51 protein-coding genes and 1 tRNA gene (1 of these 52 running past the window's edge) are annotated in these 57,671 nt (G+C 69.7%); 10 read left to right on the top strand and 42 right to left on the bottom strand.

Going from position 1 to position 57,671, the window contains the following annotated elements:
* From AB0I77_RS48555 to AB0I77_RS48490, 14 genes are all read right to left on the bottom strand, one after another.
* Positions 1-88, bottom strand: the 5' end (the start) of a protein-coding gene (locus tag AB0I77_RS48555; protein WP_363289388.1) for an aminopeptidase P family protein. Its footprint begins 1,019 nt before the window's first position; only the first 88 of its 1,107 coding nucleotides appear in the window; it begins with the start codon at positions 86-88; its stop codon lies beyond the left edge, outside the window.
* Positions 89-229: 141 nt separating this feature from the next.
* On the bottom strand, positions 230-1,090 hold the full coding sequence (locus AB0I77_RS48550) for a Pro-rich N-terminal domain-containing protein (RefSeq protein WP_363289387.1): 861 nt from the start codon (positions 1,088-1,090) through the stop codon (positions 230-232).
* Positions 1,091-1,254: 164 nt separating this feature from the next.
* On the bottom strand, positions 1,255-2,346 hold the full coding sequence (aroB, locus tag AB0I77_RS48545) for a 3-dehydroquinate synthase (RefSeq protein ID WP_363289386.1): 1,092 nt from the start codon (positions 2,344-2,346) through the stop codon (positions 1,255-1,257).
* Positions 2,343-2,825 carry a shikimate kinase gene (locus tag AB0I77_RS48540; protein ID WP_363289395.1) on the bottom strand — a complete coding sequence of 161 codons (483 nt, stop codon included), beginning with the start codon at positions 2,823-2,825 and terminating at the stop codon, positions 2,343-2,345. The genes aroB and AB0I77_RS48540 overlap by 4 nt, the downstream gene beginning before the upstream one ends.
* Positions 2,826-2,857: 32 nt before the next feature.
* A complete protein-coding gene (gene aroC / locus AB0I77_RS48535; RefSeq protein WP_363289385.1) occupies positions 2,858-4,042 on the bottom strand; it encodes a chorismate synthase in 1,185 nt (394 codons plus the stop codon).
* A 206-nt stretch (positions 4,043-4,248) separates the two neighbouring features.
* Positions 4,249-5,082, bottom strand: coding sequence for a shikimate dehydrogenase (locus tag AB0I77_RS48530; RefSeq protein WP_363289384.1), 834 nt, complete (start codon positions 5,080-5,082; stop codon positions 4,249-4,251).
* Positions 5,079-6,821 (bottom strand): endolytic transglycosylase MltG, encoded by a 1,743-nt coding sequence (gene mltG, locus AB0I77_RS48525; RefSeq protein ID WP_363289383.1) that lies wholly within the window; start codon positions 6,819-6,821, stop codon positions 5,079-5,081. The genes AB0I77_RS48530 and mltG overlap by 4 nt, the downstream gene beginning before the upstream one ends.
* 121 nt (positions 6,822-6,942) lie before the next feature.
* Positions 6,943-7,407: a Holliday junction resolvase RuvX gene (gene ruvX / locus AB0I77_RS48520; protein WP_363289394.1), complete on the bottom strand. Its 465-nt coding sequence runs from the start codon at positions 7,405-7,407 to the stop codon at positions 6,943-6,945.
* A 17-nt stretch (positions 7,408-7,424) separates the two neighbouring features.
* A complete protein-coding gene (gene alaS / locus AB0I77_RS48515; protein WP_363289382.1) occupies positions 7,425-10,094 on the bottom strand; it encodes an alanine--tRNA ligase in 2,670 nt (889 codons plus the stop codon).
* Positions 10,094-10,450 (bottom strand): hypothetical protein, encoded by a 357-nt coding sequence (locus AB0I77_RS48510; protein WP_363289381.1) that lies wholly within the window; start codon positions 10,448-10,450, stop codon positions 10,094-10,096. Before AB0I77_RS48510 ends, alaS begins: the two co-directional genes overlap by 1 nt.
* 16 nt (positions 10,451-10,466) lie before the next feature.
* Positions 10,467-10,898, bottom strand: coding sequence for a DUF948 domain-containing protein (locus AB0I77_RS48505; RefSeq protein ID WP_363289393.1), 432 nt, complete (start codon positions 10,896-10,898; stop codon positions 10,467-10,469).
* 214 nt (positions 10,899-11,112) lie between these two features.
* On the bottom strand, positions 11,113-11,727 hold the full coding sequence (rpsD, locus tag AB0I77_RS48500; RefSeq protein WP_053748612.1) for a 30S ribosomal protein S4: 615 nt from the start codon (positions 11,725-11,727) through the stop codon (positions 11,113-11,115).
* 329 nt (positions 11,728-12,056) lie between these two features.
* A complete protein-coding gene (locus AB0I77_RS48495; protein ID WP_363289380.1) occupies positions 12,057-13,412 on the bottom strand; it encodes a replication-associated recombination protein A in 1,356 nt (451 codons plus the stop codon).
* A gap of 67 nt (positions 13,413-13,479) precedes the next feature.
* The gene (locus tag AB0I77_RS48490) at positions 13,480-14,145 is read right to left on the bottom strand and encodes a vitamin K epoxide reductase family protein (RefSeq protein WP_363289379.1); all 666 of its coding nucleotides are present in this window, start codon (positions 14,143-14,145) and stop codon (positions 13,480-13,482) included.
* 147 nt (positions 14,146-14,292) lie between these two features.
* Between AB0I77_RS48490 and AB0I77_RS48485 the strand changes: the two genes are divergently transcribed.
* From AB0I77_RS48485 to AB0I77_RS48470, 4 genes are read left to right on the top strand one after another with little or no spacing between them, the layout of a single operon-like run.
* A complete protein-coding gene (locus AB0I77_RS48485) occupies positions 14,293-15,213 on the top strand; it encodes an ABC transporter ATP-binding protein (RefSeq protein WP_363289378.1) in 921 nt (306 codons plus the stop codon).
* On the top strand, positions 15,210-16,055 hold the full coding sequence (locus tag AB0I77_RS48480; RefSeq protein WP_363289377.1) for an ABC transporter permease: 846 nt from the start codon (positions 15,210-15,212) through the stop codon (positions 16,053-16,055). The genes AB0I77_RS48485 and AB0I77_RS48480 overlap by 4 nt, the downstream gene beginning before the upstream one ends.
* Positions 16,031-17,251: a sensor histidine kinase gene (locus AB0I77_RS48475; RefSeq protein WP_363289392.1), complete on the top strand. Its 1,221-nt coding sequence runs from the start codon at positions 16,031-16,033 to the stop codon at positions 17,249-17,251. Before AB0I77_RS48480 ends, AB0I77_RS48475 begins: the two co-directional genes overlap by 25 nt.
* Positions 17,248-17,871 carry a response regulator transcription factor gene (locus tag AB0I77_RS48470; protein WP_363289376.1) on the top strand — a complete coding sequence of 208 codons (624 nt, stop codon included), beginning with the start codon at positions 17,248-17,250 and terminating at the stop codon, positions 17,869-17,871. The genes AB0I77_RS48475 and AB0I77_RS48470 overlap by 4 nt, the downstream gene beginning before the upstream one ends.
* A 71-nt stretch (positions 17,872-17,942) precedes the next feature.
* On the opposite strand, the gene hisS is transcribed toward AB0I77_RS48470, so the two are convergent.
* Both hisS and AB0I77_RS48460 read right to left on the bottom strand, forming a co-directional pair.
* On the bottom strand, positions 17,943-19,205 hold the full coding sequence (gene hisS, locus AB0I77_RS48465) for a histidine--tRNA ligase (RefSeq protein ID WP_363289375.1): 1,263 nt from the start codon (positions 19,203-19,205) through the stop codon (positions 17,943-17,945).
* A gap of 13 nt (positions 19,206-19,218) precedes the next feature.
* Positions 19,219-19,932, bottom strand: a complete 714-nt coding sequence (locus AB0I77_RS48460; RefSeq protein WP_363289374.1) for an MBL fold metallo-hydrolase — start codon at positions 19,930-19,932, stop codon at positions 19,219-19,221.
* Positions 19,933-20,111: 179 nt separating this feature from the next.
* On the opposite strand from AB0I77_RS48460, the gene AB0I77_RS48455 reads away from it, so the two are divergent.
* Together AB0I77_RS48455 and AB0I77_RS48450 are read left to right on the top strand one after the other, a co-directional pair.
* Positions 20,112-20,945: a peptidylprolyl isomerase gene (locus tag AB0I77_RS48455; RefSeq protein WP_363289373.1), complete on the top strand. Its 834-nt coding sequence runs from the start codon at positions 20,112-20,114 to the stop codon at positions 20,943-20,945.
* Between the two features lie 135 nt (positions 20,946-21,080).
* Positions 21,081-22,310: a DUF349 domain-containing protein gene (locus AB0I77_RS48450; RefSeq protein WP_363289372.1), complete on the top strand. Its 1,230-nt coding sequence runs from the start codon at positions 21,081-21,083 to the stop codon at positions 22,308-22,310.
* A gap of 69 nt (positions 22,311-22,379) precedes the next feature.
* On the opposite strand, the gene relA is transcribed toward AB0I77_RS48450, so the two are convergent.
* From relA to pgsA, 15 genes are all read right to left on the bottom strand, one after another.
* Positions 22,380-24,923, bottom strand: coding sequence for a GTP pyrophosphokinase (gene relA / locus AB0I77_RS48445; protein WP_363289371.1), 2,544 nt, complete (start codon positions 24,921-24,923; stop codon positions 22,380-22,382).
* Between the two features lie 230 nt (positions 24,924-25,153).
* On the bottom strand, positions 25,154-25,702 hold the full coding sequence (locus tag AB0I77_RS48440; RefSeq protein ID WP_363289370.1) for an adenine phosphoribosyltransferase: 549 nt from the start codon (positions 25,700-25,702) through the stop codon (positions 25,154-25,156).
* Positions 25,699-26,820 carry a protein translocase subunit SecF gene (gene secF, locus AB0I77_RS48435; RefSeq protein ID WP_363289369.1) on the bottom strand — a complete coding sequence of 374 codons (1,122 nt, stop codon included), beginning with the start codon at positions 26,818-26,820 and terminating at the stop codon, positions 25,699-25,701. The genes AB0I77_RS48440 and secF overlap by 4 nt, the downstream gene beginning before the upstream one ends.
* A 1-nt stretch (position 26,821) precedes the next feature.
* Entirely contained in the window at positions 26,822-28,579 is a 1,758-nt protein-coding gene (gene secD / locus AB0I77_RS48430; RefSeq protein ID WP_363289368.1) for a protein translocase subunit SecD, read from the bottom strand.
* A 132-nt stretch (positions 28,580-28,711) separates the two neighbouring features.
* Positions 28,712-29,230: a preprotein translocase subunit YajC gene (gene yajC / locus AB0I77_RS48425; RefSeq protein ID WP_363289367.1), complete on the bottom strand. Its 519-nt coding sequence runs from the start codon at positions 29,228-29,230 to the stop codon at positions 28,712-28,714.
* Positions 29,231-29,395: 165 nt separating this feature from the next.
* Positions 29,396-30,466: a Holliday junction branch migration DNA helicase RuvB gene (gene ruvB / locus AB0I77_RS48420; RefSeq protein WP_363289366.1), complete on the bottom strand. Its 1,071-nt coding sequence runs from the start codon at positions 30,464-30,466 to the stop codon at positions 29,396-29,398.
* A 34-nt stretch (positions 30,467-30,500) separates the two neighbouring features.
* Entirely contained in the window at positions 30,501-31,106 is a 606-nt protein-coding gene (gene ruvA, locus AB0I77_RS48415; protein ID WP_363289365.1) for a Holliday junction branch migration protein RuvA, read from the bottom strand.
* A complete protein-coding gene (gene ruvC / locus AB0I77_RS48410; protein ID WP_363289364.1) occupies positions 31,103-31,633 on the bottom strand; it encodes a crossover junction endodeoxyribonuclease RuvC in 531 nt (176 codons plus the stop codon). The genes ruvA and ruvC overlap by 4 nt, the downstream gene beginning before the upstream one ends.
* A gap of 117 nt (positions 31,634-31,750) precedes the next feature.
* The gene (locus AB0I77_RS48405) at positions 31,751-32,503 is read right to left on the bottom strand and encodes a YebC/PmpR family DNA-binding transcriptional regulator (RefSeq protein ID WP_363289363.1); all 753 of its coding nucleotides are present in this window, start codon (positions 32,501-32,503) and stop codon (positions 31,751-31,753) included.
* Between the two features lie 57 nt (positions 32,504-32,560).
* A complete protein-coding gene (gene pdxT, locus AB0I77_RS48400; protein ID WP_363289362.1) occupies positions 32,561-33,160 on the bottom strand; it encodes a pyridoxal 5'-phosphate synthase glutaminase subunit PdxT in 600 nt (199 codons plus the stop codon).
* A gap of 25 nt (positions 33,161-33,185) precedes the next feature.
* On the bottom strand, positions 33,186-34,097 hold the full coding sequence (gene pdxS, locus AB0I77_RS48395; protein ID WP_363289361.1) for a pyridoxal 5'-phosphate synthase lyase subunit PdxS: 912 nt from the start codon (positions 34,095-34,097) through the stop codon (positions 33,186-33,188).
* A 134-nt stretch (positions 34,098-34,231) separates the two neighbouring features.
* On the bottom strand, positions 34,232-34,774 hold the full coding sequence (locus AB0I77_RS48390) for a hypothetical protein (protein WP_363289360.1): 543 nt from the start codon (positions 34,772-34,774) through the stop codon (positions 34,232-34,234).
* Between the two features lie 70 nt (positions 34,775-34,844).
* Complete coding sequence (locus AB0I77_RS48385; RefSeq protein ID WP_363289359.1) at positions 34,845-36,011, bottom strand: glycosyltransferase family 4 protein; 1,167 nt, start codon at positions 36,009-36,011, stop codon at positions 34,845-34,847.
* Positions 36,008-36,928: a phosphatidylinositol mannoside acyltransferase gene (locus AB0I77_RS48380; protein ID WP_363289358.1), complete on the bottom strand. Its 921-nt coding sequence runs from the start codon at positions 36,926-36,928 to the stop codon at positions 36,008-36,010. Before AB0I77_RS48380 ends, AB0I77_RS48385 begins: the two co-directional genes overlap by 4 nt.
* Positions 36,925-37,653 carry a phosphatidylinositol phosphate synthase gene (pgsA, locus tag AB0I77_RS48375; RefSeq protein ID WP_363289391.1) on the bottom strand — a complete coding sequence of 243 codons (729 nt, stop codon included), beginning with the start codon at positions 37,651-37,653 and terminating at the stop codon, positions 36,925-36,927. Before pgsA ends, AB0I77_RS48380 begins: the two co-directional genes overlap by 4 nt.
* Before the next feature lie 271 nt (positions 37,654-37,924).
* Between pgsA and AB0I77_RS48370 the strand changes: the two genes are divergently transcribed.
* Both AB0I77_RS48370 and AB0I77_RS48365 read left to right on the top strand, forming a co-directional pair.
* Positions 37,925-40,123, top strand: a complete 2,199-nt coding sequence (locus AB0I77_RS48370) for an elongation factor G-like protein EF-G2 (RefSeq protein WP_363289390.1) — start codon at positions 37,925-37,927, stop codon at positions 40,121-40,123.
* Between the two features lie 184 nt (positions 40,124-40,307).
* Complete coding sequence (locus AB0I77_RS48365; RefSeq protein WP_363289357.1) at positions 40,308-41,966, top strand: hypothetical protein; 1,659 nt, start codon at positions 40,308-40,310, stop codon at positions 41,964-41,966.
* 64 nt (positions 41,967-42,030) lie between these two features.
* On the opposite strand, the gene AB0I77_RS48360 is transcribed toward AB0I77_RS48365, so the two are convergent.
* The 4 genes from AB0I77_RS48360 to AB0I77_RS48345 form a co-directional block, all read right to left on the bottom strand.
* The gene (locus tag AB0I77_RS48360; protein ID WP_363289356.1) at positions 42,031-42,579 is read right to left on the bottom strand and encodes an HIT domain-containing protein; all 549 of its coding nucleotides are present in this window, start codon (positions 42,577-42,579) and stop codon (positions 42,031-42,033) included.
* Positions 42,580-42,669: 90 nt separating this feature from the next.
* Positions 42,670-44,646: a threonine--tRNA ligase gene (gene thrS, locus AB0I77_RS48355; RefSeq protein WP_363289355.1), complete on the bottom strand. Its 1,977-nt coding sequence runs from the start codon at positions 44,644-44,646 to the stop codon at positions 42,670-42,672.
* 116 nt (positions 44,647-44,762) lie between these two features.
* On the bottom strand, positions 44,763-45,995 hold the full coding sequence (locus AB0I77_RS48350; RefSeq protein ID WP_363289354.1) for a hypothetical protein: 1,233 nt from the start codon (positions 45,993-45,995) through the stop codon (positions 44,763-44,765).
* A complete protein-coding gene (locus AB0I77_RS48345; protein WP_363289353.1) occupies positions 45,992-46,558 on the bottom strand; it encodes a DUF4365 domain-containing protein in 567 nt (188 codons plus the stop codon). The genes AB0I77_RS48350 and AB0I77_RS48345 overlap by 4 nt, the downstream gene beginning before the upstream one ends.
* A gap of 190 nt (positions 46,559-46,748) precedes the next feature.
* On the opposite strand from AB0I77_RS48345, the gene AB0I77_RS48340 reads away from it, so the two are divergent.
* Complete coding sequence (locus AB0I77_RS48340) at positions 46,749-47,477, top strand: 3'-5' exonuclease (protein WP_363289352.1); 729 nt, start codon at positions 46,749-46,751, stop codon at positions 47,475-47,477.
* 86 nt (positions 47,478-47,563) lie between these two features.
* On the opposite strand, the gene AB0I77_RS48335 is transcribed toward AB0I77_RS48340, so the two are convergent.
* Positions 47,564-47,635: transfer RNA gene (locus AB0I77_RS48335), tRNA-Val, on the bottom strand.
* A gap of 39 nt (positions 47,636-47,674) precedes the next feature.
* Entirely contained in the window at positions 47,675-48,121 is a 447-nt protein-coding gene (locus AB0I77_RS48330) for an SRPBCC family protein (protein ID WP_363289351.1), read from the bottom strand.
* Positions 48,122-48,218: 97 nt separating this feature from the next.
* On the opposite strand from AB0I77_RS48330, the gene AB0I77_RS48325 reads away from it, so the two are divergent.
* Complete coding sequence (locus tag AB0I77_RS48325) at positions 48,219-50,621, top strand: hypothetical protein (RefSeq protein ID WP_363289350.1); 2,403 nt, start codon at positions 48,219-48,221, stop codon at positions 50,619-50,621.
* A gap of 7 nt (positions 50,622-50,628) precedes the next feature.
* Here AB0I77_RS48325 and AB0I77_RS48320 read toward each other — a convergent pair whose 3' ends face one another.
* From AB0I77_RS48320 to AB0I77_RS48300, 5 genes are all read right to left on the bottom strand, one after another.
* The gene (locus tag AB0I77_RS48320; protein ID WP_363289349.1) at positions 50,629-53,364 is read right to left on the bottom strand and encodes a Tat pathway signal sequence domain protein; all 2,736 of its coding nucleotides are present in this window, start codon (positions 53,362-53,364) and stop codon (positions 50,629-50,631) included.
* Between the two features lie 111 nt (positions 53,365-53,475).
* Positions 53,476-54,075 carry a hypothetical protein gene (locus AB0I77_RS48315; protein WP_363289348.1) on the bottom strand — a complete coding sequence of 200 codons (600 nt, stop codon included), beginning with the start codon at positions 54,073-54,075 and terminating at the stop codon, positions 53,476-53,478.
* A 10-nt stretch (positions 54,076-54,085) separates the two neighbouring features.
* Entirely contained in the window at positions 54,086-54,982 is an 897-nt protein-coding gene (locus tag AB0I77_RS48310; protein WP_363289347.1) for a carbohydrate ABC transporter permease, read from the bottom strand.
* Positions 54,982-55,980 carry a sugar ABC transporter permease gene (locus AB0I77_RS48305; RefSeq protein WP_363289346.1) on the bottom strand — a complete coding sequence of 333 codons (999 nt, stop codon included), beginning with the start codon at positions 55,978-55,980 and terminating at the stop codon, positions 54,982-54,984. The genes AB0I77_RS48310 and AB0I77_RS48305 overlap by 1 nt, the downstream gene beginning before the upstream one ends.
* A complete protein-coding gene (locus AB0I77_RS48300) occupies positions 55,980-57,269 on the bottom strand; it encodes an extracellular solute-binding protein (protein WP_363289345.1) in 1,290 nt (429 codons plus the stop codon). Before AB0I77_RS48300 ends, AB0I77_RS48305 begins: the two co-directional genes overlap by 1 nt.
* Positions 57,270-57,671 lie beyond the last annotated feature (402 nt).

Here is a 57,671-nt window from a genome sequence, read left to right as displayed (position 1 = left end):
CGGGGCGGGAGACCAGCGCGGAGGCGCTGCCGCTGGCTTGGCAGCGTTCCCTCAGGTGGGTTCGGCGGGCAGCGTAGACCTCTGACATGACACGAGCGTAGGAGGGGTGTCCGGATTGTGCTGGTTGGGAGGGTGCCGTTTGGGGGACGGGGGGTGCGGCTCGCGGTTGTATGCCGGGTGCAGGCCGGTGGGGGTTGATCGCGCAGTTCCCCGCGCCCCTAAAGTACGCCTACCAGCTCGGTGGGCTTGCTATCGATCTCGCCAGTACGTCGTCCAGGACTCGGGCCGTTTGTGAGACGTCCAGCTGGGAGTTGTCGATGATCGGGAGGCCGGAGCCGTACCAGCCGGCCATGCGGCCGTGGATGCGGGCGACCTCCTCGTCGGTGAGGCGGCGGTTGCCGGTGCGCTCGGCGTTGCGTTCCAGGACGATCTCCAGGCCCGGCAGGAGAACGACCGGGAGCAGGCCGGGCCCGACGTGCCGTTTCCAGCCGCCGAGGCCGACGACCGGGCGGTCGGGGAAGACCGCGTCGTCGAGGATGCACGAGATGCCGTTGGCCAGGAAGTTGCGGGCGGCGAAGCCGCAGGTGCGGCGGGCCAGGCGGTACTGCGCCTCGGAGTGGTCGTTCCACCCCGACTGGGGGTCGGCGAAGCCCGAGCGGACCCATTCGCGTACGTCGTCGAGGCTGATGTGGGCGGTGGGGACCCGGCGGTGGTCGGCCCAGTACTTGGCCACGCTCGTCTTCCCGGCACCCGCGGGGCCGATGAGCAGCACCGCGAGAATCGTGGTGGCCGGGTCGGCGGCGACCGTGGGGGGCGGTGCGCTGGGCATGGGGACGGGGCCGCCGGGCGGCAGCGGCACATGGCCCGTGGTGTCTGGCACCGGGGCGTGCTGCGGCGCGGGCGGAACGGGTGCCGCGGGCACTCCGGTGAAGCCCGGAGCGGGAGTGGGCGAAGGGGGTACAGGGGCGGAACCCTGGTATGCGCCCGGGTGGTGCGGACCCGATTGGTTCGCGGCCGGCGACCAGCCGGCGGCCGGTCCGTGCCCCGGCTGGTGGGGGGGCGGCAGCGGAGAACCCACTGCGTGCTGCATCCGGTGCCACTCCGTCTCGTACAGGCGATGGGCGCTGACAGCGGGGTGAACCCCGCACGCTACCGAACGGTACCGCCCCCTGCCGTCGTTTGGTGAAACGGCCGGGGGCGGTCCGAAGTGCCCGCTGACGTACGGCGAATCGGGCGGAAGGAGTATCCGAGGACTTACTCGCCCACTTCGCCGTAGGCGGCGAGGAGGACGGCCGGGTCGGGGCCTTCCAGGACGGTGGGCTTGGCAAGGCCGTCCAGGACGATGAAGCGCAGCAGGTCGCCGCGGGACTTCTTGTCCACCTTCATGGTCTCCAGCAACTTGGGCCACTGGTCGTAGCGGTAGTGCAGCGGCAGCCCCACCGACTCCAGCACCGTGCGGTGCCGGTCAGCCGTGGCATCGTCCAACCGGCCCGCCAGGCGGCCCAGTTCGGCGGCGAAGTGCATGCCGACCGCGACGGCGGCGCCGTGCCGCCACTTGTAGCGCTCGTTCTTCTCGATGGCGTGGGCCAGCGTGTGGCCGTAGTTGAGGATCTCCCGCAGGCCCGACTCCTTCAGGTCGGAGGAGACGACCTCCGCCTTGACCCGGATGGAGCGCTCGATGAGTTCCGCGGTGTGCGGGCCCGCCGGGGTGCGGGCGGCCTCCGGGTCGGACTCGATCAGCTCCAGGATCGCCGGGTCGGCGATGAAGCCGGCCTTGATGATCTCGGCGAGCCCGGAGACGTAGTCGTTCACGGCCAGGGAGTCCAGCGCGGCCAGATCGCACAGCACACCCGCCGGCGGGTGGAAGGCACCGACGAGGTTCTTGCCCTCGGCGGTGTTGATGCCGGTCTTGCCGCCGACGGCCGCGTCCACCATGGCCAGCACGGTCGTCGGCACGGCGATCCAGCGCACCCCGCGCAGCCAGGTCGCGGCCACGAACCCCGCCAGGTCGGTGGTGGCACCGCCGCCGACGCCGATGACGACGTCCGTGCGGGTGAAGCCGGACTGGCCCAGCGCCTTCCAGCAGTAGGCGGCGACCTCCGCGGTCTTGGCCTCCTCCGCATTGGGCACCTGGATGGCGACAGCCTCGTAGCCCTGCCCGGCCAGATCGGCCCGCAGCGCCTCACCGGTCTCGGCCAACGCCTCCGGGTGCACGACGGCGACCCGCTTGGCCTTGTCCCCGATCAACCCACCCAGCTCACCGAGGAGTTGCCGGCCGACCAGAACCTCGTACGGGTCACTGCCCGCGGTGCCGCCGACCTGGATCCGGGTGACTGCCTCGCTCATGCTTCCTTCAACTCCAGTGAATCCAGGGCGACTTGGGTGACTTCTTCGGGCGTGCGGCCATCCGTCGCGACGACGACTGTGGCGGCCTCCTCGTACAAGTGCCGCCGCGCCTCCATCAACTCGCGCCACTGCTTGCGCGGGTTGACCGCCAGCAGCGGCCGGGCGGCGTTGAGGCCGGTGCGCTTGACGGCTTCGTCGACGTCCATGGAGAGATAGACGACGCGCTGTCCGGCCAGCAGAGCGCGCGTGTCCGCATCCAGGATCGCGCCGCCGCCGAGGGCGAGGACGCCGTCGTGCTCGGCGAGTGCCGTGTGCACCGCCCGCTTCTCGATCGCCCGGAAGGCCGCCTCGCCCTCCTCCACGAAGATCTCCGCGATGGCCCGGCCCTGAGCGGCCACGATGTCGTCATCGGTGTCCCGGTAGCCGACCCCGAGCCGCTCCGCGAGCAACTGCCCGACGGTGGACTTGCCGACCCCCATCGGGCCGACCAGGACGACCAGCGGCACAGCACTCACCGGATCACCAGGTTGTCGAGGTAGGACCGCACGTTGCGGCGGGTCTCGGTCACCGAGTCGCCGCCGAACTTCTCCGCGACCGCGTCCGCGAGGACGAGCGCGACCATCGCCTCGGCGACGATCCCGGCCGCGGGCACCGCGGACACGTCGGAGCGCTGGTGGTGGGCGGCCGCCGCCTCGCCGGTGGTCACGTCGACGGTCTTCAGGGCCCGCGGCACGGTCGCGATCGGCTTCATCGCGGCGCGCACCCGCAGCAGCTCACCGGTGCTCAGGCCGCCCTCGGTGCCACCGGAATGACCGGAGACCCGCTTGATGCCTTCGTCGGTGCCGACGATCTCGTCGTGCGCCTGCGAACCGGGTACCCGCGCCAGGTCGAAGCCGTCGCCGAGTTCGACGCCCTTGATCGCCTGGATGCCCATCAGCGCGCCCGCCAGCCGCGCGTCCAGCTTGCGGTCCCAGTGCACGTGCGAGCCCAGTCCCACCGGCACGCCGTACGCCAGCACCTCGACCACGCCGCCGAGGGTGTCGCCGTCCTTGTGGGCCTGGTCGATCTCCGCGACCATCGCCTTCGACGCGTCCGCGTCCAGGCAGCGCACCGGGTCGGCGTCCAGCTTCTCGACATCCGCCGGCGTCGGGTACACGCCCTGCGGGGCCTTCGCGCCGGCCAGCTCCACGACATGCGAGACGATCTCGATCCCCGCCGTCTCCTTCAGGTACGACCGGGCCACCGCGCCCAGCGCCACCCGCGCCGCCGTCTCCCGGGCCGAGGCGCGCTCCAGGATCGGCCGGGCCTCGTCGAAGCCGTACTTCTGCATGCCGGCCAGGTCCGCGTGGCCCGGCCGCGGCCGGGTCAGCGGCGCGTTGCGGGCCAGGCCCGCGAGGATCTCGGGGTCGATGGGGTCGGCCGACATGACCTGCTCCCACTTCGGCCACTCGGTGTTGCCCACCATGACCGCGACCGGCGAGCCCAGCGTCAGGCCGTGCCGCACACCGCCGAGGAAGGTGACCTCGTCGCGCTCGAACTTCATGCGCGCACCGCGTCCATAGCCCAGCCGGCGCCGGGCCAGGTGGTCCGCCACCATCTCCGTGGTGATCGGCACACCGGCGGGAAGACCCTCCAGCGTCGCCACGAGTGCGGGACCGTGGGACTCCCCCGCGGTCAGCCAGCGCAACCTGCTCAACGGTGCTCCTCAATGCTCGCGCCCTGGTACTGCCCTGCGTACACGCGTCCTCGCGTACGGCAACGGCGCGACCAGGTGCGCGGCCCCGGCCCGCCACCTCCGATCCTCCCACGCCCGGCCCCGTTGCCCGGTCGCAGGTCCATCAGGCGGACTCGGTGGACGGCGAGCAGGCGCTCGCCGTTCCAACCCGCCAGATCACGGCCGGCTCAGGTTCCCGCCTTGGAGAGCGCGCGTTCTCCTGCCGCCCTCATCGCCTCGACGGGTGCGGGTGCGCGTCCCGTCATCTGCTCCACCTGGAGCGCGGCCTGGTGGACCAGCAGATCCAGGCCGCCGACGACGCCTCCCCCGTTCGTGCCCCAGGCAGCGGCCAAGGAGGTGGGCCAGGGCGCGTACAGCACGTCGAAGAGGGTGCCGGGCCGCTCGGGCACGCGTGGGACCAGGGAGTCGGTGGCCCCGGCCGGAGTGGTGGCGATCACCAGTGGGGCTTCGAAGGCACGGTCCGCCTCCACCCAGTCGGCGATCCGCACCTCGACGCCCAGACGCTCGCCCCAGCCCCGCATCTCGCGGGCGCGCGCTTCGCTGCGCACGAAGACGGTCACCGGACCCGAGCAGATATCGGCGAGCGCGGCCAGCGCCGACGACGCGGTGGCGCCGGCACCGAGGATCGCCGCGGCCTCCGCCTTCTCCACGCCTCGTTCACGCAGCGCGGCGATCATGCCGGGGATATCGGTGTTGTCGCCGACGCGGCGGCCGTCGTCGGTGAAGACGACCGTGTTGACGGCCTCGACGGATCGGGCGGTCGCACTGATCTCGTCGAGCAGCGGAAGGACCGCTCGTTTCAACGGCATGGTGAGGGAAAGCCCGGCCCACGACACGTCGAGCTTCTCGAAGAAACCGGGCAGTCCGGCCTCGTCGACCTCAAAACTCTCATACGTCCAGTCGGTGAGACCCAACTCCGCATAAGCGGCCCGGTGCAGCACCGGGGAGAGAGAGTGAGTGATGGGCGAGCCGAGAACCGCGGCACACTTCGCTGTACTCATTGACCTGCGTCTCCCCGCGCCTTCTCGTACTCTTCCACGTTCTGGTTGTGCTCTTCGTTGGTGACCGAGAAAACCGTCTTGTTCGCGTTGATCGACACGAAGTAGTACCAGGGCCCGGGGGTCGGTTTCATCGCACCCTCGATCGCTTCCTTGCCGGGATTGCTGATGGGGCCCGGCGGAAGTCCCCTGATGTCGTACGTGTTGTACGGGTCCTTGATCTGCCGCAGTTCAGCGACCGTGCCGACATCCAGGGTGCTCTGATTTTTGATGTAGTTGACGGTGGAGTCGAACTCCAGCCTGCCGACCGTCTCGAGGTTGTCCGGCTTGAGGCGGTTGTAGACGACACGGGCGACCTTGCGGAAGTCGTGCTCGTACTTGCCCTCGACCTGAACGAGGCTCGCCACCGTGAGGAGCTGCAGCGGGTTCTTCAGCTTCAGCGCCTTGGCCCTCGACTCGAGTCCGAGTTGGTCGTACTGCTCCGTCGCATACTTGACCATCTCCTTGAGGACATCCTCGGGTTTCATGCTCTCGGAGACGGGATAGCTGGACGGATAGAGGAACCCTTCCAGCGGATCCTTTATGTCCTTACTGCTGTTCGCCCAATCGGGCAGACCGAGGTCGTTCCAATCCTTCTTGGCGACCGCCGCGGTCGTGCCTTTCTTGAGCTTAAGACGATTGTCGATCAGCGTATACACTTCGGCGCTACGCTTACCTTCGGCAATGATCAGGTTGTCACGGCTCTTGGGGCTGAGCATCAGCGTGACGGCACTCTCGGCGGACATTTCTTTGTTGAGCGTATAGACGCCCGCCTGGAGCATATTTCCTTTGGGATTCTTGGTCTGCGCGGCCACAAAAGCGTCGACACTTTTGACGACGCCCGCGGCCTTCAGGGCCTGCCCGATGGCGGCGCCGTTCGCGTCCTGCGGGATCGTGACGGAGACCTGCTCGCTCGTGCCGTCGCCCGCGTAGTCGGGCGCCGGGGCGAAACGATCCTGGTAGAACTGGTAGCCGAAATATCCGACTCCGCCGAGTCCACCGGTGAACACCAGCACGACAACCAGGCAGGCGCACCCACTGCGGCGCTTCTTCTCCTTGCCACCGCCCTTCTCCTTGCCGCCGCGGCCCCGCCGGTCGCCGCGCCCGCGGCGGTCCCCCGGATCGTCGCCGTCGTCATCGTCGCCGCCCGAGAAGAAGGCGTGTTCACCCTGGTCGGGGCCAGGGTCCCAGTCCACCCGCGGCTCGGGTTCGGCACGCCGTCGGCCGGGCGGCTCCGGCGGCGGGTACGCGTTCTGAGTGCCGTAGTGGTCCGGCTGCTCCCCGCCGGATGCCATGCCCTGTTGCTGCCCGTACGGGTCCGAGGGGTCGGGGTACGGGACGTGCGGATGGGTGCCGGTGGCCCAGCCGCCGTTGTCGTACTGCTGCTGTTGCTGGGCCGCGTACTGCTGTTGCTCGTACTGCTGCCGGTCGTACTGCTGCCGGTCATAGCGTTGCTGGTCGTACTGCTGCTCGCCGTACCCCTGCTGGTTGTACTGCTGCGCCTGACCGTATCCGGCCTGTTGGCCGTCGCCCCAGTCGCCGTACTGCGGCTGCTGCGGCTGCTGCGGATAGTGCTGCGGCTGGCCGCCGTAGGGGGACTGCTCACCCGTCTGGGCCTGCTGTCCTCCCCATCCGTCGTCCCCGTACAACGGGTCCTCCGGATGCCACGGTTCGGAGCCTTCGCCCCGGCCATACTCAGTCATCGATCCCCTAGAGCCGCGAGGCGGCGGTCGCCGTCTTCACAGCTCGGCTACCGTTCCGCCTCTCTCTGTGCGGTGGCTGTTCGAATGCCGCCGCATCGCGCGGAACGTTACCGTATCGCGATCAGATGACCACTTCGACGCCCTCGCCGGGTGCTTTACCTGACACTCGTTCGGATTCCAGGGCCTGTTGAAGGATGATCACGGCGGCTACCTGGTCAATGACCGATCTGCCCTTTTTCGACTTCACCCCTGAAGCGCGCAGTCCCTGACTTGCCGTCACCGTGGTCATCCGCTCGTCCACGAGCCTCACCGGGACGGGCGCGATCCCCTTGGCCAACTCCTGGGCGAAGCCACGGACCTTGACGGCGGCCGGGCCCTCGCCCCCCTTGAGGGAGCGCGGGAGTCCGACGACGACCTCGATCGGCTCGTACTCCTCGACCAGTTGCCTCAACCGGCGGTGAGCTGCGGGGACGTCCCGGCCGGGGACCGTCTCGACCGGTGTGGCGAGGATCCCGTCGGGGTCGCACGAGGCGACCCCGATGCGGGCGTCCCCGACGTCGATCGCGAGTCGACGGCCGCGGCGCATGACCTGATCTTCTTCGGTCACTTGGCCGTTTCCGCGACGAGCCGCTCGACGGCGTCGACGGCATCACCGAGGGCGGCCGGGTTCTGGCCGCCGCCCTGGGCGAGGTCCGGCTTGCCGCCACCGCCGCCGCCGAGTGTCTTGGCGGCCGTACGGACCAGGTCGCCGGCCTTGAGACCGCGCTCGCGGGCGGCCTCGTTGGTGGCGATGACGGTCAGCGGCTTACCGTTGTTGACCGTGAACAGGGCGACCACGGCGGCCCGTCCGCCCTGGATACGGCCGCGCACGTCGAGTACCAGCTTGCGCAGGTCGTCAGGGGTCGTACCGTCCGGCACCTGACCGGTCACGAGGGCGACACCGCTTACGTCCTTGGCGGACTCGGCGAGACCGGCGGCGGCCTGGAGCACCTTCTCGGCGCGGAACTTCTCGATCTCCTTCTCGGCGTCCTTCAGCTTGCCGAGCATGGCGGAGATCTTCTCCGGGAGCTCCTCCGGGCGGCCCTTGACCAGTTCCTGGAGCTGGGCGACGACCGTGTGCTCACGGGCGAGGAAGTTGTAGGCGTCCACGCCGACGAGAGCCTCGATACGGCGCACACCCGAGCCGATCGACGACTCGCCGAGCAGCTTCACCAGGCCCAGCTGGGCGGTGTTGTGCACATGCGTGCCGCCGCACAGCTCCTTGGAGAAGTCGCCGATGGTGACCACCCGCACGCGCTCGCCGTACTTCTCGCCGAACTCGGCGATGGCGCCCTGCTTCTTGGCCTCGTCGATGCCCATGACATCGGCACGGACGTCCAGATCGCGGGCGAGCACCTCGTTGATCTTCTGCTCGACGTCGGTCATCACGGCCGTCGGAACGGCGGACGGGGAACCGAAGTCGAAGCGGAAGCGGCCGGGCTGGTTCTCGGAACCGGCCTGGGCGGCCGTCGGGCCGAGGGCGTCGCGCAGGGCCTGGTGGGTCAGGTGCGTGGCCGAGTGGGCGCGGGCGATGGCCTTGCGGCGGCGGTCGTCGATCGCGGCATGGGCCTTGGCACCGACGGTGACCTCGCCGACCTGGACGACGCCCTTGTGCACGTACACGCCGGGAACCGGCTTCTGGCAGTCGCGGATCTCGATGACGGCACCTGAGTCCACCTTGATCCGGCCGGTGTCGCCGATCTGGCCGCCGCTCTCGGCGTAGAAGGGCGTGCGGTCGAGGACGATCTCGACCTCGTCGCCCTCGGTGGCGGCGGGCGACGACAGACCGTCGACCAGGATGCCGACGATCGTCGACTCACCGCCGGTGTCCGTGTAGCCGATGAACTCGGTCGCGCCGGCGGCGTCGGCGATCTCCCGGTAGGCACCGAGGTCGGCGTGGCCGGTCTTCTTGGACTGGGCGTCGGCCTTGGCGCGCTCCCGCTGCTCCTTCATCAGGCGGCGGAAGCCGTCCTCGTCCACGGCGAGGCCCTGTTCGGCGGCCATCTCCAGGGTGAGGTCGAACGGGAAGCCCCAGGTGTCATGGAGCAGGAAGGCCTTCTCGCCGGACAGGAGGGTGCCGCCGGACTGCTTGGTCTCGGTGACGGCGGTGTCGAGGATGTTGGTGCCGGCCTTCAGCGTCTTGAGGAAGGCGTTCTCCTCGGCGACGGAGACCTTCTCGATGCGCTCCCGGTCCGTGACGAGCTCCGGGTACTGCTGGCCCATCATCTCGATGACCGTGTCGATCAGGTCCTTGACGACCGGACCGGTGGCACCGAGCAGCCGCATGTTGCGGATGGCGCGGCGCATGATGCGGCGCAGCACGTAGCCGCGGCCCTCGTTGCCGGGGGTCACGCCGTCGCCGATGAGCATGACGGACGTGCGCATGTGGTCGGTGACCACGCGCAGGGCCACGTCCGAGTCGTGGGCTTCGCCGTACTCGACGCCGGTCAGCTCGGTGGCCTTCTTGATGACGGCCATGGAGGTGTCGATCTCGTACATGTTCTGCACGCCCTGCAGAATCATGGCGAGCCGCTCCATGCCGAGGCCCGTGTCGATGTTCTTGCTGGGCAGGTCGCCGAGGATGGGGTAGTCCTTGCCCGGGCCCTCACCGCGCATGTACTGCATGAAGACCAGGTTCCAGATCTCCACATAGCGCTCGTCGTTGACGGCGGGACCGCCCTCCACGCCGAACTCCGCCCCCCGGTCGTAGTTGATCTCGGAGCAGGGGCCGCAGGGGCCGGGGACGCCCATGTCCCAGTAGTTGTCCTTCTTGCCCAGGCGCTGGATGCGCTCGACGGGGACGCCGACGACGTCGCGCCAGATGCGCTCGGCCTCGTCGTCCTCCAGGTAGACGGTGATCCACAGGCGCTCGGGGTCGAGGCCGTAACCGCCCTTGTCCTGGGGGCTGGTGAGCAACTCCCAGGCGAGCTTGATGGCGCCTTCCTTGAAGTAGTCGCCGAAGGAGAAGTTGCCGCACATCTGGAAGAAGGTGCCGTGGCGCGTGGTCTTGCCGACCTCTTCGATGTCGGGCGTGCGCACGCACTTCTGCACGCTCGTGGCGCGGCTGAAGGGCGGCTTGACCTCACCCAGGAAGTAGGGCTTGAAGGGCACCATGCCGGCCGGGACGAGCAGCAGAGTCGGGTCGTCCGCGATGAGCGACGCCGAAGGGACGACGGTGTGACCGCGCTCCTCGAAGAAGCTCAACCAGCGGCGACGAATCTCGGCCGACTCCATCAGTGGTCCTCATTCCGGTTGTACGAGTACGTCGTCCTGTCGCTCTCGACGGACTTCGGGTTGTTGCGGTTCTCGATGGCGGCGAACCGCCGGGGTGCGGGGAGTTCGGGGTCGACGGAGGCGTTCAACCCCAGCGCGTCGCCCAGCTCTTCCTCCCGCAGGGCCATGTTGTCGCGGACGTCGAGCGCGAAGCCCACCGCGCGGTCCTTGAACCGGTGACCGGCCTCGATCGCCTTGTTCGTCGCGGCGACGGCGAGGTTCTCGGGCTTCAGCTGCTTCAGCTTGCGGTTGACCTTGGTGGTGGCCCACACACCGGCGGCGACACCACTGGTGAACCAGAAGGTACGGCGGAACATCGCTGGCTCTCAGTCCTTACTTCCGCTTGCCCCGCCGAGACACCGTGCGGCCCACGATCACGGTTCGCCGGGGTGCCTTGACGGGCTCGTCGTCCTTGCGGCCGCCCAGAGCGCGGCGCACGCCGTAGCCGAAGGCCGCGACCTTGACCAGGGGGCCGCCGAAGGTGGAGGCGACGGTGGTGGACAGCGCGGAGGCGTTCGACGTGACCTCCTGGACATCCGACGCGATCGCGTCGACCCGGTCGATCTGAGTCTGCGCGGAGCGCACCGCCGAGGAGGCGTCGGCCAGCAGCGGGACGGCCTGATCGGTCACGTCCGCCACCAGCTTGGTGGTCGCCCTGAGCGTCTGGGCCAGCCTCGCCAGCGCGACGGCGAGGAAGGAGACCAGAATCGCCCAGAAGACGGCCACCAGGATTCCGGCAACCTCTCCACCGGACACTGTGTGCACCCGCTCCCTGAAACGTGCCTGCATATCGAAAAAGTCGTACGCCGAGCCTATCGCGCCGGGGATGCCGCTCCGTACCGGATTACCGCCCGCACGCGGCTGAGTCAGGCGGCACACGGCGGCGTCCCAGTCCCCGGACATGCGCGAGCCCGCCGCCTCGCCCACCCGGAAGGGCGGGGAGACGGCGGGCTGAGGTGGTGCTACGGCCTGCTGGTGATCAGCGGGCGTAGTACTCGACGACGAGCTGCTCGTCGCAGATCACCGGGATCTCCTTGCGGTTCGGCTCGCGGTCCAGGCGGAAGGCCAGGGCGCGGAGGTTCACCTGGAGGTAGCGCGGGGTCTCGCCGTCGGGGGCGAAGCCGCCCTCACGGGCGATCGAGAACAGCGTCTTCTCACGGCTGCGCTCGCGGACCATCACGACGTCGTCCGGCTTGACGCGGAAGGAAGGCTTGTCGACCTTCTGGCCGTTGACCTCGATGTGGCCGTGGACGACCATCTGGCGGGCCTGGTAGATCGTGCGGGCGATGCCCGAACGCAGAACCAGCGCGTCGAGACGGCGCTCCAGCTCGATGACCAGGGCCTCACCGGTCTTGCCCTGGGTCTTGGCGGCACGCTCGTAGGCGCGGACGAGCTGGCGCTCGGACACGTCGTACTGCGCGCGCAGACGCTGCTTCTCCAGCAGACGGACCTTGTAGTCCGAGTTCTGCTTGCGGCCACGGCCGTGCTCACCCGGCGGGTAGGGACGGGCCTCGAAGTACTTGACGGCCTTCGGGGTCAGCGCGATGCCGAGGGCACGCGACTTCTTGACCTTGGGGCGGGACTGGTTCGGCATGAACCAAACACCTCGTGTTTTCAGATGCGAATACGGCTTCACCAGGGTTAGGGAGGTCGCATCCGCAGCCGGGGAAACCCCGCGGGTCCGCTCGGGACCTGCCGGGCAGCCGCTCCCTGGTCTGGGCACATACGTGCAGCACGCGAGTGGCCCACCGACCCGTCCCGGAGACCCGGGTGGTGGTGGGCTGCCCGCGACACCGATCGACGGTGCGCGACGCTCCTGGAGATCCCTTCCCGAGGGTCGGGCCTCCGGCTGGATGTCCCGTTCTGGTGAACCGACCTGGGCCGGACACGGGACTCAGCACTGCGGGCAAGTCTACAGGGTGCTCAGGACCGCTTGCGACCGAGGTGTTTCCTGGTCCATTCGACCGCGTCCGCGTACCGCGCCTCGGCGCCGTGCCGGGTGGGCGTGTAGTACTCGCGGTCCTTGATGGCGTCCGGGGCGTACTGCTGCGGGGCGATCCCCTCAGGCAGATCGTGCGGGTACACGTACCCCTGCGCGTGCCCCAGCTTGGCGGCGCCCTTGTAGTGGCCGTCGCGCAGATGCGCGGGTACGGGTCCGGCCAGTCCCTTGCGTACGTCCTCCATCGCGGCGCCGATCGCCTTGGTCGCCGCGTTGGACTTGGGGGCCAGGGCGAGGGCGACGGTGGCGTGGCTGAGGGTGAGGGCCGCCTCGGGGAAGCCGATCATGGCGACGGCCTGGGCGGCGGCGACGGCGATCGGCAGGGCGTTCGGGTCGGCGAGGCCGATGTCCTCGCTGGCGGAGATCATCAGGCGGCGGGCGATGAAGCGGGGGTCCTCGCCGGCCTCGATCATCCGGGCCAGGTAGTGCAGGGCCGCGTCCACGTCCGAGCCGCGGATGGACTTGATGAGGGCGCTGGCCACGTCGTAGTGCTGGTCGCCGTCGCGGTCGTAGGTCACCGCGGCCCGGTCGACGGTCTCCTCCAGGGTCTGGAGGCCGACCTCGCTCTCGCCCTTGTCGAGCGCGGCCCCGGCGGCGGCCTCCAGGGCGGTCAGGGCGCGGCGGGCGTCGCCGCCGGCGATGCGCAGCAGGTGGTGCTCGGTGTCCTCGGGGAGGGTGACGGCGCCCTTCAGGCCGCGTTCGTCGGTGAGGGCCCGGTGCAGCAGGGCGCGCACGTCGTCGTCGGTGAGGGGTTCGAGGGTGAGCAGGAGGGAGCGGGACAGCAGGGGGGAGATGACGGAGAAGTACGGGTTCTCCGTCGTCGCCGCGATCAGGGTCACCCAGCGGTTCTCGACGGCCGGGAGCAGGGAGTCCTGCTGGGCCTTGCTGAAGCGGTGGATCTCGTCGAGGAAGAGGACGGTCTCCTTGCCGTAGCCCCCTGTGGCGCGGCGGGCTCCCTCGATGACGGCGCGGACCTCCTTGACGCCGGCGGTGATCGCGGACAGCTCCACGAAGCGCTTGTTGGTGGCCTTGGAGACGACGTACGCCAAGGTCGTCTTGCCGGTGCCGGGCGGGCCCCAGAGGATCACCGAGGAGGGGCCGGCCGGGCCGCCCGCGCTCTCGCCGACCAGCCTGCGCAGGGGCGAGCCCGGCTTCAGGAGGTGCTGCTGGCCCACGACCTCGTCGAGGGTGCGCGGGCGCATCCGGACCGCCAGGGGACTGCCGGTCGGGTCCTTCTCCTGGCGTTCTTCCGCTGCGGCGGTGAATAGGTCGGGCTCCACGTCCAAAACCCTATGTCACCGCACTGACAATCCGGTCGGGGCCGTCGCAGGCCCCGCATCCGGGACGTCAGCTGGTCCAGAAGTCCCACCAGCGGGTCATGATCAGAACGCCGATGATGCCGATGTGCAGCACCGGCAGCACCCAGGTGAACTCGCCGAAGAAGCCCTTCAGCCAGCGCGGGGCGGGCAGGAAGCCGTTGCGGACGTTGAACGACGTCACGTACCAGAACATGATGATCGTCGCGACCCAGGCCAGGGAGCACCACAGGCACAGGGCGCCGATCCGGTACAGCGACTGGAACTGCAACCAGGTGCAGAAGCCGACACCGAAGAGCGTGCCGAAGTTGAAGGTCAGCCAGTACCAGCGCGGGAAGCGGGCCCGGGCCAGCAGGCTCATGCCGACGCAGATGACGATGCCGTAGCAGACGAGACCGAGCATCGGGTTGGGGAACCCGAAGGCTTCGGCCTGCTTGCTCTCCATGACGCTGCCACAGGAGACGACCGGGTTCAGGCTGCAGCCGGGGACGAAGGTCTTGCCCTCGACCTTGGCCTCGAGCAGCTTGAACTTGTCGATCGTGATGACCCAGGAGGCGAGTAGACCCGCCGCACCGGTGATCATCAACAGCAGCGCGAACGCGCGGCTGCCGCCCTCCGTCCGCGGCACGGCGGAAGGACGCTCCGACGAGGGGTCGTCGGACTCGGTAGAGGCGTCTTTGACAGTGGTCTTGCTCATCACGCCGATTCCGTCTGCTGGGAGAGTTGGACCTTCTTCTGACATGGGCCATTCTGCCGCACCCGCGCGCCTGTCCACCGTTCGGTGGACATAAGCAAGTACGCACGGTCGTCCCGGAGCGTTCGGTTCCGGACGAGGCTGGACGACATGACACCACACGGATACGAGCTCGCGGTGGACGTACGGGGGCTGCGCAAGCGGTACGGCGACGTGACCGCGGTCGACGGTATCGATCTCGGTATCCGCAAGGGGGAGGTCTTCGGCCTGCTCGGACCCAACGGCGCGGGCAAGAGCACGACGGTGGAGATCCTCCAGGGCAATCGCGGCCGGGACGCGGGCGAGGTGACCGTCCTGGGGGCGGACCCGGCGCATGGCACACGCGCGTGGCGCTCACGTGTCGGAATCGTCTGGCAGGACGAATCCGCGCCCGCCGAGTTGACGGTCGGCGAGACCGTGCGGCACTTCGCCCGCTACTACCCGAGACCGCGGGATCCCGAGGAGGTCATCGGTCTGGTGGGTCTGGAGGCCAAGGCGGGCAGTCGGATCAAGGCGCTGTCGGGCGGACAGCGCCGACGCCTCGACGTGGCGCTCGGGGTGATCGGCGACCCCGAGCTGCTGCTCCTGGACGAGCCGACGACCGGCTTCGACCCGGCGGCCCGCCGCCAGTTCTGGGACCTGATCCGCAAGCTGTCCCACGAGGGCACGACCATCCTGCTGACCACGCACTACCTGGAGGAGGCGGAGGCGCTCGCGCATCGGCTGGCGGTCATCACCAAGGGGCAGGTCGCCGCCGAGGGCGAGCCGACCGCTCTGCGGGAGCGGTACGGCACCGGGGCCACCGTCGAGTGGACCGAGCCGGACGGCTCCCCGCGCGCGGAGCGCACGGACACCCCCACCCGGACGGTGACCGAGCTCATGCGCCGTTTCGACGGCGAGATCCCGGGGCTGCGGGTGAGCCGCCCCACGCTGGAGGACGTCTACCTCCGGCTGACCGGACAGGCCGCACAGACCACACAGACCGAACAGTCCGCACAGACTGCACAGACGGCACAGGAGGACGCGCGATGACCACGACCGTCGTACGGTCCCGGACGCGGACGTCCGCCGCGCGGATGCCCGGGGCGTGGGGGCTCGGGCTGCGGCGGGGTGGCCTGGAGCTCAAGCAGTTCTTCCGGCAGCGCGACCATGTGGTGTTCACCTTCGCCTTCCCGGTGGTGTTCCTGTTCCTGTTCGCGTCGATCTTCAGCGACGACGTGCAGGGCGCCGGGGTCACCGCCTCGCAGCTGTACGTCCCGGCGATGATGGCCGCCGGCATCATGTCGACGAGCTTCCAGTCCCTCGGTATCTCCATCGCGATCGAACGGGACGAGAAGGTGCTGCGCCGGCTGCGCGGCACGCCGATGCCGCCGGCGGCGTACTTCCTCGGGAAGATCTGGCTGGTGCTGGTCACCGGTCTGCTGGAGACGGCGATCCTGTTGCTCGTCGGCACGACCCTGTACGACGTCGATCTGCCCTCGGACGCGAGCCGGTGGTTCGACTTCGCCTGGATCTTCGTCCTCGGCCTGACGGGGTGCGCACTGCTGGGCATCGCGATCAGCTCGGTGCCGAAGAGCGGCAAGAGCGCGACCTCCGTGGTCGTACTCCCCTTCCTCGTGCTCCAGTTCATCTCCGGGGTGTACATCGCGATCGACACCATCCCGGACTGGATGCTGAACATCGGCGCGCTGTTCCCGTTGAAGTGGATGTGCCAGGGCCTGCGCGGAGTGTTCCTGCCGGAGTCGGCACAGATCCTGGAACAGTCCGGAAGCTGGGAGTTCGGGCGGATCGCCCTGGTGCTGGCGGCGTGGTGCGTCGGAGGATTGGTGCTGTGTCTGCTGACCTTCCGGTGGAAGAGCCGGCGCGACGGGTGACGGGTCCGGACGACACCGTCGGCGCCTACACCTGGGCGCGTTCGTTCCGGATCTGGGACATCTACTTCGCGCTCATCTGGCTGGCCACCCTGGTGTTCGTGCTCGGCGCGGAGCATCCCGGGTGGCCGGTCCGGATCGTCGCGGCCGGACTCCTGGTCCCGCTCGTCCCCTTGTTCGTGTGGGTCGGACGGACCATTCTGCGCGGCGACCCGCCCGGGCAACGGCAGGCGCTCGGCTACCTCACGGCGGCGATGGCGCTGTTCCTGCCCTCGGCGATCCTCGTGGGCGAGACCCGGCTGATGACCTTCGCGCTGGTCCCCCAGTGCTTCATGACGCTGCGGATGCACCGGGCGCTGGTGGCGGTGGCCGTCATCAGCCTGGCCCCCGTCACGGGCTGGGCACTGGTGTGGTGGCCGAGCGAACAGGCCGTCTTCTTCAACGGACTGTTCGCTCTGGTCACCTTCGTCTTCTCGGTGGCCGTCGGCAGCTGGGTCATCCGCATCATCGAGCAGAGCCAGGAGCGGGCCGCGCTGATCGCCGAGCTGGACGCCAGCCGGCACGAGATCTCCCGGCTGTCGGCCGCGCACGGCGCCCTGGCCGAGCGGGAGCGGATGGCCCGGGAGATCCACGACACCCTCGCACAGGGCTTCACCAGCCTGCTGATGCTGATCCAGGCCGTCGAGGCGGAACTCGACCACGATGTGCCCGAGGCCCGCCGGCACCTGGCGCTGATGGACGAGACGGCCCGGCAGAACCTGGCCGAGGCCCGCGCCCTGGTCGCCGGGGGCGCCCCGGCGGACCTGGACGGCGCCTCGCTCCCGGATGCGCTGCGCCGGCTCGCCGCCCGCCACGACGCCGTACTCGAGGTCACCGGCCCCGTCCGGGCCCTGCCCGCCGGCCCCGAGGTCGTGGCCCTGCGCGCCTGCCAGGAGGCGCTGACGAACGCCCGCAGGCACGCCGGAAGCGCACCGGTCGTCGGCATCGCGCTGGCATACGCCGACGAGGCGCTCACCGTGTCCGTCCAGGACGACGGCTGCGGCTTCGATCCGGCTGCCGTGACCAGTGGTTATGGTCTGGCGGGGCTGCGCGCCCGGGCCGCCGAGGTGGGCGGGACCGCGCGGGTCCACAGCGCACCGGGCGACGGCACGACGGTGACCGTCCGCCTGCCCGTACCGCCCGTGAGGAGCGCACAGTGATCCGGATCATCCTGGCCGACGACCACCCTGTCGTACGGGAGGGCCTGCGGGCGATGCTGAGCGCCGAACCGGACCTGGATGTGGTCGCCGACGCGTCCAGCGGGCCGCAGGCGGAGGCGCTGGCCGCCCAGTTGCGGCCCGACATCGTGCTGATGGACCTGCGGATGCCGGGCGGCGGGGGCGTGGACTCCATCGTGCGGATGAGCGAGGCCCAGCTGCCCTGCCGGGTGATCGTCCTGACGACGTACGAGACGGACCGCGACATTCTGCGGGCCGTCGAGGCGGGCGCGGCGGGGTACCTGCTGAAGGATCTGCCGCGGGGCGAACTGGCCGATGCCATACGGGCCGCGGCGCGGGGCGAGACGGTGCTGGCGCCGTCGGTGGCGGCCCGGTTGGTGAACCAGCTGCGCGCCAAGCCGGATCGGCCCCGGCTCTCGGAGCGGGAGACGGCGGTGCTGCGGCTGGTGGCGGAGGGGTGCACGAACGCGGAGATCGGGCGGCGGCTGTTCATCGGCGAGTCGACGGTGAAGACCCATCTGCTGCGGGCCTTCGGGAAGTTGGGGGTGGACGACCGGACAGCCGCGGTGACCAGCGCCATGCGGTACGGCCTGCTCGACTGAGGACCCTGGAGGCTCCGCCCCCAGACCCTCCGGCCTACGCCCACCCACCCCCGTCTCGCTCGGATGAATGATCAGCCCAGCCTCGACTCCAGCTCCGCCACGATCTCGTTCACCCCGATCGCCGTCTGCTCGCCGGACTCCATGTCCTTGAGCTGGACGACGCCCTCGGCGAGGTCGCGTTCGCCGGCGACGACGGTGTAGCGGGCGCCGCTGCGGTTGGCGTTCTTCATGGCACCTTTGAGGCCCTTGGCGCCGTACGAGAAGTCCGCCGCGATGCCCACCTTGCGCATCTCGGTGACCTTGGCGAACAGGACCCGGCGGGCCTCCTCGCCGAGCGGTACCGCGAACACGCTGGTCGAGGCGGGGAGTTGGAGCTCCACGCCCTCCGCCTCCAGTGCCAGGACCGTGCGGTCGACGCCGAGTGCCCAGCCCACGGACGGCAGGGCGGGACCGCCGATCATCTCGGACAGCCCGTCGTAGCGGCCGCCGCCGCCCACCGCGGACTGGGAGCCCAGACCGTCGTGGACGAACTCGAAGGTGGTACGCGTGTAGTAGTCCAGGCCGCGGACCAGCTTCGGGTCGTCCTCGAAGGAGACACCCGCCGCGGTGATCAGCTCGCGGACCTCCTCGTGGTACGCCTTGCAGGCGTCGCAGAGGTAGTCGCGCAGGAGCGGGGCGTCGGTCAGCTGCTTCTGGACGTCCGGGCGCTTGTCGTCGAGGACCCGCAGGGGGTTGATGTCGGCGCGGCGCAGGGTGTCCTCGTCCAGGTCCAGCCCGCGCAGGAAGTCCCGCAGCGCGGCCCGGTAGACGGGACGGCACTCCTTGTCGCCCAGGGAGTTCAGCAGGATGCGGAAGTCGCGCAGGCCCAGCGAGCGGTACGCCTGGTCGGCCAGGATGATCAACTCGGCGTCCAGCGCCGGGTCCTCGGCGCCGATCGCCTCGGCGCCGACCTGGGAGAAGTGGCGGTAACGGCCCTTCTGGGGGCGCTCGTAGCGGTAGTACGAGCCCGAATACCAGAGCTTGACCGGGAGGTTGCCCGCCTTGTGCAGGTTGGCCTCCAGAGCGGCGCGCAGTACGGAGGCCGTGCCTTCGGGGCGCAGGGCCAGCCGGTCGCCGCCCTTGGTCTCGAAGGCGTACATCTCCTTCGTCACGATGTCCGTCGACTCCCCCACACCGCGCGCGAAGAGTTCGATGTTCTCGAAGCCCGGCGTCTCGATGTAGCCGTAGCCGGAGTTGCGCAGCGGCGCGGCGATCGCCTCGCGGACGGCCAGGAACGTGGCGCTGTCCGGCGGGATCAGGTCGTACGTGCCCTTGGGGGCCTTGAAGGTGCTCACGGAAGGTCTCTCGTCACATTCCTCGTCGGGGAGGGGTGTCAACACCCATTCCCTGGCCGGCGGCCACCTGCCGCAAGTACGGGTTGGTGGCGCGCTCCTGGCCGATGGTCGTCTGGGGGCCGTGGCCCGACAGCACCACGGTCGAGTCGTCGAGCGGCAGGCACACGCGGGCCAGCGAGTCGAGCATCTCGTCCATGTCACCGCCGGGCAGGTCGGTGCGTCCGATGGAGCCGGCGAAGAGCAGGTCGCCCGAGAAGAACACCTGCGGGATGTCCGCGGTCTCAGGCATCCGGAACGCCACCGACCCCTTGGTATGGCCGGGCGCGTGCGCGACGGACAGCTCCAGGCCCGCCAGCTCCAACTTGGCGCCGTCGGTCAGCTCCTTGACGTCGTCCGGCTCCCCCACGGTCAGCTCGCCCATCAGCGGCATCCCGATGGAACGGCCGAGACCCATCGACGGGTCGGTCATCATGTACCGGTCCTCGGGGTGGATCCACGCCGGTACGCCGTGCGCGCCGCACACCGGGACGACCGAGGCCACATGGTCGATGTGGCCGTGTGTGAGGACGACGGCGACGGGCTTGAGCCGATGCTTCTTCAGCGTTTCCTCGACTCCCTCGGCGGCCTGGTGGCCGGGGTCGATGATCACGCACTCCTCACCGGCGGCGGGGGCGACGAGATAACAGTTCGTCCCCCAGGCCCCGGCGGGGAACCCGGCAATGAGCACGATCGTCCTTCGTTGTGTCGATACGGGTGGGCTTCTGAGCGGTTACGCCTGTGGTCAGAGCCTACCGGCGCTGCCGATTCCTCAGCTAACCCATATACGGTACGGGGCACACGCAGGCTGTCGGCTCACAAGACGCACGCGTCCCAGTCGACGTACGAGACGCATGAGGAGAAAATCCGGTGGTCACCCAGGAACAGCGGAAGCGTCAGCTCGCCCGGGAGAAGTTCTTGCGGCAACAGCAGCGGCGCACGTCCGCGCGGCGCAAGGCGCGCATGCGCAACTCGGTGATCGCGTCGGTGCTCGGCGTGGTCCTGGTGGGCAGCGGCGCCCTGTACGCCGCCGGGGTCTTCAAGGACGACGACAAGGCCAACGCCGGCTCCGAGACGAGCGCGAGCCCGAGCGCGGCGGCGACCAGCAAGGCGCCGGATCCGTGCGAGAAGCCCGCGGCGGGCAAGGTCAAGACGGCGACCTGGAAGAAGGAGCCGGCGATGACCATCGACAAGTCGGCCGAGTACACGATGAAGCTCGCGACGACGTGCGGTGAGATAGACATCGCGCTGAAGACATCGGCCGCGCCGCACACCGTGAACTCGTTCAACTTCCTGGCCGGAAAGGGCTTCTTCGACCACACGAAGTGCCACCGGCTCACCAACGAGGGCATCTACGTGTTGCAGTGCGGCGACCCCACGGCCAGCGGCAGCGGCGGTCCCGGCTACACCATCCCGGACGAGAACCTGAAGGACAAAAGCCTGAAGGGCAACGTCTACCCGGCGGGCACGATCGCGATGGCCAACACCGGGCAGAAGAACACCGGCGGCAGCCAGTTCTTCCTCGTCTACCAGGACAGTCAGCTGCCGCCCAGCTACACACCGTTCGGTACCGTGTCCGAATCCGGCATGAAGGTTCTCAAGAAGATCGCCGCCGCCGGAGCCCAGCCCGCGGACCCCACGACGGGCAACACCGCACCGAACGCGACCGTGGTGATCAACAAGGCAACCGTCACCAAATCCTGACTCCCAACAGCGGAATTTCGGTCGCGCGGGATGCGGACAGGCAACCCGCCGGTCGCCTATGTTGGCCGTGACGAAACTGTGGACGATGCTCGGGGGCGCTGAAGCCCCTCGCAGGCATCATGTGGAGGAGGCGCTGTGAGCAGCGACCCGTGGGGCCGCGTCGACGAGACGGGGACCGTGTACGTGCGTACGGCCGACGGCGAGCAGGTCGTCGGTTCCTGGCAGGCAGGCTCCCCCGAGGAAGCACTGGCCTACTTCGAGCGCAAGTACGAGGGCCTGGTTGTCGAGATCGGCCTCCTCGAGAAGCGAGTGAAGACGACGGACCTGTCCGCGAAGGACGCGATGGCCGCCATCGACCACATTCGCGAGCAGGTCGACGCCCACCACGCGGTCGGCGACCTGGGTGCGCTCAGGGTCCGGCTGGACAAGCTCGTGGAGACCGTCGACAAGCGCCGCGAGGAGCGCAAGGCGCAGCGGGCGAAGCAGTCGGACGAGGCGCGGCACGCCAAGGAGGCGCTCGTCGTCGAGGCGGAGGAGCTGGCGCAGTCCGACCAGTGGCGGGCGGCCGGTGAGCGGCTGCGGGCCCTGGTGGACACCTGGAAGGGTCTGCCGCGGCTGGACCGCAAGTCGGACGACGAGCTGTGGCACCGCTTCTCGCACGCCCGCTCGGCGTTCTCCAAGCGCCGCAAGGCGCACTTCGCGTCGCTGGACGCGCAGCGCGAGGAGGCCCGCCGCACCAAGGAGCGGCTGGTCGGCGAGGCCGAGGCGCTGTCCGGGTCGACGGACTGGGGTCCGACTGCCGCGCGCTACCGCGAGCTGATGGCGGAGTGGAAGGCCGCGGGCCGCGCCCAGCGCGAGCACGAGGACGACCTGTGGAACCGCTTCCGCGGCGCCCAGGACGTGTTCTTCGCCGCCCGCAGCTCGGTCTTCGCCGAGCGCGACGCCGAGCAGTCGGAGAACCTGAAGCTGAAGGAGGAGCTGGCCGAGGAGGCCGAGAAGCTCCTGCCGATCGGCGACCTGAAGACCGCCCGCGCCCAGTTCCGCTCGCTCAACGAGCGCTGGGAGGCCATCGGCCATGTGCCGCGCGACGCGCGGCCGAAGGTCGAGGGCCGGATGCAGGCCGTCGAGCGGGCCCTCCAGGAGGCCGAGGAGACCGAGTGGCGCCGGACGAACCCGGAGGCACGCGCGCGTGCCGAGGGTCTGACCGGTCAGCTCCAGGCGGCGGTGGACAAGCTGAAGGGCCAGATCGAGCAGGCGCGGGCCCAGGGCAACAACTCCAGGGCCGACAAGCTGGAGCGGGAGCTGGAGGGCCGCCAGGCACTTCTGGACCAGGCTCTGAAGGGGCTGGAGGAGTTCGGCGGCTGACGCCTCGGGCATACGGCAGAGGGGCTCCCGTACCTTTCCGGTACGGGAGCCCCTCTGCCGTATGCGGTGCTACGCCCGGCTGCGCGCCGACGTCACCCGGTACACGTCGTACACACCCTCGACGCCCCTGACCGCCTTGAGGACGTGTCCGAGGTGCTTCGGGTCGCCCATCTCGAAGGTGAAGCGGGAGGTGGCGACGCGGTCGCGCGAGGTCTGGACGGCCGCGGAGAGGATGTTGACGTGCTGGTCGGACAGGACACGGGTGACGTCCGACAGCAGCCGGGAGCGGTCGAGGGCCTCGACCTGGATGGCGACCAGGAAGACCGAGGACTGGGTGGGCGCCCACTCGACTTCCAGGATGCGTTCGGGTTCGCGGGACAGTGAGTCCACGTTCACGCAGTCGCTGCGGTGAACCGATACTCCACTACCGCGCGTGACGAATCCGATGATCGGGTCGCCGGGTACGGGCGTACAACAGCGGGCCAGCTTCACCCAGACGTCGTCGACGCCCTTGACGACGACACCCGGGTCGTTGCTGCTGCGCCGCTTGCGGCTGCGGCCGCGGGCCGGCGGGATCGACTCGTCGATCTCCTCGGTGGCGGCCTCCTCGCCGCCGAGCGCCTGGACGAGCTTCTGCACGACGTTCTGCGCGGAGACATGGCCCTCGCCGATCGCCGCGTACAGCGCGGAGATGTCCGGGTAGCGCATCTCGTGGGCGAGCGTGACGAGCGAGTCGCCGGTCAGGATGCGCTGGATCGGCAGGTTCTGTTTGCGCATCGCGCGGACGATCGCGTCCTTGCCGTGCTCGATCGCCTCGTCACGGCGCTCCTTGGAGAACCATGCCCGGATCTTGTTGCGGGCGCGCGGCGACTTCACGAAGCCGAGCCAGTCGCGGGAGGGGCCCGCGCCGGACGCCTTGGAGGTGAAGACCTCGACCAGGTCGCCGTTGTCCAGGGTGGATTCGAGCGGTACGAGCCTGCCGTTGACCCGTGCTCCTATGGTCCGGTGGCCGACCTCCGTGTGGACCGCGTACGCGAAGTCCACCGGGGTGGCCCCGGCCGGGAGCGCTATGACGTCGCCCTTCGGGGTGAAGACGAAGACCTCGTTGCGGGACAGGTCGAAGCGCAGGGACTCCAGGAACTCGCCCGGGTCCTCGGTCTCCTTCTGCCAGTCCAGCAGCTGCCGCAGCCACGCCATGTCGTTGAGGTGGTCGTCCTTGCCCTTGCCGGACGACTTCGGCGCGTCGGTGCGGACCTTGGAGGCGCCGGCGACGGCCTCCTGCTTGTACTTCCAGTGCGCGGCGATGCCGTACTCGGCGCGGCGGTGCATGTCGAACGTACGGATCTGGAGCTCGACGGGCTTGCCGTTGGGCCCGATGACCGTCGTGTGCAGCGACTGGTACATGTTGAACTTGGGCATCGCGATGTAGTCCTTGAACCGGCCGGGGACCGGGTTCCATCGCGCGTGCACCGTGCCGAGGGCCGCGTAGCAGTCGCGGACGGTGTCGACCAGTACACGAATGCCCACCAGGTCGTAGATCTCCGCGAAGTCACGGCCGCGGACGATCATCTTCTGGTAGACGCTGTAGTAGTGCTTCGGGCGGCCGGTGACGGTCGCCTTGATACGGGCCGCGCGCAGGTCGGACTGGACCTCGTCGGTCACTATGGCGAGGTACTCGTCGCGCTTGGGGGCGCGCTCGGCGACCAGGCGGACGATCTCGTCGTACATCTTGGGGTAGAGGATCGCGAACGCGAGGTCCTCCAGCTCCCACTTGATGGTGTTCATGCCCAGCCGGTGGGCGAGCGGCGCGTAGATCTCGAGGGTCTCGCGCGCCTTCTTCTCCTGCTTCTCGCGCTTGAGGTAACGCATGGTGCGCATGTTGTGCAGGCGGTCGGCGAGCTTGATGACCAGGACGCGCGGGTCCTTGGCCATCGCTACGACCATCTTGCGCACGGTCTCGGCCTGCGCGGCCTCGCCGAACTTGACCTTGTCCAGTTTGGTGACGCCGTCGACGAGCAGGGCCACGGAGTCGCCGAAGTCGCGGCGGAGCTGGTCGAGGCCGTACTCGGTGTCCTCGACGGTGTCGTGCAGGAGACCGGCCATCAGCGTGGCCGGGTCCATGCCCAGCTCGGCGAGGATCGTGGTCACCGCGAGCGGGTGCGTGATGTACGGGTCGCCGCTCTTGCGCTTCTGGCCGCGATGCCAGCGCTCGGCGACCTGATAGGCCTTCTCGATCTGCCGCAGCGTCACGGTCTCGATCTTCGGGTCGTTGCTGCGGACTATCCGCAGCAACGGCTCCAGTACCGGGTTGTACGGGTTGGAGCGCTGTACTCCGAGGCGGGCGAGGCGGGCGCGGACGCGGTTGGAGGAGCCGGAGCGGGGGGACTGGCCGGCCGCCGGGCGGACCGCGGGCGGGTTCACGGGGCGCTGGGACGACTCGGCGGGCTTGGGGCGCGGCTGCTCGGCCGGCTTCTCGACCGGTGCGGAATGGGCGTGCTGGACCGGCCCGCTGGTGTCGTTCTTCTCCTGCGGCGTCTTCGGCGCGGGCTTGGCCGCCGGAGCCGAGCTGGGCTCGGGCTTTGCGGCGGTAAGTGGCTGGGCCTCGTCTGGCAAGAGGACTCCTCGTGCGCGATCCGGGTCCCCCGGTCAGGCTCCGGAAACCCCATGGTAGCGATCCCCCGCCCCAGGATCGCCTTCAGGCCGATGTGAGAGCCGTCTACTGGAGAAACACGAGAGGCGGGCACCGGATTCCTCCGGGCCCGCCTTCGCGGTGTCCTGCGGGTGACACAAGGCTTTCGTACGGCCGTCGCGCACCCTTGGCGCAGGGGTGGTGTGCAGGTGGCTCAGACCTTGAGCAGAGCCTCCAGCGGGGCGCCGGCGAGCGCCGGTTCCAGGCGGGCACGGCCGCCGAGGAAGCCGAGCTCCATCAGGACGGCCAGGCCCGCGACCTCGGCGCCGGCCCGGCGGATCAGCTGGATCGAGGCCTCGGCCGTGCCCCCGGTGGCCAGCACGTCATCGACCACCAGGACACGGTCGTCGGAAGACAGGTCCTCCGCGTGTACCTCGATCTCGGCTGAGCCGTACTCCAGGTCGTACGCCTGACTGAGGGTGGCTCCGGGGAGCTTGCCCGCCTTGCGCACGGGGACGAAGCCGAGGCCGGCCCGGACGGCGACCGGGGCGCCGAGGATGAAGCCGCGGGCCTCCAGGCCGACGATCTTCGTTGCTCCGGTGTTCCCGGCGATGTCGGCGAGCGCGTCGGTGAGCGCCGTGAACGCCGCCGGGTCCGCGAGCAGCGGGGTGATGTCCTTGAACATCACGCCCGGCTCGGGGTAGTCGGCCACGTCGCGGATGCGGCTGAGGAGCAGTTCTGCGACGTCGGTGAGCTCGGTCATCGGCGCTTCCCCGAGGGACGGCCGCGGCCGCGGTTGCGGGACGCGGGCTGGTTGCGGGGGCCGACCACCGCGGGAGCCACGTCCTCGGATTCCTCGTCGTCGAACGGCTCGTCGGCGACCGGAGCGTCCAGCGCCTCGCCCGTCGTGGCGGCCTGCGCCCGCTTGGCGAGGACGCGCTTCCTGAGCGCCTTCATCTGCGGCTCGCGCTCCTTGAGGTCGGCGACGAGCGGCGTGGCGATGAAGATCGAGGAGTACGCACCGGCGGCGAGGCCGACGAACAGCGACAGGGAGATGTCGTTGAGCATGCCGGCACCGAGCACACCGCCGCCGATGAACAGCAGGCCCGCCACCGGCAGCAGCGCGACCACCGTGGTGTTGATGGAGCGGACCAGGGTGCTGTTGATCGAGCGGTTCGCGACGTCGCTGTAGGTCCAGCGGGTCTGTTTGGTGATGTTCTTCGTCTGTTCCTTGAGGCTGTCGAAGACGACGACGGTGTCGTACAGCGAGTAACCGAGGATGGTGAGCAGACCGATCACCGTGCCGGGCGTGACCTCGAAGCCGACGAGGGCATAGATGCCGACCGTGATGGTGATGTCGTGGATCAGCGCGACGAACGCGGCGACCGCCATGCGCCATTCGAAGGCGATCGCCAGATAGATCACGACCAGGACCAGGAAGATGCCGAGGCCCTGCCAGGCCTTGTTGGCGATCTGCTCGCCCCAGCTGGGGCCGACCAGGTCGGCGTTGATGTTCTCGGAGTCGACCTTCAGGTCCTTGGCGAGTTCCGCCTTGACCTGGTTGGACTTGTCGGTGTCCAGGCCGGCGATCTGGATGCGCATGCTGCCGTTGCCGAGCTTCTGCACGATCGCGTCGTGGCCGGACGCCTCCTCCGCGTACGTCTCGGCCTGGGAGACCGAGGCGGGGGTGCTCTTCGGGGTGGTGAAGACGGCGCCGCCCTGGAACTCGATGCCCATGTTCAGGCCGCGCACCGCCAGGCCGACGATGGCCGTGATGGTGATCAGGATCGAGATGCCGTACCAGATCTTGCGGTTTCCGACGAAGTGGTAGCCGATCTCGCCGCGGTGCAGCCGGGCGCCGAGGGTGCCGAGCTTCGACATCTCACGCCTCCTTCGTGTCGACGGGGGCGGAGGGACGGCGGGTGCGGCGCAGCGGGGGCTGGGCACCCAGTCGCTTGGGATCGAGGCCGGACCAGCTGTGACCGCTGCCGAAGAACTTCGAGCGCGCCATGATCGTCAGCAGCGGCTTGGTGAAGAGGAAGACGACCACCACGTCGAGGACGGTGGTCAGGCCGAGCGTGAACGCGAAGCCCTGGACCTTGCCGACGGTGACGATGAACAGCACCGCCGCGGCGAGGAACGACACGAAGTCGGAGACCAGGATGGTGCGCCGGGCACGCGGCCAGGCCCGCTCGACGGCGGGGCGCAGCGAGCGGCCCTCGCGGATCTCGTCCCGGACCCGTTCGAAGTACACGATGAACGAGTCCGCTGTGATACCGATCGCGACGATGGCACCGCACACGGCCGGCAGGTTCAGCGCGAAACCGATGGCCGGGCCGAGCAGCGACATGATCACGTAGGTGAGGGCGGCGGAGACCAGCAGCGAGGCGACGGCGATGAGCGACAGGCCGCGGTAGTACACCACCAGGTAGAGGACCACCAGGGCGAGGCCGATCGCGCCGGCGATCAGACCGGCCTGGAGCTGCTCACCGCCGAGCGCGGCGGTCACCGTGGTGACGCTGTCCTCCTTGAAGGTCAGCGGCAGCGCACCGTACGACAGCATGTTGGCGAGGCTCTGGGCCTCCTCCTGGTTGAAGCTGCCGGAGATCTCCGCGTTGCCGCCGGTCAGCGCCTGGTTGACGAAGGGGTCGGAGACGACCTCGCCGTCCAGGACGATGGCGAACTGGTTCTGCGGGGACTGGTTCTTGGCAAGCTGGCCGGTGATGTCCGCGAACTTCTTGGAGCCACTGCCCGTGAACTTCATGGTGACGGTCCAGCCGGCGGCGGTCGTCGTGTTGAAGACGGCACTCGCCTCGTCGACGTCGGTGCCGTCGACCGCGGCGGGACCCAGCACGTACTTCTGCCACTGACCCTGCGAGTTCTGGCCGCAGGCAACGGTCGTGTCGGTGGGCTTGGCGCCCTTGCCTGCATCGGCCCGGACCGCCGGCTTGGTGCAGTCCAGTGCGGCGTACTGGGCCTGGAGCTTGGCGGTCGCGTCGTCGGTGCCGCCGGCGGACGGCGAGGCGCTGGCGGAGGCCGAGGCGCTCGTGGACGGCGTGGGGTCGGCCTTGAGGGCGTCGGTGACCGCGCGGCCCTGCGAGGTGGGGGTAGCCGACGGGGTGCCGGAGCTGGGGGGAGACGAGGACGAGGTCGCCTTGTCCGCGGAGTCCGTGGGCTTGCCGGTGGGGCTGCCGGAGGCGCTCGGCGACGGGCTGGCCGTCGCGGCGGCGCCGGAGACCTCGGTGGCGATGACCGGCCGGAAGTAGAGCTTGGCGGTGGTACCGACCTGGTCCTGGGCCTCCTTGGAGTTCGTGCCCTTGGGGATGTTGACGATGATGTTCGCCTCGCCCTGGGTCTGAACCTCGGCCTCCGAGACGCCAAGACCGTTGACACGGCGGTTCATGATGTCGACCGCGGTGTCCATGTTGGTCTTGTTGATCGCGGATTCCTGGCCGGCCTCGGGGACCGCCCGGAGCGTGATGCTCGTGCCACCGGCCAGGTCGATACCGAGACGCGGAGTGGTGTGCCCGGAGAGGAACATCCCTCCGGTGAGCGCCACGATGGCGATCAGGATGAGGACCAGCGAGCGCCCTGGCTTGCTCTGGGCACTCGCGCTCCGGCCCTTCTTAGGTGCTGCCACCTTCTCGTACTCCCTCTCGGGCCGCCTCGCGCCGGGTCGGCGGACGGGCGGCCATGACGTGGTGTCGCGATCCCGTGCGAGCTGCGCAGGCCCCGGGGGGCGCGGAGCTTGCCCGCGCCCCCCGGAGTGCGACTACTTCGCCTCGGAGTCGCCGTCGGTCTTCTTCGGCTCGTCGTCCGTCTTCGCCTCGGCGACCTCTGCGGGCTCTGCGTCGGCAGGCTTTTCGGTCGTGTCCTTCTTACCAAGGTCGACGGACTTGTCGTCGGAAGCGGCGGAAGCGTCGGCGGCGGGCTCGTCGGTTTCGTCGGTCTCGGTGAGGGAGGAAGCGTCGTCCGGGATGACGTCGGGGTCGGACTTCAGGTCGTGCTCGATGCCGTGGACGATGCGGTTGTACTCGTCGTCCGAGAGAACGGCACCGATGGAGTTCTTGGCGAACAGCAGGTCGACGCCCGGGCCGGCGTCGAGGAGGACCGTCTCCTCATTGACCTCCTTCACCGTCGCGTAAATGCCCCCGATGGTGCGGACGCCACTGCCGGGCTGCATTTCATTCCGCATTTGCGCGGCCGCCTGTTGCTTCTTCTTGGCCGAGCGGGTCATCAGGAACATGGCCCCGATGAGCACGATGAACGGGAGGAGGGTCACGAGACTCACGGGTCGGAACTTCCTTCACGCGACCGCGATGGTGAGCGGCCTGATGGTTGGGGGTATGTATACCGCCGACGAAGGCGGCATCGGCGGAGTCTAAGCGAGTCCGCGCGCAAGGAACAACGCTCAGCATGGCACCAGGGTTCCTGGCCCGGCCACTGCCGTTCCCCGTCACGCCCCGAACAAGTCCTGTTGTCCGTTTCCGGAGGCCGCCGAGCGGGGCGGGGTGAGGCCGAGATGCGCCCATGCGGCGGGCGTACCGATCCGGCCGCGGGGGGTACGGGCGAGCAGGCCCTCGCGGACGAGGAAGGGCTCGGCGACCTCCTCCACGGTCTCACGCTCCTCCCCCACCGCGACCGCGAGCGTCGACAGGCCGACGGGGCCGCCGCCGAACAGCTTGAGCAGGGCTTCCAGGACCGCGCGGTCGAGGCGGTCCAGGCCCCGGGCGTCGACCTCGTAGACCGCCAGGGCCGCCCCGGCGATCTCCCTGGTGATCAGGCCGTCGGCCTTGACCTGGGCGTAGTCGCGCACGCGGCGCAGCAGGCGGTTGGCGATACGGGGCGTGCCCCGGGAACGGCCGGCGATCTCGGCGGCGCCGTCGGCCTCGATCTCGACGTCCAGCAGACTCGCCGAGCGGTGGATGACGCGCTCCAGCTCGACGGGCTCGTAGAACTCCATGTGCGCGGTGAAGCCGAACCGGTCGCGCAGCGGGGGCGGCAGCAGGCCCGCGCGGGTGGTGGCGCCGACCAGGGTGAAGGGCGGCAGTTCGAGCGGGATGGCGGTGGCGCCGGGGCCCTTGCCGACGATGACGTCGACGCGGTAGTCCTCCATCGCCATGTAGAGCATCTCCTCGGCGGGCCGGGACATGCGGTGGATCTCGTCGAGGAAGAGGACCTCGCCCTCCTGGAGGGAGGAGAGGATCGCGGCGAGATCGCCGGCGTGCTGGATCGCGGGACCGCTGGTGATCCGGATCGGGGCGTTCATCTCGGCCGCGATGATCATCGACAGGGTGGTCTTGCCGAGGCCGGGGGCACCGGAGAGCAGGACATGGTCAGCGGTGGCGCCACGCGCGCGTGCGGCACGCAGGACGAGGTCGAGCTGTTCGCGGACCTTCTCCTGGCCGATGAACTCGTCCAGGTCCTTGGGGCGCAGGGCGGCCTCGACGGCCTGGTCCTCACGGTCGGCGACAGAGTCCACCAGCCGCTCCGCGGCGGAGGTGTCCGTCGTGTCGTCCCAGTTCATGGATGCCTCGGGGTCTCGTAAGGGCGCGGGTGGTTCAGCGGGTGCGGTTCAGGGTCTGCAGGGCCGCCTTCAGCAGCTGCCCGACCTGGGGCGTGCCCCCCGCGGCCTCCGCCTGGGGTGCCACGGCGGACACGGCCTCGTCGGCCTCACGGGTCGCGTACCCCAGGCCGACCAGCGCGGCGTGCAGCTGGTCGCGCCAGCCGGCGGTGACCGGTGTGCCGATCGCGGGGGTGCCGATCGGCTCGCCGAGGCGGTCCTTGAACTCCAGGAGCAGCTTCTGAGCGCCCTTCCTGCCGATGCCGGGGACGGCGGTGAGCGCCTTCTCGTCGCCGGTGGAGACGGCCCGGCGCAGGGCGTCCGGAGAGTGCACCGCCAGCATGGCCTGGGCCAGGCGGGGGCCGACGCCGCTGGCGGTCTGGAGCAGTTCGAAGGTCTGCCGTTCGTCGTCGTCCGCGAAGCCGTACAGGGTGAGGGAGTCCTCCCGTACGACGAGGGAGGTGGCGAGCTTGGCGGGCTGTCCCATGCGGAGTGTGGACAGCGTGTTCGGCGTGCACTGGAGCGCCATGCCGACGCCCCCCACCTCGATCACCGCGGCGTCGGGGGCGAGCGCGGCGACCTTGCCGCTGACAAAGGCGATCATGCCGTACGGCCTTTCGATGCGTGCAGGGCGACGGCCTGCTGGAGTCGGTTCTGGGCGGGGCCGCGCCAGATGTGGCAGATGGCGAGCGCGAGGGCGTCGGCGGCGTCGGCGGGTTTCGGCGGCGCGTCGAGCCGCAGCAGGCGGGTGACCATGGCACCGACCTGGGCCTTGTCGGCGCGACCGCTGCCGGTGACGGCGGCCTTGACCTCGCTGGGGGTGTGCAGGGCCACGGGGATGCCGCGGCGGGCCGCACAGAGCATCGCTACGGCACTGGCCTGGGCGGTGCCCATCACCGTCTGTACGTTGTGCTGGCTGAACACCCGCTCCACGGCGACGATTTCGGGCCGGTGTTCGTCCAGCCACCGCTCGATGCCCTGCTCCACGGCGACGAGGCGCTGCCCCAACTCGGCGTCCGCGGGCGTGCGTACGACTCCGACGCCGAGCATGGTCAAGGGCCGGCCCGCGACGCCTTCGACCACCCCGACACCGCACCGGGTCAACCCGGGGTCAACACCCAGTACCCGCACCGAGCCCCTCCTTCGATCGCCTGTTTGTGCAGGCTATCGGGTGCCACCGACAACGACGGCGGGCCGGTAGGACGTGTCCCACCAGCCCGCTTGAAACTCGCCCCGCTCGCGGCAGCGTTACGCGTCGACCTTCTCCATGATCTCGTCGCTGACATCGAAGTTGGCGAAGACGTTCTGCACGTCGTCGCTGTCCTCGAGTGCGTCGATCAGCTTGAAGATCTTCTTGGCGCCCTCCTCGTCCAGCTCGACCTGCATGGTCGGGACGAAGTTGGCGTCGGCGGAGTCGTAGTCGATCCCGGCGTCCTGGAGGGCGGTGCGGACCGCGACCAGGTCAGTTGCCTCGGAGATGATCTCGAAGGACTCGCCCAGGTCGTTGACCTCCTCGGCGCCCGCGTCCAGGACTGCGCCGAGGACATCGTCCTCACCCAGCTCGCCCTTGGGGACGATGACGACGCCCTTGCGGTTGAAGAGGTACGACACCGAGCCCGGGTCGGCCATGGAACCGCCGTTGCGGGTCATGGCGACGCGCACGTCGGAGGCGGCGCGGTTGCGGTTGTCCGTGAGGCACTCGATGAGCACCGCGACGCCGTTGGGGCCGTAACCCTCGTACATGATGGTCTCGTAGTCGGCGCCACCGGCCTCGAGACCGCCACCCCGCTTGATCGCGGAGTCGATGTTCTTGTTGGGAACCGACGACTTCTTCGCCTTCTGCACGGCGTCGTACAGAGTCGGATTGCCGTCGAGGTCGACGCCGCCCATCCGCGCCGCGACCTCGATGTTCTTGATCAGCTTCGCGAAGAGCTTGCCGCGCTTGGCGTCGATCACGGCCTTCTTGTGCTTCGTCGTGGCCCATTTAGAGTGGCCGGACATCTGCCTGTCTCCTTCGCGTAACCCATCTCTGTACGAACCCCAGAGATCCTACAAGGACTACGCCGTCCGGTACGCGCGCACCATGTCGACGAACAGGGAGTGCACGCGGTGGTCGCCGGTCAGCTCCGGGTGGAACGACGTGGCGAGCGCGTTGCCTTGGCGGACCGCCACGATGTGGCCGTCGTGCTCGGCCAGTACCTCGGTCTCGGCGCCGACGGACTCGACCCAGGGGGCACGGATGAAGACGCCTTCTACAGGATCGCCCCCGATGCCCCGGACGTCGACGGCCGCTTCGAAGGATTCGTTCTGCCGTCCGAAGGCGTTGCGGCGCACGATCATGTCGATGCCGCCGATCGTCTCCTGGCCCGAGCGCGGGTCGAGGATCTTGTCGGCGAGCAGGATCATGCCCGCGCAGGTGCCGTAGACGGGCATGCCGTCCCGCACGCGCGCGCGGAGGGGCTCCATCACGCCGAAGAGGACGGCCAGCTTGGAGATGGTCGTGGACTCGCCGCCGGGGAGGACGAGGCCGTCCACCTCGGCGAGTTCGTCGGGGCGTCGCACCGGCCTGGCCACGGCGTCGGCCGCGGCCAGGGCGATGAGGTGCTCCCGTACGTCGCCCTGGAGGGCCAGGACGCCTATGACAGGTGCGTCGGTCATGTAAGTGCAGTCCTAAGGGGGCGACTTACCAGCCGCGGTTGGCGTAGCGCTCGGACTCGGGGAGGGTGTCGCAGTTGATGCCGACCATGGCCTCGCCGAGGTTGCGGGACGCGTCGGCGATGATCTTCGGGTCGTCGTAGAAGGTGGTCGCCTTCACGATGGCGGCGGCACGCTTGGCCGGGTCGCCGGACTTGAAGATGCCGGAGCCGACGAAGACGCCCTCGGCGCCGAGCTGGCGCATGAGCGCGGCGTCGGCGGGGGTGGCCACGCCGCCGGCGGAGAACAGCACGACCGGGAGCTTGCCGAGCTGGGAGACTTCCTTGACCAGCTCGTACGGGGCCCGCAGGTCCTTGGCGGCGGCGTACAGCTCGTTGTTGTCGTAGCCGCGCAGCCGGGCGATCTCGTTCTTGATCTGGCGCAGGTGGCGGACGGCCTCGACGACGTTGCCGGTGCCTGCCTCGCCCTTGGAGCGGATCATCGCGGCGCCCTCGGCGATGCGGCGCAGGGCCTCGCCGAGGTTGGTGGCGCCACACACGAAGGGGGTGGTGAACGCCCACTTGTCGGAGTGGTTGACCTCGTCGGCCGGGGTGAGGACCTCGGACTCGTCGATGTAGTCGACGCCGAGGGACTGCAGGACCTGGGCCTCGACGAAGTGGCCGATGCGGGACTTGGCCATGACCGGGATCGAGACGGCCTCGATGATGCCCTCGATCATGTCCGGGTCGGACATGCGGGCCACGCCGCCGTCCTTGCGGATGTCGGCCGGGACCCGCTCCAGGGCCATGACGGCGACGGCGCCCGCGTCCTCGGCGATCTTCGCCTGCTCCGGCGTGACGACGTCCATGATCACGCCGCCCTTGAGCTGCTCGGCCATGCCGCGCTTCACGCGGGCGGTGCCGGTCTCGGGAGCCTGGTTGTCGGAAAGCGTGCTGGACACGGGTGACCTCACTGAAGTGAAAAAGGGTTTCTGCATCACTCTGCATCACTGAGGAAACGGGAAGAACCAGGCCACATCAAGGGCCAATGAGGAGGCAGTGGATCGTTTTCCGGCCGACGGCCCGCGAGCAGGGGCTATGCCGGACGGTCCGCCAAGGCCGCCGGTGGCTCGTCGTCCATCTCGAACGCCAGCGGGAACGGCGCGTGGCCCGCCAGCCGGAACCAGCGCACCTTGCGGTGCCTGCGCAGGGCTCGTGCCGCGCGTACGGCGTCGTTGTGGAAGCGCCGGGCCATCGGCACCCTGCGCACCGCCTGGGTCAGCTCACGGGCCGCCGCCTCTCCCCCGGGCGCCTCCCGTACCGCCTCCACCTGCTGCGTCTCGGCGAACACGGCCCGCAGCGCCTGGCTCAGCTCGCTCTCGGCGAACTCCCGCTGTTCCTCCTCGGCCTGGCGGGCGGCGTGCGCCGCCTCGTACAGGACGATCGACGCCGCCGGATCGAGCACTCCGGAGGTGGCCAGTTCCTGGGTCACCGAGGCGCGGCGCAGCAGTTGCGCGTCCAGCGCGGCCCGCGCCGCGTCGATCCGGGCGTGCAGCCGGTCCAACCGTCCCGCCGTCCAGCTCAGGTACAGGCCGATCGCGACGAGCGCGACGAGGATCCAGATCAGGGTTGCGGTCACGGGCGGCAAGGTTACCGGGGTGCGGGATCAGCTCTACGGGGCCTCACCCCCACCCCGTCGGACAGCGGCCTCAGTCCCGCGCCAGCCCCAGTCGCGCCCGCAGCCCCGGGGGCCGGTCCTCGGCCGCGGCGACCGCCGCCGCCCCCGCCGTCACCGTCTCGTAGACGGACAGGATGTCCGCGCCGACCGTCGACCAGTCGAACCGCCGTACGTGCGCGCTGCCGCGTTCCCGCAGCTCCTCGCGCCGCACCGGGTCCCCGAGCAGCCGCAGGGCCGCCTCGGCGAGCGCGTCCGCGTCCTCGTTGGCGAACAACTCGCCCGCCGCGCCCTGGTCCAGCACCTGGGCGAAGGCGTCCAGGTCCGAGGCCAGCACCGGGGCGCCCGCCGACATCGCCTCGACGAGGATGATCCCGAAGCTCTCGCCGCCGGTGTTGGGGGCGACGTACAGGTCGACGCTGCGCAGGAAGCGGGCCTTGTCCTCGTCGCTGACCATGCCGAGGAACTCCACGCGCGAGCGCAGCTCCTCGGGCAGCGTCTCCACGGCCTCCTCCTCGTCACCGCGGCCGGCCACCAGCAGCCGGGTCTGCGGGCGCGCGGCGAGGATCCTGGGCAGGGCCTTCATCAGCACCGGCAGGCCCTTGCGAGGCTCGTCGATACGGCCGACGAAGCCGATCGTCTCGCCCTGCCACTCGGGCCTGGGCTCGGCCCGGGCGAAGAAGTCGACATCGACGCCGTTCGGGATCACCACCGCGTCGCCGCCGAGGTGTTCGACGAGCGTGCGCCGGGCGTACTCGCTCACCGCGATCCGGGCGCTGATCTTCTCCAGGGCGGCCTGGAGGATCGAGTACGCGGCGATCATGGCCCGGGAGCGCGGGTTCGAGGTGTGGAAGGTGGCGACGATCGGTCCCTGCGCGGCCCAGCAGGTCAGCAGGCCCAGCGAGGGCGAGGTCGGCTCGTGGATGTGCACGACGTCGAAGTGGCCGTCGTGCAGCCAGCGGCGTACCCGGGCGGCGCTCAGGAAGCCGAAGTTCAGGCGGGCCACCGAGCCGTTGTACGGCACCGGCACGGCGCGGCCGGCCGAGACGACGTACGGCGGCAGTGGGGTCTCGTCGTCGGCGGGGGCGAGCACGGACACCTCGTGCCCGAGGCGGATGAAGTACTCGGCCAGATCCCGGATGTGGAACTGGACGCCGCCCGGCACGTCCCAGGAGTACGGGCAGACGATGCCGATCCTCACGCTGTCCCCCCGGCGGGAGAACGCGCGGAGTCGAGGTCCTTGAGCCACAAGCGCTGGAGCATGTGCCAGTCCTCCGGATGGTCGGCGATCCCCGCGGCGAAGGCATCGGCCAGCGCCTGTGCCATGACAGACGTCTTCTCGGCCCGCGTACCTGACTCGGGTACCTCGACCGGAGGATGCACCCGGCCGCGCATGACGGGTGAGTCGTCGTACCAGAGCGTCACCGGCAGCAGCAGCGCCCCGGTCTGCTGGGCGAGCAGCGCCGGGCCGGCCGGGATCCGGGTGGCCTCGCCGAAGAACTGGACCTCGACGCCGGAGGAGGACAGGTCCCGTTCGGCGACCAGGCAGACCAGGCCGCCGTCGCGCAGCCGCCGGGCCAGCGTGCCGAACGCGGTGCCGCCGGTGTGCGGCAGGACCTCCATGCCGAGGCCCTCGCGGTAGGCGACGAAACGGTCGTACAGCGTCTCCGGCTTGAGGCGCTCGGCGACGGTGGTGAACGGCGTGTCCAGCCTGGTGGTGACCCAGGCTCCGGCGAGGTCCCAGTTGGCCATGTGGGGCAGCGCCAGGATGACGCCCTTGCCGGCCGCGAGGCCGTCGGTGAGGTGGTGCAGGTCCTTGGGATCGAAGCCGTTCCTGACGCGCTCGGCGCTCCAGGCCGGCAGCCGGAAGGACTCCATCCAGTAGCGCAGGTACGACCGCATGCCCGCGCGCGAGAGCTCGGCCAGGCGCTCGGGGGACGCGTCGGGCACCACGCGCGCGTAGTTGCTCTCCAGCCGCCGCACGCCCTTGCCGCGCCGCTTCCAGGCGAGGTCGGCGATACTCCCGCCCAGGCGCGTGGCGACCGGCTCGGGCAGCTTCTTCACCACGCCCCAGCCGAGGCCGTACAGCGCGTCGGTGACCCGGTCCTGAGCGCTCACTTCGCCGCCTCGCTCCCCTGCTTCTCCTGAGCGGCCGCGGCCTCCGCCTCGGCGGACTCCCGGCGGACCGTGACGACCCGCTGGATCAGCGTGACCAGGCTACCGACGGCGACGATCCACAGCGCGACGGGCAGCAGGTACTGGATACCCGGCACGCCGAACTTGTGCAGCCCCGCCAGCCCGGCCAGGACCAGGGCGATCACCAGCCGCTCGGCCCGCTCGACGAGCCCGTTGACGGCGACCGGCAGGCCGATCGATTCGCCACGGGCCTTCGTGTACGACACCACCTGGCCGCTGGCCAGACAGAAGATCGAGACGGCGCACAGGACGTTGTCGTCGCCGCTGCCCGCGTACCAGAGGGCGAAGCCGCCGAAGATGGCGCCGTCGGCGACCCGGTCGAGCGTGGAGTCCAGGAAGGCGCCCCAGCGGCTGGTGCGGCCCAGCTGGCGGGCCATGTTGCCGTCGACGAGGTCGGAGAACACGAACAGCGTGATCACGACCGTGCCCCAGAAGAACTCACCCATGGGATAGAAGACCAGCGCGCCCGCGACCACGCCGGCGGTGCCGAGCAGCGTGACCGTGTCGGGGCTGACGCCCCGCCGGATGAGAAACGCGGCGAACGGTGTGAGAACACGCGTGAAGAATGCACGCGCGTACTTGTTCAGCATGGCCTTCCCGAGGGTCGGTGTGGCCGAGCGGCCCCTGCTGACCACCGGCTGGCCCATCGTAGCCACGCGCGCGCGTGGACGACGGCCGGGCACCGTCAGCCCGGGTCACGGCCTGACGCCATCCCGGTCACGGCGCGGTCGCGCCGCCCTCAAGGGCCAGTGGCACCGCCGTCGAGGTCCAGTGGCGCGATCCCGTCCTCCGTATGGACGCACCGTGACGGGAGTGGAAAGCTCGAAGGACACCGCGGGCGTCGCCGGAGCCGCCACCGCACGCGGATCCCGCATGTCCGCGCCCACAGAGACCTCACCGTGCACGGGAGGCAAGGCCATGGGCGACAAGGCGAACGCACACCCCGGAGCCGCCGGCAGGGCAACGGCGGCCGACCACCCCGCGTCCGTACGGAATGTGGTGCTGGTCGGCCACACCGGATCGGGCAAGACGACATTGGTGGAGGCTCTCGCGCTGACGGCGGGAGCAGTGAACCGGGCGGGCCGCGTGGAGGACGGCGGCACCGTCTCCGACTACGACGAGATCGAGCACCGGCAGCAACGCTCGGTGCAGCTCTCCCTGGTACCCGTCGAATGGGACGGATACAAGATCAACCTTCTCGACACCCCCGGATACGCCGACTTCGTCGGAGAACTCAGGGCCGGTCTGCGAGCGGCGGACGCGGCCCTTTTCGTCGTCTCGGCCTCCGACGGGGTGGACGGCTCGACCCGCATGGTGTGGGAGGAGTGCGCGGCCGTCGGCATGCCGCGGGCCATCGTCGTCACGCACCTGGAGGCCGCCCGGGCGGACTTCGAGGAAATGACGCGGATCTGCGCCGAGGCCTTCGGCGGCGACGACCCCGACGCCGTACTGCCGCTGTACCTGCCGCTGCACGGCCCGCAGGCGCCGGACGGGCACGCGCCCGTGACCGGGCTGATCGGGCTGCTGTCGCAGAAGCTGTTCGACTACTCGACCGGGGAACGCAAGGAGTCCGAGCCCGGCGAGGACCAGCTGCCGCTGATCGAGGACGCCCGCAACCGGCTGATCGAGGGGATCATCTCGGAGAGCGAGGACGAGACCCTCATGGACCGGTACCTCGGCGGCGAGCCGATCGACTTCAAGACGCTGGTGGAGGACCTGGAACGGGCCGTCGCGCGCGGGGTCTTCTTCCCGGTCCTGGCCGCCGCCCCCGCGGCCGAGGGCGCCCGGCAGGGGCTCGGCACGCTCGAACTGCTGGAACTGGTCACGCGTGGCTTCCCGACCCCGCTGGAGCGCGAGGCACCCAAGGTCACCACCGTCGACGGCAAACCGCGCGAGCTGAAACTGTGCGACAAGGACGGACCACTGGTCGCGGAGGTCGTGAAAACGTCGTCCGACCCCTACGTCGGCCGCGTCTCCCTGGTACGGGTCTTCTCCGGCACGCTGCACCCGGACGAGACCGTGCACGTGTCCGGGCACGGTCTCGCCGACCGCGGGCACGAGGATCACGACGTCGACGAGCGGATCGGCGCCCTGTCCGCGCCCTTCGGCAAGCAGCAGCGGGTGCTCACCCACTGCATCGCCGGCGACCTCGCGTCCGTGGCGAAGCTGAGCCGCGCGGAGACCGGGGACACGCTCTCGGCCAAGGACGACCCCCTGCTCATGGAGCCGTGGGAGATGCCCGATCCGCTGCTGCCGCTCGCCATCCATGCGCACAGCAAGGCGGACGAGGACAAGCTCTCCCAGGGCCTGTCCCGGCTGGTCGCCGAGGACCCGACCATGCGGCTCGAACAGAACCAGGACACCCACCAGGTGGTGCTGTGGTGCCTGGGCGAGGCACACGCCGACGTCGCGCTGGAACGCCTGCGCAACCGGTACGGCGTCCAGGTCGACGTCGTACCGCACAAGGTCTCCCTCCGGGAGACGTTCGCCGCCAAGTCGGCGGGCCGCGGCCGCCACGTGAAGCAGTCCGGCGGGCACGGGCAGTACGCCATCTGCGAGATCGAGGTGGAGCCGCTGCCGGGCGGCTCGGGCATCGAGTTCGTCGACAAGGTCGTCGGCGGCGCGGTGCCCCGCCAGTTCATCCCGTCCGTCGAGAAGGGCGTAAGGGCCCAGGCCGCCAGGGGAGTTGCGGCGGGCTATCCGCTCATCGACATCCGGGTCACACTGCTGGACGGCAAGGCGCACTCCGTGGACTCCTCGGACGCCGCGTTCCAGACGGCCGGCGCGCTGGCGCTGCGGGAAGCCGCGGCCGACGCGCGGATCCACCTGCTGGAGCCGGTCGCCGAGGTGAGCGTCCTGGTCGGCGACGACTACGTGGGCGCGGTGATGAGCGACCTGTCCGGGCGCCGCGGCCGGGTCCTCGGCACGGAACAGACCAGCAACGGACGGACGTTGGTGCGGGCCGAGGTACCCGAGATCGAGATCGGCCGGTACGCCGTCGATCTGCGCTCCCTGTCGCACGGCACCGCACGCTTCAACCGCTCCTACGCACGACACGAACCGATGCCCCCGCAGATCGCGGAAAGGCTCCGTGAAGAGATGCGCGACGCCTCGTAGTTGGCGCCGGGCACCCGACAAGTGGCTTTTGCGGAAGGCTCCCCTCCGCCTCGGTGGACGGCTTCGGCCGTCCACCGGCTAATGTCAGTGCCTGCGGATACGCTGATGACCTGATCAACAGGTGTGCGAAGCACGGAAGTCGGGAAGGCCGCAGGAGCAAGACTTGCGGCGATCGGGGGCGGGAATGACCGTTGAGAGCGGTTACGCGAACTTCTTCGGTCCGCAGGTGCCACGCATGGGCGACGAAGGCCAGACGCCGACGTTCGCGCTGGCCTCGGCGGCCTACCGGGACAACGACGTCAAGGACATCCTCAACGCGAACAACGAGTGGCACGAATCGACCGTCAAGGACGGCCGCAAATGGGCGCGGATCTTCCGGCCCAACCTGGGCGAGGCCTTCTCCGGGGCCGTCGTCGCCCGCATGCTGGGCGGCGGCCGCAAGCCGCTCATCCAGTCCTTCGGCGCCGAGCCGCAGGTCGTGGTCGAGCACTGCCTCGCGGCGAACAACATCCGCAGGGACCGCGACAACCTGCTGAGCATCGTCATGGTGCTGTGCGGTCTGCTGTTCCTGCCCGGGCTCCTCGTCTGGCTGCTGGTCTTCCAGATCCGCACGACCATCGCCAAGCAGAACGGCCGGGCCGGCGCGCTCGCCACCGCGCTGCTCGTCGGGGTGGGCGCCCTCGCCGTGCTCTTCCTGATCCGCATGCCCTTCACGGGATTCTGGGCCTGGTACGCGCGCGCGGCGGTCGTCCTTCCCGTGGTCGGCTGGTTCTGGGCCAAACAGATCTGCGAGCGCACGGCGGCCGACCTGCGGGAGCGCTGGGACAGCCTGCTCTCCGGCAGCAGCGTCGGGGCCAAGGTGCCCGAGGCGGTACCGAGCAGCCCCCGCGAAACCGCGGCCGAACAACTGCGCCAGTCCCTCGCCAAGCTCAGCGCCGAGCAGCAGTCCAACTCCGTGTTCTACGCCGGACCCAAGGGCATACTCGGCATGGGCACCCGCTGGGGCAGCTGGCAGCTCGCCGAGGACCTCGTCTCGGCCGACCCCACCCGGGAGATCCACCCCTTCCGCAGCTGGGACGTCATACGCTCGATCCACGACCAGCTGCGCATGCTGGAGCGGAACACGATCAACACCGGCGGCTTCCCCAAGCCGTCCGTACGGCACTGGGTCGTCACGCCCATCGCGGAGAACGCGAAGGAGGTGTCCCGGCCGGAAGGCACGGACGTCGAGGCGTACCAGGTCAAGTCGCATGCCATACAGGACATCTGCAACAAGCAGCAGTTCGGCGCCGGTGACCGGCACTACCTGGGCGTGCAGTGGACTCTGTGGGACGGACAGCTGGTCATCACGATGATGATCACGGTGACCGTGCTGCACGAGACCCTGCGCATCGAGGTGACCGGTCATGCGCTGGGACCGGTGCACGGGCTGTTCACCTCGAAGCCGGCGGCCAAGGAGAAGGAAGTCCAGAAGTCGCTCAAGTTCTGGGAGACCCGGAAGGTGAAGCTTCCGCTGGTCGACGCGGACGAGGTGGTCCGCCTCACCGCGCGGGCGCCGCTGACCTGGTATCCGCCGCTGCTGAACTGGCTCGGCGGCGGGCTCGCGCTGCCCGAGCCGTTCGGAATGCGGCACGTGTGGGCGGACCGGCCCTGGCGGCACCGGTTCATGGCCGACGACGCGCTGCGCGCCGCGACACCGGTGCTGCGAGTGGTGCACGCCGCGGCGATCCGGGTGCTCAAGGAGAACGGCGTGGACACGGAGAAGTTCGGCAACCGGTCGTCGTTCCTCAGCACGGCCGTGCAGGACCCGACGCCCAGGAAGGCCGACCTGTACGACGCGTAGGTCCAGGGGGCGCGGCGCAACGGGGGCACACGGCCCCCGGCGCCCCTCGGATCAGCCCGTCGGATCAGCTCGTCGGCCAGGCCTCCGCCAGCATCTTCCGGGTATCCGCCAGCAGCTGCGGCAGCACCCTCGTGTGACCGACCACCGGCATGAAGTTCGTGTCGCCGCCCCAGCGCGGGACGATGTGCTGGTGGAGGTGGGCGGCGATACCCGCGCCGGCCACGGAACCCTGGTTCATGCCGATGTTGAAGCCGTGGGCGCCGGAGGCGGTGCGCAGGGCCGTCATGGCCTGCTTGGTCAAAGCGGCGAGCTCCACCGTCTCCGGGTCCGTGAGGTCCGTGTAGTCCGCCACGTGACGGTAGGGCACGACCATGAGATGGCCACCGTTGTACGGGTACAGGTTGAGCACCGCGTAGACCTGCTCGCCGCGCCTGATGACCAGCCCGTCCTCGTCGGACTTGGCCGGGATGGAGCAGAAGGGGCAGCCGTCGTCGGCACCGGGGCCGGTCGGCTTGTTCTCGCCCTGGATGTAGGCCATCCGATGGGGCGTCCACAGGCGCTGGAACGCGTCCTGGGTCCCCACTCCCCACTGCTGCTCCGGCTCACTCGTCATGCGTGAAGCATATGGCGTCCGGTCACGGGTCAGGAAAGGCCCCCGGGTAGGAACCCGGGGGCCACCTGCCCCGCAGCGGCGGGGACCACGTCACACCTGAACGCGACGCTCCACCACGTCAACGAGCTTCGCCATCGCTTCGTCGCGTGGGATTCCGTTCTCCTGCGATCCATCGCGGTACCGGAACGACACCGTGCCCGCGTTCATGTCGTCGTCCCCGACGATGATCATGAACGGGACCTTCTGCTTCTGAGAGTTACGGATCTTCTTCTGCATCCGGTCCGACGACGAGTCCACCTCGACCCGCAGCCCCTTCTTCTTCGCCTCAGCGGCGAACTTCTCCAGGTACTCCACATGCGCGTCGCCCACCGGGATACCGACCGCCTGCACCGGAGCCAGCCACGCCGGGAAGGCACCCGCGTAGTGCTCGAGCAGCACCGCGAAGAACCGCTCGATGCTCCCGAACAACGCCCGGTGGATCATGACCGGCCGCTGCTTGGAGCCGTCGGGCGAGGTGTACTCCAGCTCGAACCGCTCCGGCAGGTTGAAGTCGAGCTGGATGGTCGACATCTGCCAGGTGCGGCCGATGGCGTCCTTGGTCTGGACGGAGATCTTCGGGCCGTAGAAGGCGGCGCCGCCCGGGTCCGGCACGAGAGGCAGCCCCTGCTTCTCGGCGACCTGGCGGAGGGTCTCCGTGGCCTCCTCCCAGGCGTCGTCGGAGCCGACGAACTTCTCCGGGTCCTTGGTCGACAGCTCCAGGTAGAAGTCGGTCAGACCGTAGTCCCGCAGCAGCCCGAGGACGAAGGTGAGCGTCTTGTCGAGCTCCTCGGCCATCTGCTCACGCGTGCAGTAGATGTGCGCGTCGTCCTGGGTGAAGCCGCGGGCCCGGGTCAGCCCGTGCACGACGCCCGACTTCTCGTACCGGTACACGGTCCCGAACTCGAAGAGCCGCAGCGGCAGTTCACGATACGAACGACCACGCGCGTCGAAGATCAGGTTGTGCATCGGGCAGTTCATGGGCTTGAGGTAGTAGTCCACGCCCTCGTCGAGCTGCATGGGCGGGTACATGCCGTCGGCGTACCAGTCCAGGTGGCCCGAGGTCTCGAAGAGCTTCCCCTTCGTCGCGTGCGGGGTGTAGACGAACTCGTAGCCCTCCTCCTCGTGGCGGCGGCGCGAGTAGTCCTCCATGACCCGGCGGACGATGCCGCCCTTGGGGTGGAAGACCGCGAGGCCGGAGCCGATCTGCTCCGGGATGGAGAACAGGTCCAGCTCGCTGCCCAGCTTGCGGTGGTCGCGCTTCTCGGCCTCGGCGAGGAAGTCGAGGTGCGCCTTCAGCTCGTCCTTGGTCGGCCAGGCCGTGCCGTAGATGCGCTGGAGCATCGGGTTCTTCTCGCTGCCGCGCCAGTAGGCGGCCGCGTTGCGCATCAGCTTGAACGCCGGGATCGCACGGGTCGACGGCAGGTGGGGACCGCGGCAGAGGTCCTTCCAGCACAGGTCGCCGGTCTTGGCGTCCAGGTTGTCGTAGATCGTCAGCTCGCCGGCGCCGACCTCGACGTCCGCGCCGTCGTCGCTGGACGCCGCGCCCTTGAGGCCGATCAGCTCCAGCTTGTACGGCTCGTCGGACAGCTCCGCGCGGGCGGCCTCGTCGGTCACCACGCGGCGCGAGAAGCGCTGGCCGCGCTTCTGGATCTCCTGCATCTTCTTCTCGACGGCCTTGAGATCCTCGGGCGTGAACGGCTTCTCGACGTCGAAGTCGTAGTAGAAGCCGTCCTTCACCGGCGGGCCGATGCCCAGCTTGGCCTCGGGGAACAGTTCCTGCACGGCCTGCGCCATGACGTGCGCGGTGGAGTGGCGCAGGATGTTCAGGCCGTCCTCGGAGGAGATCTCCACCGGCTCCACGACCTCGCCCTCGGCGGGCGCGTACGCGAGGTCCTTGAGCTCGCCACCCACGCGGGCGGCGATGATCGAGCGCTCGCCGGCGAAGAGGTCGGCGGCCGTAGTGCCCGTCGTCACCACGCGTTCGTCCCGCTCGGAATCGCGTTGGATGATCACACGGACGTCTGACACCGGTCTCTCCTGACTGAAGGGGGATGCGGCGCCATACCGTGAGCGCGCGCATGACGGGATCGTACCGACCCCGGGCCGCCGACCGCGAAACGGATACCGACGCCCCCCAAGGGGCCTCAGTCGCAGCCGTCCCCGCCACAGGCCTCCTCGAAGAAGGCCGTGATCTCCGCGGTCTCCTGCAAGGACTTCATCAACCGGTCCCGCTCGGCCTCGTCGACCTCCACGGGCACGACCCCACGGGCCCCGGTCAGCTTGCGGAACCCGCCCCGGCTCTCCAGCCGCCCGTGCACCCGCACCGGCAGCCCGACGAGGTGCGCGTGCCCGGCTATCCGGTACGACTCCTCGTCCAGCGTCAGGCGTATGTGCGGGACCTCGGCGCCCGCGATCACGCGCAGCCGTACGGTGCCCTCGCCGCGCGGCCCCGACCTGCGCATCCGTACCACCGCGCCCGTGATCCGCACCGGCATGGAGGGCTCCCCCCGCAGATAGCGGGTACCGGCCTCGCGCAGCACGGGCAGGTCGCCGGGCGAGAACTCGACCGCCTCGGCGCGTGCCGCGCAGCCCTCGGGCACGCCGGCGGCCGGTGCCCATTCGACGGCGACGCGCGCCCCCTCCGTACCGCGCACGAGGGCGATCAGCGCCTCGGTGAGTTCGCGGCTGACGCCCGCCTCGACTGCGGCGTCGAAGGCGTCCATGCCGCCGGTGGCCCGCTGGTAGTCGATGGCCTCGCGGGCGGCGTACAGGGCCTGGTGCAGGCATACGGCGAGCGGGCGGCCGGTGCTGACGGGCACGAAGGCGGTGAGGCGGTGGCCGCCGGCCGCGGAGCCGACGAGGACGTTCTCCAGGGACGCGGCGGCGGAGCGGCGGTACCGGGCGCCGTAGTAACCGGCACGCGCGCGCGTGGCGAGTGCTCCGGCGAGCAGCGTCTGGCGGGCGGCCGAGCGCAGTCGCTCCTCGACCATCCAGGAGGCGGCCCCGGCCGGCCCGGTCGGGACGTCGCGCCACCAGCGGATCTCGTCGCTGGGCACGGCGAGGGAGACCAGTACCTCGCGCGCGGAGGGCGTGCCGCTGCGGGACAGCGCCAGGAGCGCTTCGCCGAGCAGGTCGTCGCTGTCGGGGAAGGCGCGGCTCTCGGGCACGAGCAGGCTCGTCCCGCCGCCGCCCGGTCCGGGTGGGGTCCAGCGGCCGTAGCGTCCGGCGGCGCCGCCGCGCCGCTGCCAGCCGTGCCGGTGCAGCAGGGCGCCGAGGACGGCGGGGTCGACCTCGGCGGGTGCCGGCGGGCGCTCCCACTGGGCCTCGGGGTGCGGGCGTACCGGCCGCAGTGGCTCGTGCAGGGGGCGGTGCGTCATGGTCTGCCTCCTGTCCCGACCCGCGTCATGATCTCGCAGAGCGCCCGGTCGTCGAAGATGCGCGAGGTCGGTATTCGCACGGTGGTGCGGTTCCGGCCGGTGATGGGCTGACCGGCGAGGTTGACCCAGTAGCAGCAGTGCCTCAGGTCGAGCCGGTCGTGGCTGGCGCGGAGCCAGTCGTCCGGGGATCTCGGGACGAGCATCACCACGAGGATCTTGTGCACCGAGACCGGGGTGCGGGCGAGCTTGCGCAGGTGATCGTTGTCGAGCGTGAAGGAGAAGTGACGGCCGGGAGGGTTCGGCGGGATCTGGTACGTGCACTTGAGCTGCACCTTGATGGTCACCTCGTCGTCGACGGTGTGTCCGGGTGCGCTGTGGCTGACGTGCCAGTCGATGCCGTTGTCGGGAAATGGCTGGGACAGCGAACAGCCCGCGGCCGCCGCGACCGCGTGAAGGTAGCCCACCTGCAATGTCTCCATGCAGGCGGTGGTGGCGAGTGTGCCGCGATGGGGGCCCGTTCGTTCGGGCAGCAGCCCGCCCCGCTCGGGCTGCGCTATCGCCATGACCAACAGCCTTCCAAGCCAAGTGAAATGCCCGCACCGGGCCGAGTGATTCCAGCGTCGGGCCGCTGAACTGCAAAGACCCGTACTCCTGTTGTGTCCTCCCGGCGTACGGCGCAAACAGCCCGGGTATCACCAAATGGGCAGAAGACGGTGCGTCAGCTGCCGTGGGTGAACGAGGGGTTGAGTAGGTATGACGTGCTGGTACGAAGGGCCTCTGGCCGCCTTCGACACCGAGACCACGGGCGTGGACGTGGAGGCCGACCGGATCGTGTCGGCCGCAGTCGTCGTGCAGGACGCCCCGGGCACTCGGCCGCGGGTGAGCCGCTGGCTGGTGAACCCGGGTGTGCCGGTGCCCGAAGGGGCGACGGCGGTGCACGGGCTGACGGAGGAGCATCTGCGGCTGAACGGCCGCTGGCCGGCTCCGGTGATGTACGAGATAGCCGAACAGCTGGCGGAGCAGGCCGTGGCGGGCCGTCCGCTGGTGGTGATGAACGCGCCGTTCGATCTGACGCTGCTGGACCGCGAGTTGCGCCGCCATCGCGCCTCGTCCCTGGACCGCTGGTTTGAGTCGAGCCCGCTGTTGGTGCTGGATCCGTGGGTCCTGGACAAGCACCTGGACCGCTACCGCAAGGGCCGCCGCACGCTCACCGACCTGTGCGCGCACTACGGCGTCCCACTGGAGGGCGCGCACGACGCGGCGGCCGACGCACTGGCCGCGCTGGACGTCGTACGGGCGGTGGGGCACCGTTTCGCGGTGCGGCTGGAGCGGCTGTCCCCGGCCGAACTGCACACCCTTCAGGCGGTGTGGCACGCGGCGCAGGCGCGGGGCCTACAGGCGTGGTTCGCGCGCAGTGGCAGCGAGGAGGCGGTGGACCCGGCGTGGCCGCTGCGTCCGGAGCTGCCGGCGGCAGCGGCGTAAAGGCAAGCGCGTAACAGCAAGCACGCCAAAAGCAAGCGCGTAAAAGCAAGAAGACCGGTCCGCTACGGCGGACCGGCCTCTCCCGGTGGGCGATACTGGGTTCGAACCAGTGACCTCTTCGGTGTGAACGAAGCGCTCTCCCACTGAGCTAATCGCCCGGGAACGGACTGAACAATACAGGTCCCAGCGGGTTTCCTTCAAACCGCTTCCAGGTAGCCCACGAGCCCTCTCCGCCCGGCCCGCATCATCAGCCAGTGGTTGGTGCGGAAGACCGGCCGTCCCGGTACGGCGAACCTCCTGAGCAGCGGCTTTTTCACGTCGACCACCTGCTCGTAGCGGGCGAGGCTGCCCCTGCCGTCCGGGGTGATCGTCCAGCGGGCCCAGCCGTCGAGGTCGCCGGACATGGCGATCTCCAGGACCCCGGCCTGCGGATCGCGCCGCACTTCACGGGCGGTGAAGGTCAGGTCGTACGGGAGGACGGAGCGGATCACGACCACTCCGCTCGTCTCGTCGATGCGGTTCACTTCGCGCACCTGGCGCCACCAGCGCGGGTAGTCCTCGGCCCGCTCCAGGGCGTCGTACACGGTGGCGGGCGGCGCGGGCAGGGGCCACAGGCTGCGGAAGCGATAGTGCGTCCAGTCCATATGCGGAGTCTGCCCCTTCACAACGGGCACATATCTGAGTACGTCCTGAGTATGCACACTCATGCCGTACGGCGTGACGCAGACCACACTCCACAGTATGACGCACATCCCGCCCCCGGCCGAGGAGTTGCGGCTCCTCGATGCCGAGCTGTGGCACCTGGATGCCCGACGAGCACAGTTGCTGGCCCGTCGCGCCTGGCTGATCGCCACCCTGAACAAGGCGCGGCCGGCCCCGGTCGCACCACCGACCCCGGTCGCACCGCCCCGACCGGAGGCCGCCGCCCCCGGCGTACAGAACCTGCTCCTCCTGCTCGGCGGCGTCCTGCTCACCATCGCGGCGATGGTGTTCACGCTGGTCAGCTGGGGTCACCTGGGCATCACCGGTCGGGCCGTGGTGCTCGCGGCCGTCACGCTGGCCGCGCTCGCCGCTCCTGCGGTGCTGCACAAGCGGGGGTTGCGGTCGACGGCCGAGTCGGTGGCGGGCCTCGGTCTCGCACTGACGGTCCTGGACGCCTACGCGCTGCACGAGGTCGCCTTCGCGGGAGTGGACGGCACCGGGTACGCGGCGGTCGCGGCGGCGGTGCTCGCGGGGGTATGGGCGGCGTACAGCCTGCTGCCCGGTACGGCGGAGCTTCGTCTGCCCCGTCCCGCCGCGCTGGTCTCGGCCCAACTGCCGCTCCTGCTCTGGGCGCCGGCCGCCGACGCCGTGCCGTACGGGATCACGACCGCGCTGCTGGTGACGGCCGCGTTCGACGTGGGCGTGGCGCTCCGGACGACCGACCGCTCCGTGCGGGTCGTCGCCGCTGTCGGCGCGTACGGCATGGGCGCCTGGGGCGTACTGGCCGCCGGTTGGCTGTCGTGGACGGCCACCGGCCTGAGCGCCGTCGCCCGTGCGGCGGCGCTCCTACTCTTCGCGGCCGTGATCGCGCTGGGTGCCGCATGGCGGGGCCAGGGCGAGAAGCGAGCCGTCGGCCTCGCCCTCACCTCGGGGCTGCTCACGGTCGCCGCGCTCGGCGGTGCGGCGCGCTCCGTGCTGCCCGAGGTGTGGACGGTTCCGGTTCATCTGGCGTTCGGGATCGCCCTGTTGGCGGCGGTGCGGGCCGGGCGGTTGCCGGATGAGGTACGCGGGGGCCTCGTCCGGGCCTCGACTGCCGTACAGGCGTTGGCCGTGCTGTGGGCGGTGCCCGTCGTCGGTGTCGCGCTGCTGGGCCCGGTCGGGTGGGCGTCGCGCGCGTGGACCGGGGCGCCGTCGGACGCTCGTGCGGCGGTGACGGTCGACGCACCCTGGCCATCCCACATGGCGACGGTCCCTGTCGTCCTGGTGGCGGTCGCGGCCGTGCTCGTGCTGGCGGTCCGTGAGGCGACCTGGCGGCCTCAGGCCCTCACCGGCGCGCTGGGCCTGACGTGGGCGGCGGCGCTCAGCCTTCCGGCTGTCCTCGAACTGCCTTACTCAGCAGGCCTGTCGGCTCAGGGAGCCACGGCGGCCGGAGCCCTCGCGGTGGCGGCGTACGGACACCGAGCCGCGCCCGCCGGCATCGCTCAGGAGGGAACGCCCGCGCAGCTCACCGCTCTCGTCCTCGCCCTGGTGACCTCCCTCGGTCTCGCCTTCCTCTCCCTCGCCTCGCAGACGGCGACCCTGGCCGTGCTCGCCGCACTCACGGCAGTGTGCGCGCTGGTCGCCTGGCGTTCCCGCCTCGCCCCCGTCACCGCCCCGGCCGCGCTCGCCTACGCCGCCGCACTCGCCTGTGCGACCGGCGCCGCCGCGCACTGGCGGCCGTCGCACACCGCACTGCTCGTCCTGACCGTGCCGATGGTCGCGGCCCTGGTCGCAGCGCGGGCGGGCTCGCGCTCGACCGTGCCGGTCGAGGTGGCGGGAGCCGCCACCGCCCTGCTCGCGATGGGCCTCGCCCTCAGCGACCCGCCCCTGCTCGCCCTGGTGCTGGCCCTGTGCGGAGTCATCGCGGCGGGCACGGCGCTCCGTTTCGACCGCCGCCCCGTCGGCTACGCCGCCACCGCCCTGTTCGTGCTGGCCACCTGGGTACGCCTGGCGTCCTGGGACGTCGGAACGCCGGAGGCCTACACCCTCCCGGTCAGCGTCCCGGCGCTGCTCGTCGGGGCCCTGCGCCGGCACCGCGACCCGCGGACATCGTCCTGGACGGCGTACGGCCCCGGACTCGCCGCCACCCTCGTGCCGAGCCTGGTCGCGTCCTGGGGCGACGCGCACTGGACGCGCCCGCTGCTGCTGGGTTCGGCGGCGCTGCTGGTCACCCTGCTGGGCGCCCGGCACCACCTCCAGGCGCCGCTGCTGCTGGGCGGCTCGGTGCTCGCCCTGGTCGCGCTGCACGAACTGGCCCCGTATCTCGTGCAGGTGACCGGCGCACTCCCCCGCTGGGTACCTCCCGCCCTCGCCGGACTGCTGCTGCTCGCACTCGGTGCGACGTACGAGCAGCGGATCCGGGATGTCCGGCGGGTGCGGGAGGTCCTGGGGAAGATGAACTAGCCGTCGGCTACGGCATCTTGTCGCCCAGCAGCGCCAGGTTCTCGATGGCGGCGAGGCCGTAGAGCGCGGTGTCGTTCGTGGACACCCAGGCCGCCTCACTGCCCGGGACCAGTGCGGCGGGACCGCTCAGCTCCTCCGTCTTCCAGGGGGCCGACTCCTTGTAGCCGTCGGAGTTGTAGAACTTGTCCCACGCGCGCTTGGCGAGCTTCTCGTCCCCGGTCTGTACGGCCGCGTAGGCGTCGAGACGCGAGTGGCCCTGGAAGAGCAGCAGGCTGCCGAAGTTGGTGCCGTAGCGCGCCGCCTGCTCGGCCTTGGTGGCGTTGAAGTAGCGGCAGTAGTCGAAGTAGGCCTCGTTGAACTTCGGCAGGTCGACGAGGTCGATGAGTTCGGCGCACAGTTCGTTGAGGCCGAAGACGGCGGACAGGTGCGAGACGCCGACCACCGGCTTGTCGGCCACGGCGAACTTGCCCGTGTCGAGGTCGTAGAGGCCGGTGCCCTGCACGAATCCGTTGGGCTGGGCGGCGATGGTCTCCATGGTCGACAGGATGCGCGCCTTGGCCTTCTCCCACTTGGGGCCCTTGCGTTCCCACTCGGTCAGCCAGGCGGACACCAGACCGCTCCAGTCCGTGCCGAAGCCGACCGACAGGGCGTGCCGGTCGGGGGTGTACGGCTCGGTGCGGATCTTGCGGATCGGGTCGAGGACGAGGAAGGTCTCGTCGGAGTCGACGTTGGCGTGCATGAGGTCGCCGACGCGTTCGTCGGCGGTGAGGAAGTAGTAGTAGCGGCGGTAGGTGGTGTTGGCGATGCGCTGCTGCTTGGCGCTGTCGGCGTAGTGCTGCACGCCGTGCCGGGTGCCGAGGCCGGCCCACTGGCCCAGGTGGTAGACGTCGACCTCTCCGGTGTGCCGGGTCATCGCCTCGGCGAACCGGAAGATGTCCGAGCGGCCGGAGCGGAGGTAGGCGAACCAGAGCCACAGGTCCGGCGACAGCTCGGAGTTGTCCCAGGCGTAGCCGCCGACGTCGTACCGCCATTGGTGCCGGACGGTGTCGTACGTGTGCATGATGTCGCCGTAGTCCCAGAAGCCGTACCAACGGCGCTGGTCCACCTGGTCCTTGTAGTAGGTGAAGAGGAAGTCGAGGTGGTCCTCGATCTTCGCCTTGGCGGGCGTGGACCGGTCGGGCTCGGAGTAGAGGCCCGGGCCGAAGACGCCGGCCTTGATGAGCTGCTTGGGCGGGGCGGCGAGCTGCGGGAGTACCCGTACGGCCTCGACCTGTTCGGCGAGCTTCTCGGCGCTCGGGGTCGACTCGTTGGCCCAGAAGAGGAGTTCTGAGGTGCGGGCGATGCCGTAGGGGGTGCCGAACTCCGGCTCGTAGTCCTCGTAGGTGATGTTGAGGCCTTCGAGCTGTTCGGCGAACGTGTCCTGGCCCATGCCGTCGTGGTAGAAGCGCAGGTCCATGGGCTGTGCCTCGGGCGACCAGAGCCAGAGGGTGACCTCGGCCTCGTCGGTCTGGGCGTCGCGGATGTCGAGCTGGGCCGGGAACTTCTCCCAGAAGTCCCGCAGGCCGAAGGAGAATCCGCCGCTCGCCCCGCCGACGTATCCGAAGCCGGAGGCGCGCTTGCCGCCGCCGGCGCCGATCCAGCCGTGGCCCTTCTTCGTGCGCTTGCGCAGACCGAAGCCGTCGGCGGAGAGCTGGGAGAGGGTGTAGTCGCCCCACTCGGGGATGTACTGGAGCCGGGTGGTGACCCGCTGGTCCCAGGTGGAGGGGTCGGGCAGCTTCTGGCCCGCGTACTGAGCCGCCTGCACGGCCGCGCCCGGGTCGCGACGCAGACCGGTGATGCCCTTGACGGCCTCGCGCAGCAGGCCGGTGCCGTCGCCGCCGATGCGGATGTGGCGGTCGTACGACTGGTCCCGCATCGGCACGGTGAAGCGGACGCCGATGCCGCGGATGAAGTCACCGCTGGCCTTGCCCGGCTCCTGGGTGCCGTCGAAGGTGATGGTGTGCACCATGCGGAAGGACTCGGCGCCCGCGTAGAAGTAGAGACGGATGGAGAACGGCAGCCAACTGCGGCTGCCCTTACGGTGCTTGCCGTCGATGCGGACGACCGCGCGGACCGGGCCCTCCTGTTCGACGGTGACCTTGTCGATGGCACCCTCGAAGCGCTCGGTCTTCACCGAGCCCTGGTCCTCGTCCTCGATCTCGGGCTGGCGGATCAGCACGAGCCGGCCGTTCTTGGCGATCTCCGTCGAGCCGCGGGTGACCGACTTGATGAGCGTGGCGCCGGACTTGCCGATCTTCGCGGTGATGACGCCGGTCGAGATGTCGATGGTGCCGCCGCTCTTGTCGACGGTGACCTTCTTGGCCGGAGCGGCGCTCTCACCCGCGGCGAGGGTGAGCTTGCCGGAGCCCGAACTCAGCGCGTGGGCGGTCCACTTGAGCGATCCGTCCGGCCAGTACGCGATCGGCCACGACTGGACGGGTACGGCCTTGCCGCCCGCGTCCGTCACCGCGAACTTCTGGTCCTCCTGGTAGACGCCCTTCGGCCAGGGGACGCCGACGGTGGAGCCGGGGGCGGCGCCCAGGCCGCCGTCCTCCAGCCAGTCGAGGGTCACGGGGTCGGCGTCGCCGTCCGCGGCTCTCGGCGCGGCCTGCGCGTCCTTCGTTCCTAGTGCCCAGCTGAACTGCGTGGCGACGCCGGCGACGGCGGCCGCCTTGAGGAGGGACCTGCGGGGAATGGGAGACATGGAGATTCAGCCTTGCCTTTCCGTGCGGGGGGCAGGGTGGTGGTCAGGGGCATGACAGATAGAGGTACGGCGCCCGGGGGGGGCACCGACCTGGTGCGAGGGCACCGCCCGTCAGCGGTGCCGGTAGCGCTCCTCCACGGCGACGGCCGCGGCGGCGACGGCCCCGAGGACGGGCACCGCCAGCGGCGCGACGAACCAGGCGGACACGGCCACCACGGCCAGTCCGCCGACCAGCAGGAAGGACCCGGCGGGGTCGAGGACGGTGCGCCGTCCGGCCTCCGCCAGCAGGCCGCGCCAGGCGGCACCCGGCGTCCAGACCGCCGCCGCGCGCAGCCCGGCGACGGCCAGACCGATGAGCGCGAACACGCCGATCGCCCCGACCAGCGGCCCGCCGGGAATCCCGGCACGCACGGCCTGGACGTCCACCCAGACCGCCGCGGCAGCGGCCCACCCGGCGAGCCCGGCGAGCCAGCCGCGGCGCACGGCGGCCCGGAAGTCGGCGACGAACTCCCGCCAGCCGCCGCTCTCGTGAGTGATCCGGCGGCGCAGATGCCGGGCGCCCGCGGCGACGGCGGCCGGGTAGGTGACGATCCCGAGCGAGGCCACCGCGATCCACACACCGGTGAGCAGACATTCGGCGAACACGGCGAACCGCTCGGCGAAGACGGACTCCTTGCGCGGGGCGCGGGCTTTCACGCGTGCTTCGGCCATGGTGACCGCCTCAGCCCTTCAGCCCGGACGTCGCCATACCGTCGATCAGATAGCGCTGGAAGGCGAGGAAGAAGGCGAGCACCGGCAGCAGCGCGACCAGCGACATCGCGATCATGCCGCCGTAGTTGGCCAGGCCCTCCTGGTCCACGAACATCTTCAGACCGAGGGAGACCGTGTACTTGTCGGGCTCGTTGAGGTAGATCAGCGGGCCCATGAAGTCGTTCCAGGAGTTGATGAAGGTGAAGATCGCGCTGGTGATCAGGGCCGGACGGCACAGCGGAAGCACGATCGACCAGTAGATGCGGAAGTGTCCGCAGCCGTCGAGACGCGCCGCCTCGTCGAGCTCCTTGGGCAGGTTGCGCATGAACTGCACCATCAGGAAGACGAAGAACGCCTCCGTGGCCAGGTACTTCCCCAGCAGCAGCGGGGTGTAGGTGTTGATCATCCCCATGTTGCGGAACAACACGTACTGCGGGATCAGCAGCACGTGATACGGCAACAGCAGCGTGCCGATCATCAGCGTGAACATCAGATTGCGGCCCGCGAACTTGATCTTCGCGAAGGCGTACGCGGTCAGCGAGCAGGACACCACGATCCCGACCACGGAACCGACCGCGAGCATGAGCGAGTTGACGAAGAACGTGGAGATCGAGATGTCCGCGATGCCGTCGGCGAGCCCCGTGTAGTTCGAGACGATCGGGTCGCCCGGGAACAGGTCCAGGCTCCCGACGATGTCCTCGCTCTTCTTCAGGGAGCCGCCGATGACCCAGATCACCGGATAGAGAATCACCGCGAGGATCGCGAGAGACCCGATGTGCCAGGCGAGGGAACCGGGCAGCTTACGACGGAAGTTGCCCCCCTTCGTGGACCCGGCGGCCGGCGTGATGTCGGTGGCCTGCGCGCTCATCAGGCGCCCTCCTCGTAGTGCACCCAGCGCTTCTGGGACCAGAACAGCACCGCCGTCACCAGGGCCACCGCGACGAGCAGCATCCAGGCCATGGCGGAGGCCAGGCCCATCCGGCTGTTCTCGAAGCCCTGGACGTAGAGATAGCAGGTGTAGACCATCGAACCGTCCGCCGGACCACAGGCGTTGCTTCCGGCGCCGCCGCCGACGATGTACGCCGAGCTGAAGATCTGGAAGGAGTGAATCGTCTCCAGCAGGACGTTGAAGAAGAGGACAGGGGAGATCATCGGCAGCGTGATGTTCCAGAACCGCCGCAGCGTGCCGGCCCCGTCGACCTCGGCCGCCTCGTACAGCTCACGCGGGACCTGCTTGAGGCCGGCCAGGAAGATGACCATGGGGGCGCCGAACTGCCAGACGGTGAGCGCCACCAGGCTGTAGATGATCATCTGCGGGTCGCCGGTCCAGCCACCGACATCGATCCCGAACACCTTCTGCGTACGGTCGACGATCGCGTCGTCCGAGAAGATCGCCTTCCAGACGATCGCGATGGAGACGCTCGCCCCGATCAGCGACGGCGCGTAGAAGGCGGCCCGGTAGAAGGCCTGCCCGCGCCGCTTCTGGGCGAGCAGCAGGGCCACTCCGAGAGCCAGGAGCAGCTTGAGCGGCGTACCGACGACGACGTACCACATCGTCACCTTCACCGAATGGCGCCAGCGCGGGTCGCCGAACATCTCGGAGAAGTTGTCGAGGCCGATCCACTTGGGCGAGTCGAACAGGTTGTAATCGGTGAACGCGAAGTAGAGCGAGGCGATCATCGGGCCTGCCGTGAGCAGCAGGAAACCGGCGATCCACGGGGACATGAAGAGATAGCCGGCCAGGTTCTCCCGGCGGCCCCGCCGCTTGAGTTCGGCGGGGCGCCCGGAGTTCACCGGACCGTGCCGCGGCTCGGAGTCCTTGGAAAGGCCCTCCATCGCAGGGGCGTGTGTCACGGTGGTTCCCATCAGCCGACGAGAGCCGTCTTCGACTCGGTGAAGAACTGCTTGACGGCGTCGTCCACCGAGCGCGTGCCCAGAGCGAGTTCCTCGGCGATGCGCAGGAACGCGGACTCACAGATGTCCGCGCCGACCGGGTGCGGGGTGATGGGCTCCAGGACGCCCGCGGCGACGAGGGACTCCTCGTAGGCGGCGATCGCCTGGTTGACCTCGTCGGTCGGCTTGAACGCGTCGTACTGGGCCTGCGTCGCCGGCACTCCGCGGTCGTAGCCCATGATCTTGGCGACCTCGGGGTCGTGCACCATGAAGTTGATCAGCTGGGCGGCTTCCTTGGGGTGCTGCGTCCGCTTGGAGGCGCTGAGCATCAGGGAGCCGAGGTACTGGCCAGTCTTCTTGCCGTCCGTGGTCGGGATGGGAGCCAGGCCGTACTCGCTCTTGCCCTCGGAGGTGTAGCGGACGGTGAAGTTGTCCCAGGTGAACTCACCAGCGGCGAGTTCCGCGGAGACCGCGGACTTGGGCTTGATCTGGGCGACCTTCTTGGCATCGGCGTAGATGCCCTCCTGCACGCCCTTCTTGGCCTTCGTCCACCAGTCCGTCAGATCGGCCTCGGTGAAGCCGAGACCGTCCTCGGTGAAGAACGCCTTGCCGTTCTGGCGCAGGTAGAGGTCGTAGAGGTACATGACGCCGTACATGCCGCTGTCGCCGGCGCGCCCCGACTTGTCGCGGATCTTCTTCATCGCCGCGTCGAAGTCGTCCCAGGTCCAGCCCTGTTCCGGCTTCACGCCCGCTCTGGTGTAGACGGGCTTGTCGATGACCAGGGCCATCGAGTTGGAGCCGACCGGCACTCCGAGGAGCTTGCCGTCGATCTCGCCGAACTTCTCCAGGCCGGCCCGGAAACCGTCCATGGAGAGATTGCCCGCCTTGACCTGCTCACTGAGGTCGAGCAGCACATTCTTCGCGTCGTATTTCCGCAGGAATCCAATGGCATTCTGGAAGACGTCCGGCGGATTCCCGCCCGAGGCCTGGGTGTTGAACTTCTTCCAGAAGTCGGTGTACTGCTGGAAGTCCGTTTTCACCTTGATCTTCGGGTACTTCTTCTCGAAGAGCGCGATGGTCTTGTTGATGCGCTCGGCGCGGTCCTCGGCACCCCACCACGCGTAACGGATCGTCACCGTTCCGTCGGAGGACGTGCCACTGTCGCCCCCGCACCCCGTCGTCGCGGCCAGCCCGAGCGTGGCCGCCGTGGCTCCGGCCGCCTTCAGGATCGTTCGCCTCTCGACATTCCTGTTGGTTCCCACAGTCGGGCCCCTCCCCGCAGCGTCATTGCCGCCTGCATGAATCGTTTCAAGTAAGCGCTTGCTGGCACAAGGTACGGAGGGCCTCGGGGTGCGTCAATGATTCGGACAGGAATTTCTTGCCGGACGACTCGTCGATCTGACGCCATGTCGACACCGGACCGAACGACAGGGCGGACGATGCCGCAGGTGAGACGCGCACAGTCGACCAGCCGAACGCGAACTGGCCCTCCAGGCCCGGATGTTGTTCGGCCAGATTTCGCCGGGCCGGAGGCGCCCGGACTCACCGAAGGACAGGCGCACAAACGTCGGCGGCCCGTCTGCTGTGTCGCAGACGGGCCGCCGAACCGGGTGGGCGATACTGGGTTCGAACCAGTGACCTCTTCGGTGTGAACGAAGCGCTCT

It is taken from the genome of Streptomyces sp. NPDC050619 (genome assembly GCF_040654815.1).
Lineage (GTDB): Bacteria > Actinomycetota > Actinomycetes > Streptomycetales > Streptomycetaceae > Streptomyces.
This window is presented reverse-complemented; position numbering and strand designations above follow the sequence as displayed.

Coding starts and splice junctions, on each gene's coding strand:
- pgsA (WP_363289391.1), bottom strand. CDS start 37,653: ATGGGCCAGCCGGTGGTCAGCAGGGGCCGCTCGGCCACACCGACCCTC.
- AB0I77_RS48340 (WP_363289352.1), top strand. CDS start 46,749: ATGACGTGCTGGTACGAAGGGCCTCTGGCCGCCTTCGACACCGAGACC.
- AB0I77_RS48310 (WP_363289347.1), bottom strand. CDS start 54,982: ATGAGCGCGCAGGCCACCGACATCACGCCGGCCGCCGGGTCCACGAAG.
- AB0I77_RS48345 (WP_363289353.1), bottom strand. CDS start 46,558: ATGGCGATAGCGCAGCCCGAGCGGGGCGGGCTGCTGCCCGAACGAACG.
- AB0I77_RS48325 (WP_363289350.1), top strand. CDS start 48,219: ATGACGCACATCCCGCCCCCGGCCGAGGAGTTGCGGCTCCTCGATGCC.
- AB0I77_RS48530 (WP_363289384.1), bottom strand. CDS start 5,082: ATGAGTACAGCGAAGTGTGCCGCGGTTCTCGGCTCGCCCATCACTCAC.
- mltG (WP_363289383.1), bottom strand. CDS start 6,821: ATGACTGAGTATGGCCGGGGCGAAGGCTCCGAACCGTGGCATCCGGAG.
- AB0I77_RS48510 (WP_363289381.1), bottom strand. CDS start 10,450: ATGTTCCGCCGTACCTTCTGGTTCACCAGTGGTGTCGCCGCCGGTGTG.
- AB0I77_RS48330 (WP_363289351.1), bottom strand. CDS start 48,121: ATGGACTGGACGCACTATCGCTTCCGCAGCCTGTGGCCCCTGCCCGCG.
- AB0I77_RS48365 (WP_363289357.1), top strand. CDS start 40,308: ATGACCGTTGAGAGCGGTTACGCGAACTTCTTCGGTCCGCAGGTGCCA.
- AB0I77_RS48370 (WP_363289390.1), top strand. CDS start 37,925: ATGGGCGACAAGGCGAACGCACACCCCGGAGCCGCCGGCAGGGCAACG.
- AB0I77_RS48350 (WP_363289354.1), bottom strand. CDS start 45,995: ATGACGCACCGCCCCCTGCACGAGCCACTGCGGCCGGTACGCCCGCAC.
- AB0I77_RS48490 (WP_363289379.1), bottom strand. CDS start 14,145: ATGAGCAAGACCACTGTCAAAGACGCCTCTACCGAGTCCGACGACCCC.
- rpsD (WP_053748612.1), bottom strand. CDS start 11,727: ATGCCGAACCAGTCCCGCCCCAAGGTCAAGAAGTCGCGTGCCCTCGGC.
- aroB (WP_363289386.1), bottom strand. CDS start 2,346: ATGAGCGAGGCAGTCACCCGGATCCAGGTCGGCGGCACCGCGGGCAGT.
- AB0I77_RS48485 (WP_363289378.1), top strand. CDS start 14,293: ATGACACCACACGGATACGAGCTCGCGGTGGACGTACGGGGGCTGCGC.
- AB0I77_RS48360 (WP_363289356.1), bottom strand. CDS start 42,579: ATGACGAGTGAGCCGGAGCAGCAGTGGGGAGTGGGGACCCAGGACGCG.
- secF (WP_363289369.1), bottom strand. CDS start 26,820: ATGTCGAAGCTCGGCACCCTCGGCGCCCGGCTGCACCGCGGCGAGATC.
- alaS (WP_363289382.1), bottom strand. CDS start 10,094: ATGGAGTCGGCCGAGATTCGTCGCCGCTGGTTGAGCTTCTTCGAGGAG.
- AB0I77_RS48305 (WP_363289346.1), bottom strand. CDS start 55,980: ATGGGAACCACCGTGACACACGCCCCTGCGATGGAGGGCCTTTCCAAG.
- AB0I77_RS48550 (WP_363289387.1), bottom strand. CDS start 1,090: ATGCAGCACGCAGTGGGTTCTCCGCTGCCGCCCCCCCACCAGCCGGGG.
- ruvX (WP_363289394.1), bottom strand. CDS start 7,407: ATGCGCCGCGGCCGTCGACTCGCGATCGACGTCGGGGACGCCCGCATC.
- AB0I77_RS48315 (WP_363289348.1), bottom strand. CDS start 54,075: ATGGCCGAAGCACGCGTGAAAGCCCGCGCCCCGCGCAAGGAGTCCGTC.
- pdxT (WP_363289362.1), bottom strand. CDS start 33,160: ATGACCGACGCACCTGTCATAGGCGTCCTGGCCCTCCAGGGCGACGTA.
- ruvB (WP_363289366.1), bottom strand. CDS start 30,466: ATGAACTGGGACGACACGACGGACACCTCCGCCGCGGAGCGGCTGGTG.
- AB0I77_RS48320 (WP_363289349.1), bottom strand. CDS start 53,364: ATGTCTCCCATTCCCCGCAGGTCCCTCCTCAAGGCGGCCGCCGTCGCC.
- AB0I77_RS48440 (WP_363289370.1), bottom strand. CDS start 25,702: ATGACCGAGCTCACCGACGTCGCAGAACTGCTCCTCAGCCGCATCCGC.
- ruvA (WP_363289365.1), bottom strand. CDS start 31,106: ATGATCGCCTTTGTCAGCGGCAAGGTCGCCGCGCTCGCCCCCGACGCC.
- AB0I77_RS48480 (WP_363289377.1), top strand. CDS start 15,210: ATGACCACGACCGTCGTACGGTCCCGGACGCGGACGTCCGCCGCGCGG.
- AB0I77_RS48540 (WP_363289395.1), bottom strand. CDS start 2,825: ATGGGGGTCGGCAAGTCCACCGTCGGGCAGTTGCTCGCGGAGCGGCTC.
- AB0I77_RS48405 (WP_363289363.1), bottom strand. CDS start 32,503: ATGTCCGGCCACTCTAAATGGGCCACGACGAAGCACAAGAAGGCCGTG.